At 66.5% G+C, this 53498-nt stretch carries 56 protein-coding genes and 1 pseudogene (2 of these 57 running past the window's edge); 15 read left to right on the forward strand and 42 right to left on the reverse strand.

Features of this window, described 5'->3' with window-relative positions; all coding sequences use genetic code 11:
* Both ACYJSS_RS21030 and ACYJSS_RS21035 read right to left on the reverse strand, forming a co-directional pair.
* A pseudogene (locus ACYJSS_RS21030) lies at positions 1–376 on the reverse strand (efflux RND transporter permease subunit); its annotated part reaches 2675 nt to the left of the window's first position; the annotation flags it as partial.
* Position 377: 1 nt separating this feature from the next.
* Positions 378–1499 carry an efflux RND transporter periplasmic adaptor subunit gene (locus ACYJSS_RS21035; protein WP_236204976.1) on the reverse strand — a complete coding sequence of 374 codons (1122 nt, stop codon included), beginning with the start codon at positions 1497–1499 and terminating at the stop codon, positions 378–380.
* A 147-nt stretch (positions 1500–1646) separates the two neighbouring features.
* Between ACYJSS_RS21035 and ACYJSS_RS21040 the strand changes: the two genes are divergently transcribed.
* A complete protein-coding gene (locus tag ACYJSS_RS21040; protein ID WP_111260425.1) occupies positions 1647–2291 on the forward strand; it encodes a class I SAM-dependent methyltransferase in 645 nt (214 codons plus the stop codon).
* 51 nt (positions 2292–2342) lie between these two features.
* On the opposite strand, the gene ACYJSS_RS21045 is transcribed toward ACYJSS_RS21040, so the two are convergent.
* The 3 genes from ACYJSS_RS21045 to ACYJSS_RS21055 form a co-directional block, all read right to left on the reverse strand.
* The gene (locus ACYJSS_RS21045) at positions 2343–2996 is read right to left on the reverse strand and encodes a peroxiredoxin (protein WP_111260424.1); all 654 of its coding nucleotides are present in this window, start codon (positions 2994–2996) and stop codon (positions 2343–2345) included.
* 114 nt (positions 2997–3110) lie between these two features.
* Positions 3111–3677 carry a DUF4291 domain-containing protein gene (locus ACYJSS_RS21050; protein WP_111260423.1) on the reverse strand — a complete coding sequence of 189 codons (567 nt, stop codon included), beginning with the start codon at positions 3675–3677 and terminating at the stop codon, positions 3111–3113.
* Between the two features lie 43 nt (positions 3678–3720).
* The gene (locus ACYJSS_RS21055) at positions 3721–4428 is read right to left on the reverse strand and encodes a DUF1963 domain-containing protein (RefSeq protein WP_111260422.1); all 708 of its coding nucleotides are present in this window, start codon (positions 4426–4428) and stop codon (positions 3721–3723) included.
* 101 nt (positions 4429–4529) lie between these two features.
* Here ACYJSS_RS21055 and ACYJSS_RS21060 point away from each other — a divergent pair, with 101 nt between their 5' ends.
* The gene (locus ACYJSS_RS21060) at positions 4530–5801 is read left to right on the forward strand and encodes an esterase/lipase family protein (protein WP_111260421.1); all 1272 of its coding nucleotides are present in this window, start codon (positions 4530–4532) and stop codon (positions 5799–5801) included.
* Between the two features lie 49 nt (positions 5802–5850).
* Here the strand turns inward: ACYJSS_RS21060 and ACYJSS_RS21065 are convergent, their stop codons facing one another.
* Positions 5851–6291, reverse strand: a complete 441-nt coding sequence (locus ACYJSS_RS21065) for a MarR family winged helix-turn-helix transcriptional regulator (RefSeq protein WP_218281313.1) — start codon at positions 6289–6291, stop codon at positions 5851–5853.
* 72 nt (positions 6292–6363) lie between these two features.
* Between ACYJSS_RS21065 and ACYJSS_RS21070 the strand changes: the two genes are divergently transcribed.
* Positions 6364–7098, forward strand: coding sequence for a siderophore-interacting protein (locus tag ACYJSS_RS21070; protein ID WP_111260420.1), 735 nt, complete (start codon positions 6364–6366; stop codon positions 7096–7098).
* 70 nt (positions 7099–7168) lie between these two features.
* Here ACYJSS_RS21070 and ACYJSS_RS21075 read toward each other — a convergent pair whose 3' ends face one another.
* From ACYJSS_RS21075 to ACYJSS_RS21085, 3 genes are all read right to left on the reverse strand, one after another.
* On the reverse strand, positions 7169–7636 hold the full coding sequence (locus tag ACYJSS_RS21075) for an SRPBCC family protein (protein WP_111260419.1): 468 nt from the start codon (positions 7634–7636) through the stop codon (positions 7169–7171).
* 68 nt (positions 7637–7704) lie between these two features.
* On the reverse strand, positions 7705–7947 hold the full coding sequence (locus ACYJSS_RS21080; RefSeq protein ID WP_021222218.1) for a hypothetical protein: 243 nt from the start codon (positions 7945–7947) through the stop codon (positions 7705–7707).
* 90 nt (positions 7948–8037) lie between these two features.
* Positions 8038–9012: a LysR family transcriptional regulator gene (locus tag ACYJSS_RS21085; protein ID WP_111260418.1), complete on the reverse strand. Its 975-nt coding sequence runs from the start codon at positions 9010–9012 to the stop codon at positions 8038–8040.
* Positions 9013–9156: 144 nt separating this feature from the next.
* On the opposite strand from ACYJSS_RS21085, the gene ACYJSS_RS21090 reads away from it, so the two are divergent.
* A complete protein-coding gene (locus ACYJSS_RS21090; RefSeq protein WP_236204977.1) occupies positions 9157–9906 on the forward strand; it encodes a 3-oxoacyl-ACP reductase family protein in 750 nt (249 codons plus the stop codon).
* Between the two features lie 429 nt (positions 9907–10335).
* On the opposite strand, the gene aauR is transcribed toward ACYJSS_RS21090, so the two are convergent.
* From aauR to ACYJSS_RS21130, 8 genes are all read right to left on the reverse strand, one after another.
* Positions 10336–11658, reverse strand: a complete 1323-nt coding sequence (gene aauR / locus ACYJSS_RS21095; RefSeq protein WP_111260416.1) for a two-component response regulator AauR — start codon at positions 11656–11658, stop codon at positions 10336–10338.
* Entirely contained in the window at positions 11655–13562 is a 1908-nt protein-coding gene (locus tag ACYJSS_RS21100; RefSeq protein ID WP_236204978.1) for a sensor histidine kinase, read from the reverse strand. The genes aauR and ACYJSS_RS21100 overlap by 4 nt, the downstream gene beginning before the upstream one ends.
* Before the next feature lie 94 nt (positions 13563–13656).
* Positions 13657–14391 carry an amino acid ABC transporter ATP-binding protein gene (locus ACYJSS_RS21105; protein ID WP_111260415.1) on the reverse strand — a complete coding sequence of 245 codons (735 nt, stop codon included), beginning with the start codon at positions 14389–14391 and terminating at the stop codon, positions 13657–13659.
* Entirely contained in the window at positions 14388–15056 is a 669-nt protein-coding gene (locus tag ACYJSS_RS21110; RefSeq protein WP_173178273.1) for an amino acid ABC transporter permease, read from the reverse strand. The genes ACYJSS_RS21105 and ACYJSS_RS21110 overlap by 4 nt, the downstream gene beginning before the upstream one ends.
* Positions 15053–15799, reverse strand: a complete 747-nt coding sequence (locus ACYJSS_RS21115; RefSeq protein ID WP_111260413.1) for an amino acid ABC transporter permease — start codon at positions 15797–15799, stop codon at positions 15053–15055. The genes ACYJSS_RS21110 and ACYJSS_RS21115 overlap by 4 nt, the downstream gene beginning before the upstream one ends.
* A 193-nt stretch (positions 15800–15992) precedes the next feature.
* Positions 15993–16901, reverse strand: a complete 909-nt coding sequence (locus tag ACYJSS_RS21120) for a glutamate/aspartate ABC transporter substrate-binding protein (protein ID WP_111260412.1) — start codon at positions 16899–16901, stop codon at positions 15993–15995.
* Positions 16902–17332: 431 nt separating this feature from the next.
* On the reverse strand, positions 17333–18220 hold the full coding sequence (locus tag ACYJSS_RS21125) for an SDR family NAD(P)-dependent oxidoreductase (RefSeq protein ID WP_111260411.1): 888 nt from the start codon (positions 18218–18220) through the stop codon (positions 17333–17335).
* Positions 18217–19782 carry a flavin-containing monooxygenase gene (locus ACYJSS_RS21130; RefSeq protein WP_111260410.1) on the reverse strand — a complete coding sequence of 522 codons (1566 nt, stop codon included), beginning with the start codon at positions 19780–19782 and terminating at the stop codon, positions 18217–18219. Before ACYJSS_RS21130 ends, ACYJSS_RS21125 begins: the two co-directional genes overlap by 4 nt.
* A gap of 114 nt (positions 19783–19896) precedes the next feature.
* On the opposite strand from ACYJSS_RS21130, the gene ACYJSS_RS21135 reads away from it, so the two are divergent.
* Entirely contained in the window at positions 19897–20625 is a 729-nt protein-coding gene (locus tag ACYJSS_RS21135) for a TetR family transcriptional regulator (protein WP_111260409.1), read from the forward strand.
* Between the two features lie 133 nt (positions 20626–20758).
* Here ACYJSS_RS21135 and ACYJSS_RS21140 read toward each other — a convergent pair whose 3' ends face one another.
* The 4 genes from ACYJSS_RS21140 to fnr all read right to left on the reverse strand — a co-directional run bounded on the left by ACYJSS_RS21140 (position 20759) and on the right by fnr (position 24203).
* On the reverse strand, positions 20759–21595 hold the full coding sequence (locus ACYJSS_RS21140) for a metal-dependent hydrolase (protein ID WP_111260408.1): 837 nt from the start codon (positions 21593–21595) through the stop codon (positions 20759–20761).
* A gap of 138 nt (positions 21596–21733) precedes the next feature.
* Positions 21734–22705: a fatty acid desaturase family protein gene (locus ACYJSS_RS21145; protein ID WP_111260407.1), complete on the reverse strand. Its 972-nt coding sequence runs from the start codon at positions 22703–22705 to the stop codon at positions 21734–21736.
* 162 nt (positions 22706–22867) lie between these two features.
* Positions 22868–23416, reverse strand: a complete 549-nt coding sequence (locus ACYJSS_RS21150) for an adenine phosphoribosyltransferase (RefSeq protein WP_111260406.1) — start codon at positions 23414–23416, stop codon at positions 22868–22870.
* A gap of 52 nt (positions 23417–23468) precedes the next feature.
* Entirely contained in the window at positions 23469–24203 is a 735-nt protein-coding gene (gene fnr, locus ACYJSS_RS21155; protein WP_111260405.1) for a fumarate/nitrate reduction transcriptional regulator Fnr, read from the reverse strand.
* Between the two features lie 149 nt (positions 24204–24352).
* Here fnr and ACYJSS_RS21160 point away from each other — a divergent pair, with 149 nt between their 5' ends.
* Positions 24353–24838: a hypothetical protein gene (locus ACYJSS_RS21160; RefSeq protein WP_236204980.1), complete on the forward strand. Its 486-nt coding sequence runs from the start codon at positions 24353–24355 to the stop codon at positions 24836–24838.
* Positions 24839–24844: 6 nt separating this feature from the next.
* Here ACYJSS_RS21160 and hemN read toward each other — a convergent pair whose 3' ends face one another.
* From hemN to ccoN (ACYJSS_RS21230), 14 genes are all read right to left on the reverse strand, one after another.
* The gene (hemN, locus tag ACYJSS_RS21165; protein ID WP_111260404.1) at positions 24845–26227 is read right to left on the reverse strand and encodes an oxygen-independent coproporphyrinogen III oxidase; all 1383 of its coding nucleotides are present in this window, start codon (positions 26225–26227) and stop codon (positions 24845–24847) included.
* A 174-nt stretch (positions 26228–26401) separates the two neighbouring features.
* Positions 26402–27085 carry a sulfite exporter TauE/SafE family protein gene (locus tag ACYJSS_RS21170; protein WP_111260403.1) on the reverse strand — a complete coding sequence of 228 codons (684 nt, stop codon included), beginning with the start codon at positions 27083–27085 and terminating at the stop codon, positions 26402–26404.
* Positions 27078–27308, reverse strand: coding sequence for a cbb3-type cytochrome oxidase assembly protein CcoS (gene ccoS, locus ACYJSS_RS21175; protein WP_111260402.1), 231 nt, complete (start codon positions 27306–27308; stop codon positions 27078–27080). Before ccoS ends, ACYJSS_RS21170 begins: the two co-directional genes overlap by 8 nt.
* A 61-nt stretch (positions 27309–27369) precedes the next feature.
* Complete coding sequence (locus tag ACYJSS_RS21180; RefSeq protein ID WP_111260401.1) at positions 27370–29769, reverse strand: heavy metal translocating P-type ATPase; 2400 nt, start codon at positions 29767–29769, stop codon at positions 27370–27372.
* 9 nt (positions 29770–29778) lie between these two features.
* On the reverse strand, positions 29779–30279 hold the full coding sequence (locus tag ACYJSS_RS21185; RefSeq protein ID WP_111260400.1) for a FixH family protein: 501 nt from the start codon (positions 30277–30279) through the stop codon (positions 29779–29781).
* Between the two features lie 14 nt (positions 30280–30293).
* Positions 30294–31709 (reverse strand): cytochrome c oxidase accessory protein CcoG, encoded by a 1416-nt coding sequence (ccoG, locus tag ACYJSS_RS21190; RefSeq protein ID WP_111260399.1) that lies wholly within the window; start codon positions 31707–31709, stop codon positions 30294–30296.
* 133 nt (positions 31710–31842) lie between these two features.
* Positions 31843–32817, reverse strand: coding sequence for a cytochrome-c oxidase, cbb3-type subunit III (gene ccoP, locus ACYJSS_RS21195; RefSeq protein WP_111260398.1), 975 nt, complete (start codon positions 32815–32817; stop codon positions 31843–31845).
* Positions 32814–33002, reverse strand: coding sequence for a cbb3-type cytochrome oxidase subunit 3 (locus tag ACYJSS_RS21200; RefSeq protein ID WP_111260397.1), 189 nt, complete (start codon positions 33000–33002; stop codon positions 32814–32816). The genes ccoP (ACYJSS_RS21195) and ACYJSS_RS21200 overlap by 4 nt, the downstream gene beginning before the upstream one ends.
* Before the next feature lie 5 nt (positions 33003–33007).
* Positions 33008–33619, reverse strand: coding sequence for a cytochrome-c oxidase, cbb3-type subunit II (gene ccoO / locus ACYJSS_RS21205; RefSeq protein ID WP_111260396.1), 612 nt, complete (start codon positions 33617–33619; stop codon positions 33008–33010).
* 2 nt (positions 33620–33621) lie between these two features.
* A complete protein-coding gene (gene ccoN, locus ACYJSS_RS21210) occupies positions 33622–35061 on the reverse strand; it encodes a cytochrome-c oxidase, cbb3-type subunit I (RefSeq protein WP_111260395.1) in 1440 nt (479 codons plus the stop codon).
* 441 nt (positions 35062–35502) lie between these two features.
* Positions 35503–36441: a cytochrome-c oxidase, cbb3-type subunit III gene (gene ccoP, locus ACYJSS_RS21215; RefSeq protein WP_111260394.1), complete on the reverse strand. Its 939-nt coding sequence runs from the start codon at positions 36439–36441 to the stop codon at positions 35503–35505.
* Positions 36438–36623 carry a cbb3-type cytochrome oxidase subunit 3 gene (locus ACYJSS_RS21220; RefSeq protein WP_111260393.1) on the reverse strand — a complete coding sequence of 62 codons (186 nt, stop codon included), beginning with the start codon at positions 36621–36623 and terminating at the stop codon, positions 36438–36440. The genes ccoP (ACYJSS_RS21215) and ACYJSS_RS21220 overlap by 4 nt, the downstream gene beginning before the upstream one ends.
* Before the next feature lie 6 nt (positions 36624–36629).
* A complete protein-coding gene (ccoO, locus tag ACYJSS_RS21225) occupies positions 36630–37241 on the reverse strand; it encodes a cytochrome-c oxidase, cbb3-type subunit II (RefSeq protein ID WP_021222189.1) in 612 nt (203 codons plus the stop codon).
* Positions 37242–37252: 11 nt separating this feature from the next.
* Positions 37253–38677: a cytochrome-c oxidase, cbb3-type subunit I gene (gene ccoN / locus ACYJSS_RS21230; RefSeq protein ID WP_111260392.1), complete on the reverse strand. Its 1425-nt coding sequence runs from the start codon at positions 38675–38677 to the stop codon at positions 37253–37255.
* Between the two features lie 111 nt (positions 38678–38788).
* Here ccoN (ACYJSS_RS21230) and ACYJSS_RS21235 point away from each other — a divergent pair, with 111 nt between their 5' ends.
* Positions 38789–39406, forward strand: a complete 618-nt coding sequence (locus ACYJSS_RS21235) for an alpha/beta family hydrolase (RefSeq protein WP_111260391.1) — start codon at positions 38789–38791, stop codon at positions 39404–39406.
* A 7-nt stretch (positions 39407–39413) separates the two neighbouring features.
* Here the strand turns inward: ACYJSS_RS21235 and ACYJSS_RS21240 are convergent, their stop codons facing one another.
* Positions 39414–39890 carry an Lrp/AsnC family transcriptional regulator gene (locus ACYJSS_RS21240; protein WP_021222186.1) on the reverse strand — a complete coding sequence of 159 codons (477 nt, stop codon included), beginning with the start codon at positions 39888–39890 and terminating at the stop codon, positions 39414–39416.
* A gap of 130 nt (positions 39891–40020) precedes the next feature.
* Here ACYJSS_RS21240 and kynB point away from each other — a divergent pair, with 130 nt between their 5' ends.
* The 5 genes from kynB (at position 40021) to rhuM (ending at position 45861) form a co-directional block, all read left to right on the forward strand.
* On the forward strand, positions 40021–40662 hold the full coding sequence (gene kynB, locus ACYJSS_RS21245; RefSeq protein WP_021222185.1) for an arylformamidase: 642 nt from the start codon (positions 40021–40023) through the stop codon (positions 40660–40662).
* Between the two features lie 8 nt (positions 40663–40670).
* Positions 40671–41921 (forward strand): kynureninase, encoded by a 1251-nt coding sequence (gene kynU, locus ACYJSS_RS21250; RefSeq protein ID WP_111260390.1) that lies wholly within the window; start codon positions 40671–40673, stop codon positions 41919–41921.
* A gap of 67 nt (positions 41922–41988) precedes the next feature.
* The gene (locus tag ACYJSS_RS21255; protein WP_371921678.1) at positions 41989–43296 is read left to right on the forward strand and encodes an OprD family porin; all 1308 of its coding nucleotides are present in this window, start codon (positions 41989–41991) and stop codon (positions 43294–43296) included.
* A 34-nt stretch (positions 43297–43330) separates the two neighbouring features.
* On the forward strand, positions 43331–44791 hold the full coding sequence (locus ACYJSS_RS21260) for an amino acid permease (protein WP_111260388.1): 1461 nt from the start codon (positions 43331–43333) through the stop codon (positions 44789–44791).
* Positions 44792–44865: 74 nt separating this feature from the next.
* Positions 44866–45861, forward strand: coding sequence for a virulence protein RhuM/Fic/DOC family protein (gene rhuM, locus ACYJSS_RS21265; RefSeq protein ID WP_111260387.1), 996 nt, complete (start codon positions 44866–44868; stop codon positions 45859–45861).
* A gap of 55 nt (positions 45862–45916) precedes the next feature.
* On the opposite strand, the gene ACYJSS_RS21270 is transcribed toward rhuM, so the two are convergent.
* The 6 genes from ACYJSS_RS21270 to ACYJSS_RS21295 all read right to left on the reverse strand — a co-directional run bounded on the left by ACYJSS_RS21270 (position 45917) and on the right by ACYJSS_RS21295 (position 51177).
* Positions 45917–47482 carry a methyl-accepting chemotaxis protein gene (locus ACYJSS_RS21270; RefSeq protein ID WP_236204981.1) on the reverse strand — a complete coding sequence of 522 codons (1566 nt, stop codon included), beginning with the start codon at positions 47480–47482 and terminating at the stop codon, positions 45917–45919.
* A gap of 166 nt (positions 47483–47648) precedes the next feature.
* Positions 47649–48212, reverse strand: coding sequence for a putative glycolipid-binding domain-containing protein (locus tag ACYJSS_RS21275; RefSeq protein ID WP_236204982.1), 564 nt, complete (start codon positions 48210–48212; stop codon positions 47649–47651).
* 3 nt (positions 48213–48215) lie between these two features.
* Positions 48216–48524 (reverse strand): DUF2834 domain-containing protein, encoded by a 309-nt coding sequence (locus ACYJSS_RS21280; protein ID WP_111260384.1) that lies wholly within the window; start codon positions 48522–48524, stop codon positions 48216–48218.
* An 84-nt stretch (positions 48525–48608) separates the two neighbouring features.
* Positions 48609–48956, reverse strand: coding sequence for an MmcQ/YjbR family DNA-binding protein (locus ACYJSS_RS21285; RefSeq protein WP_111260383.1), 348 nt, complete (start codon positions 48954–48956; stop codon positions 48609–48611).
* Between the two features lie 10 nt (positions 48957–48966).
* Positions 48967–50166, reverse strand: a complete 1200-nt coding sequence (locus ACYJSS_RS21290; protein WP_111260382.1) for an MFS transporter — start codon at positions 50164–50166, stop codon at positions 48967–48969.
* Positions 50167–50268: 102 nt separating this feature from the next.
* Positions 50269–51177: a LysR substrate-binding domain-containing protein gene (locus ACYJSS_RS21295; protein WP_111260381.1), complete on the reverse strand. Its 909-nt coding sequence runs from the start codon at positions 51175–51177 to the stop codon at positions 50269–50271.
* Between the two features lie 173 nt (positions 51178–51350).
* Here ACYJSS_RS21295 and ACYJSS_RS21300 point away from each other — a divergent pair, with 173 nt between their 5' ends.
* From ACYJSS_RS21300 to ACYJSS_RS21310, 3 genes are all read left to right on the forward strand, one after another.
* Positions 51351–51857, forward strand: coding sequence for a DUF1993 domain-containing protein (locus ACYJSS_RS21300; protein WP_111260380.1), 507 nt, complete (start codon positions 51351–51353; stop codon positions 51855–51857).
* Positions 51858–52016: 159 nt separating this feature from the next.
* Complete coding sequence (locus ACYJSS_RS21305; RefSeq protein ID WP_371921680.1) at positions 52017–53024, forward strand: alpha/beta hydrolase family protein; 1008 nt, start codon at positions 52017–52019, stop codon at positions 53022–53024.
* 126 nt (positions 53025–53150) lie between these two features.
* On the forward strand, positions 53151–53498 hold the 5' portion of the coding sequence (locus ACYJSS_RS21310; RefSeq protein ID WP_111260379.1) for an FMN-dependent NADH-azoreductase. Its footprint extends 261 nt past the window's final position; only the first 348 of its 609 coding nucleotides appear in the window; its start codon is at positions 53151–53153; the stop codon falls past the right edge of the window.

Here is a 53498-nt window from a genome sequence, read left to right on the forward strand (position 1 = left end):
GCAGGCGGGCGGCCTCGTCGCTGAGCTTCTTGCGGGTCTGGTAGAACAGCTCCTGGATGTCGCCGGGGCGGGTGGATTCGAGGAACTGCACCTTCATCGAGACGAAGCCGGGCTGGGCGATGGTTTCCACGCGGTCGTAGAAGTCCAGCTCCTGCAGGCGCTTCTCCAGGCGGTCGGCGACCTGTTCCTGCATCTCCCGCGCGGTGGCGCCGGGCCAGGCGGCGGTGACGGTCATGGTCTTGACGGTGAAGGAGGGGTCTTCGGCGCGGCCGAGCTTGCCGAAGGCGAAGACCCCGGAAAGGATCACCGCGATGATCAGGAACAGGGTCACTGCCGGGTTGCGTACGGCGATCTCGGAGAGATTGAGGCCGCGCATCTCAGCGCACCTCGTCGTTCTGGCGGGCCAGCGCCAGGGCCTGTCCGGGCAGCAGGCGCACCTTGTCGCCTTCGTGCAGCAGGTGCGCGCCAAGGGCGACGACGCGCTGGCCGGCGCTCACGCCGCCTTCCAGCAGGGCGTACTCCTGGCCGAGGCGGGCGACCTTCACCGGGGCGAAGTGCACGCTGTCGTCCTCGCCTATGACCCAGACGCCGCTGCCGGCACCCGGGTTGTGCAGGGCGCCGATGGGCACGCGCAGCAGCTCGGCCTGCTCGCTCTGCAGGCGCACGGTGATGGTCGAGCCGATGCTGAAGCGCTCGGCCGTGCCGTCGAGGATGTAGCGGGCGCGGTAGGTGCGGGTGACCGGGTCGGCGGAGGCGGAAAGCTCGCGCAGGGTGGCCTTGACCGCCTGCTCGCGGGCGTCGAAGGGGTAGGCGAGGGCGCTGCTGCCGGCCAGGGCGCGCTGGGTTTCCGGGAGGTCGATCACCGCTTCGCGGGCACCGTCGTGGGCCAGGCGGGCGACGATCTGCCCTTCGGCGACGACCTGGCCGCGCTCGGCGCGCACGTCGGTGATGATGCCGTCGCCATCGGCCTTGAGGGTCGAGTAGCTGCGGCGGTTCTGCACCTGGCTGGCTTCGGAGCTGGCGGCGGCCAGTTCGGCCTCGGCCACGCGCAGGTTGGTGGCGGCCTGGTCGAACACCTGGCGCGACACGGCGCCGGTGGTGGACAGGCGGCGGTAGCGGCTTTCGTCGTCCCGGGCCTGGCGCAGCTGTGCGCGGGCGGCGCTGACGCGGTTGTTGGCGGCGCGCAGGGCCAGGTCGAAGTCCTCGATATCTAGCACCAGCAGGGTGTCGCCCTTGGCCACGCGGGCACCGGGGTCGACGCGGCGTTCGATCACCTTGCCGCCGACGCGAAAGCCCAGGTCGCTTTCGGTGCGCGCCGCCACCACGCCGGTGTAGGCGGCCTCGTGGCGGCTGGTGCTTTCCACCTGCGCGGCCAGAACCGGACGTGGCTGCGGGCCGTTGGCGGCGGCCCGGGTGTCGGCCTGGCTGTTGCAGCCGGCGACGGCCAGCAGCGCTGCCAGCAGGGCCAGGGGGCGGAGGGTCGGCGCGTGTCGGTTCATGGTCCTGCACTCTCGGGGATGCCTTCGATGGGTTGGATGATATGCGTAATATTAATTTTCGAATAGATGTCGTTCGTCATTTAAAAGGGCGGTGAGGCGCCTGGCCGGGACAGGTAGAATCCCCGGTCCTTCCCACGAGACGCCCCGATGCCCCTGCAGCCCGACGAACTCGCCAGCCTCGCCACCACCACGCTGGATGACTACAACCAGAACGCCGAAGGCTTCCGCGAGAACACCCGCGACCACGATGTGAGCCAGAACATCGGGGCGCTCCTGCGCCATATCCACGGGACCCCGCCTTTCGCCATCCTCGATTTCGGCTGCGGGCCGGGGCGCGACCTGCGCACGTTCCGCGCCCTGGGCCACGAGCCGGTGGGGCTAGACGGTGCCGAGCGCTTCGTCGCGATGGCGCGCGCGGATTCCGGGTGCGAGGTGTGGCAGCAGTCGTTCCTCGACCTGCAACTGCCGGCCGGGCGCTTCGATGGCGTGTTCGCCAATGCCACGCTGTTCCACGTGCCCGGGCAGGAGCTGCCGCGGGTGCTGCGCCAGCTGCGCGCGACGCTGAAGCCGGGCGGGGTGCTGTTCGCCTCCAACCCGCGCGGGGACAACCAGGAAGGCTGGAGCGGCAACCGCTATGGCGCCTGGCACGACTTCCCGACCTGGAAGGCCCTGGTGGAGGCGGCGGGTTTCGAGGAGCTGGAGCACTACTACCGCCCGGCGGGCCTGCCCCGTGAGCAGCAGCCCTGGGTGGCGAGCGTGTGGCGCAGGAGCGAGGCGGTGGCCCCGGACTGACGCCGGGCCATGGGTGGGCCGACGAGGCGCGGCCCACCGTTCGTGGCGGGGTTACTTCGGTGCGGCGGTGGTGCGCAGGTAGGGCAGCTTGATGTCGATGGTGCCGTACTTCTCGCGGGCCTGATCGTCGTTCAGCGCGAGGGCGACGATCACGTCCTGGCCCGTGGTCCAGTTGGCCGGGGTGGCCAGCGGCACGTTGTAGGTCAGCTGCAGGGCGTCGAGGGCGCGCAGCACCTCGGCGAAGTTGCGGCCCACCGACATCGGGTAGGTCATGGACAGCTTGAGCTTCTTGTCGGGGCCGATGATGAACACCGAGCGCACCGTGGCGGTGTCGGCGGCGGTGCGGCCATCGGGCAGGTAGGCCTCGGCGGGCAGCATGTCGAAGGCCTTGGACACGGCCAGGGACTCGTCGGCGATGATCGGGAAGCTGGCGTCGGCGCCACAGAAGGCCTCGATGTCGCCTTTCCACTTCTGGTGCGCCTGCACCCCGTCCACCGAGACGCCGATCACCTTGGTGCCGCGCTTGGCCCACTCGGCGGCCAGTTGGGCCACGGCGCCGAACTCGGTGGTGCACACCGGGGTGAAGTCCTTGGGATGGGAGAAGAGGATGGCCCAGTCGGAGCCTATCCAGTCGTGGAAGCTGATGGCGCCCTGGTCGGTTTCGGCCTTGAAATCGGGGACCAGATCGTTGATGCGCAATGCCATGGTGGTGTCCTCCTGAAGTGGATGGCGGGCAGGTCGAGGGTCAGCGTAGACGGGTTTCGCGAAGGTGCTATGCGTTTGCGGCAGGCCGCCGGCCGGGCTGGAGGCGCAGGTGTTTCAAGGGATGTATTCGCGTTCCTCGGGCAGCCTGCGCTGCGCTTCCTGCAGCTCCCCGGCCTGCACCAGGGCGTGGATTTCATGGGCCAGGCCGGTGACCTCGGTGATGCGCTGGATCCATTGCGCCACGTAGCGCCGTGAAGCCTCCGGGCCCAGGCCGACCTGGATGGCGCGGTGGGGCAGGGGCTCGAGGTGCAGGTTGCGTTCCGGGTCCCACTGGATGCGCACCGGGGAGGCGTTCTTGATGCGCTCCCATTCCTCCTTGCCCTGACCCGGCTGCGGATGACTGGGGCAGCTGTTGGCCAGGGCCCAGGCGAAGCCTTCATGGCTGATGTCGATGGCGAGGATGCGCTTCTGCCCGGCGTCCTTCAGGCCCCAGCCGGCGCGGTACATCATCCAGAGGAAGGAGGGCTTTATCCAGGTCATGCGCTCCAGCTTGAACGGCGGCGAGACGAAGGTGCCGTGGGCCAGCGCGCTGTCGGCGATGACGTCGGAGTAGGCCTGGTAGACGCGGAGGGTGCGGGCGTCGTAGTGGGCCCTGATCTGTTTCTGGGGGATGGCCTGCATGGGGTCCTGCGTTGGGATGAACCGTGGGTGAGGGGGCTGGGGTTCAGTAGAAGTCGTAGTAGAGCGCCCATTCGCCGCTGCTGCGGTGCTTCCAGAACATCAGGCTGCCGCTGTCGACGACGTTGAGGTTGATCTTCGCGTCGGAGGAGATCTGGAAGACGAATTCGAAGCCCTTCCCCGGGTCGATGCCCGATTGGCAGAAGGAGGGGTAGCCGCCGATCTTGTGGTCGTGGCAGTGGCTGACGATGTCGTAGTAGCTGTCGATCGTGCCTTGGCGTTCCAGTTCGAGGATGCGCTCTTCCAGGTCCGCCGGCACGCCGCCGCCGTCCCACAGCGGGTAGTCCTCGTCCAGCCGTTCGGCCTTGAGCGGGAAGGGCTTGATGAAGGACGCCGGCGCGGCCAGCTCCTTGCGCTGCAGTGTTTCGTGGTGACCGTATTCGCGGATGAGCCAGTGGGCGCCCATGGGTTCCAGCGGCTGGCCGAACTCGGCGGAGATGAACAGGGCCAGCACCCGCACATCCGCCAGTAGCGGGTGGTTGACCGGCAGGCTGGGCAGGTGGAACTGGGCGAGCGGCAGCATCGCGTCCCCTGCCGCGTCGAGCGGGATGCCTTCGTCGGGGCGGAACAGGAAGACCCGGCCCAGCCAGCTTTCCTCGTCGGCCTGGGTGGGGCGGAAGCCGCCGGCGCTGAAACGCGTGGCGGGGCGGGCCAACAGGTGGCGGATCGCCTGGATTTCGTCGTTGTCGTGCATCTGTCGTCCCTGACCGGTGGTGAATTTCGCAGCGCCTATTCTGCGGTGGCCCGGGCCGATCCGACTAGGCTTGCTTGCAGGACGAGGATGAGGCGAAGCGGATGGCCGTTCTGCGGATGGTCCTGGTGCTGGTGGCGGTCGCCTGCGGCGGCTGCAGCCTGCTGGAGGTGGACAGGGAAATGCAGCAGGCCCGCCAGGAGCTGGTGGTGGTGGCGGGGCGGCTGCTGGCCACGGATTCCGGGCGCAACGCGCTGGTGGCGCTGCTGGATGGCAAGGGCGGCTTCGTCGCCTACCGCATCGTCGCGCCGGGCGAGGCCTTCTACTTCACCCAGGCGCCGGGCGACTACCAGTTGCTGGCCTTCGACGATCGCAACGGCAATTTCGCCCTGGATCGAGACGAGCCGCGCCACTGGCTACCCCGGGCCCGCCATGCGCCGCTCACCGTGCAGCCGGACCTGGCCGAGCGCGCGCGCCTGGCGCAGCTCAATACCCTGGATCTCCAGGTGGCCGGCGGCGCCGACCCGCCCAGGCTCGACCTGCGCCTGGAGGTGCTCTACCGCGAGCAGCCGCGCCTGCAGCGCAACTACCTGCAGGTGGTGGAGTTCACCGACCCGCGCTTCGACGACCGGCACATCCGGCTGGGCGCCTGGCAGCCGCTCAGTTTCATGCGCGAGGTGGGCTACGGCCTGTACCTGCTGGCGCCCTGGGACCCGGCCAAGGAGCCGGTCATCCTGGTGCACGGCATCAACGCCTCGCCCCGTGACTGGCAGGCGCTGGCCGCGAGCCTCGACCTGAGGCGCTTCCAGCTGGTGCTGTTCCACTATCCGAGCGGGCTGCCCCTGCGCAACAGCGCCTACATGCTCAGCATCGCCATGCGCGACATGCTGCTGCGCCTGGCGCCACGGCGCATGCACCTGTTCGCCCACAGCATGGGTGGCCTGGTGGCGCGGCGGGCACTGCAATTGCTCGCCGAGAACGAGGCACAGCGCCTGTGCCTGTTCGCCACCCTTTCGACGCCCTGGGACGGGCATCCCTCGGCGGCCACCGGGGTACAGCGTGTGCCGCTGGAGGTGCCGGTATGGCGTGACATGGCCCCGGGCAGCCCCTACCTGCGGGCGCTGTTCGCCAGGCCGCTGCCGGCGCATATCCGCCAGTGGATGCTGGTCAGCTACGGGGGCAACCGCCGCCTGCTACCGGAGCCGAACGATGGCGTGGTGCCGTTGGCCAGCGAGCTGCGCAGCGCCGCCCAGGACGAGGCCGAGCGGCTGTACCTGATCGACGAGAGCCACACCGGCATCCTCCACAGCCGCCGCGCCACGGCGCTGCTGGAGCGGGCGTTGAGTGAGCTGCCCGAGCAGGGCTGCGCGGACTAGGCAGGGCGGATGCAGCCGCAGCTTCCCGGGCTCAAGCCCGGGCTACGGGTCAGGGCTCGGTGCCGAGGTTGGCCTGCACCCGCGCCAGCAGGTCGAGCAGCTGCTGACATTCCTCCTGGCTGAAGCCGTCCACCGCCACCTGGTTGAGGCGCCGGCCTTGCTGGCGCACCTCCTGGTGGAGAGCCGTGCCCGCTGCGGTGGGGTAGAGCCGGATGCTGCGCTTGTCGGCCTCGTCGGCCTTGCCTTCCAGCAACTCCTTGCCGCGCAGCGCCTGGATCAGGCGGGCGATCTGCGCCTTATCGCGGCCGGAGTGGGCCACAAGGTCGCTCTGGGTCGCCCCCGGATTGTGGGCGAAGAAGTTCAGCGCCTTGAACTCCATGTGGGCGAGGTCGTGGGCGCTGTCGCGCAGCGACCGGTATTGCCGAGCGCGGTAGAGGTGCATGACGGAGTGGATGGATTCGAAGACGTCTTCGGCGGTATCGGCGGTCATATGGTTGACAATATCAACTAGTGGTTTTTATGATCGTTGATGTTATCAACCATCCCTTGCGAGTAACAGCCCATGGACCAACCCGTACAGACCCGCCGCGTGCAGCGCGTGCGCCACGAACTGCGCCGCCGCGAGCTGGACGTGCTCCGCGTGGAGCGCATCAGCCCGCATTTCATGAGCGTCACCTTCGGCGGTGACGCGCTGGCGGACTTCGTATCCGCCTCCTTCGACGACCACATCAAGTTCATGTTCGTGGACGGGCAGGGCGAGCTCGTCCGCCGCGACTACACCCCGCGCCGCTTCGACCCTGAGCGCCGCGAGCTGACCCTCGAATTCGCCCTGCACGGCGAGGGCGGCGCCTGCGAGTGGGCCGAGCGGGCGCAGGTGGGCGACTCCGCGCTGATCGGCGGCCCGCGCGGCTCGATGATCATCCCCATGGATTACGACTGGCACCTGCTGGTGGGCGACTCCAGCGCGCTGCCGGCGATCCACCGCCGCCTGGAGGAGCTGCCGGCCGGCGCCCGCGTCACCGCCATCGTGCAACTGGCCGAGGCCGACCGCCGCGATTTGCGCAGCGCCGCGAGCCTCGACTTGCGCTGGGTGGATACGCCGGAGGAACTGGTCGCCGCCGTACAGGCCCTGCCGCTGCCCGCTGGCGAAGGCTACGCCTGGGGCGCCGGCGAGCACGGGATGATGACCCGGGTACGTGCCCTGCTGGTGGAGAAGGGGCAGCCGAAGGAAGCCATGCGCGTCGCGGCCTACTGGCGGCAGGGGTTCTCGGATCACCATGAGGACCTGGAGGGCTAGTGGGCGGCCCTGTCGATGGGTTTCGCTGCGCTCTACGCCATCCTACGCGGCGCGAATAGCCTGGAGCGGGTCAGGCATCGGGCCAGTCGACGTTGCGCACTTCGGCGCTGAGGCGGTCGAGGTTCTGTTCGTTGGCCGTAAGCACGAAGGCGGCGATCTGTTCGCGGTGTTCCGCGGTGTCGAACACCTGCTGCCAACCCACACGCGTGCCCTTGCCCTCGGAGGCGAGGGTGATGGTGAGGACGAAGTGGTGGTTATCGTCGGAGAGGTGTTCGACCACGACCTGCCCGGGCGTGATCTCGCGGAAGACGTTGTGATTGGGGTAGTCGGTGCCGTCGGGGCCGTGCAGGGTGAAGCGCCAGTGGCCGTCGGGGCGGAATTCGAAGAGCTCGAAGGTGCTGTTGAAACCGTTGGGCCCCCACCAGCGGGCGAGGTGCTCGGGCGCGGCGATGGCGCGGAATACGCGGGCCGGCGGTGCGTCGATCAGCCGCGAGGTGGTGCATTCGCGGTGGGCGGTCGGGGATGCGCTGCTGCTCATGGGGCGGGCCTTCGCTCGGGTGGGGCCGCCCGGAAGCCGGGCGGGGAGCGGCAAGCATAGCCCTGCGATCAGCCCTCGTTGCGGCGGATGAAGGCGGCCTCGTAGTCGCGGCTGGCGCTGGAGACCTTGGGGTTCATCAGTGCCGAGCGGACCTTCTCGTAATCCTCGTAGGGCAGGCCGGCGCGGTTGAGCATCTCCAGGGAGAACTGCTTGACCTCGGCATCGGTGTAGGGGCGCGGCTCCGGTTGGCTGGCGCAGCCGGCGAGGATGAGGGTGGTAGCGGCGAGTGCGATGGCGAGCAGGCGATTCATTTCGGGCCCCCTTGAGGTGGCGTTGTCCTTTGATGGAACAAAGGTTATCCGCGGCCCCGGGGGCGGAAAAATCACCCGCTTCGATAATGACTATTGCCTGAGTGGCAACGGTGCCTGGTGGCCCCGGCCGCCACAGGCGGCGCTCCGGGCGGAGAAGCGCTCGGGCAGCCCCTGCTCGCGAAAGGCCTGGACCACATGGTCGATGAATACGCGGGTCTTGGCCGGCAGCAGCTTCTGCGCGCTGAAGTAGATGCACAGCGGGTCGGTCTGCACGTGCCAGTCGGGCAGCACGCGCTGCAGTTCGCCGCGCTCGATGAAGTGCACGGCATGGACCGTACTCACCAGGGTGATGCCCAGGCCCATGCGCGCGGCGTGGCAGGCGGCTTCCGGGTCGCTCATCAGCGCGCGGGGGCGCAGGTCGATGGGCGCCTGGTCGCCGGCCTCGTTGAGCAATACCCAGTTGCGCACGCGACCGGTCTGCGGCGAGCGCAGGAGGATGCCGTCGTGCTGGGCGAGGTCCGCCGGCACCTGCGGACGAGGCCGGGCGTCGAAGTAACCGGGGGCGGCCAGCAGTACGCGATGGCCGGGGCCGATCTGCCGGGCGATCACCCCCTGGGGCAGCTCGAAGCCACCCCCGATGCCGACGTCGAAGCCCTCGCCGATGAGGTCCACCTGGCGATTGTCGAAATGCCAGTCGGGCACGATGGCGGGGTAGCGGGCGAGGAAGTCGGCCAGCAGCGGCACGATGTACTCGCGGCCGAACATCAGCCCCATGCTCACCTTGAGGTTGCCTGCCGGCTGGCCGCCGGCGCTGGCGAGGTTGGCCACTGCGCCCTGGATGGCGGCGAGGCCGCCGCTGACCTCGGCGAGGAAGCGCTCGCCGGCTTCGGTCAGTTTCAGGCTGCGCGTACTACGCTGGAACAGTCGCACCCCCAGCCCGGTTTCCAGTTTCGCCACGTTCTTGCCGACCGCCGCTGGTGTCAGGCCCAGGCGCCGTGCGGCCTCGGCAAAGCTGCCGGCCTCTGCGCTGCGGACGAAGCATTCGATGCTGTTGAGGGTTTCCATGGCGCCACCGTAAACCGTTTGGATCGAAAGAATAGACGGATTGACGGCTTATCGGTTGGCAATCCTGCGCTGATACTGGCCACGTCATCGAGCAGCGGCCAACCGGCCAAGCCGAATCCCACTACAGACGATTGGAGAACCATCATGACCTCGACTCAAACTCTCAGCGGCAAGGTTGCATTCATCCAGGGCGGCTCCCGCGGCATCGGCGCGGCCATCGCCAAGCGCCTGGCCCGCGAAGGCGCCGCCGTCGCACTGACCTACGCCGCCTCCGGCCAGGCCGCCGAAGAGGTGGTGAAAGCCATCGAGGCGGCCGGTGGGCGCGCCCTGGCGGTCAAGGCCGACAGCAGCGACGAGCATGCCCTGCGCGGCGCCATCCGCTATACCGTCGATACCTTCGGGCGCCTCGACATCCTGGTGAACAACGCCGGCGTGCTGGCCGTGGCGCCCATCGAGGAGTTCGCCATCGAAGACCTCGACCGCACCCTGTCGGTGAACGTGCGCAGCGTGGTGATCGCCAGCCAGGAAGCCGCCCGGGTGATGGGCGAGGGTGGCCGCATCATCACCATCGGCAGCACCAACGCCGAGCGCATGCCCTTCGCCGGCGGCTCGGTCTACGCCCTGAGCAAGGCGGCGGTGGCCGGCTTCACCAAGGGCCTGGCCCGCGACCTGGGGCCGCGCGGCATCACCGTGAACAATGTGCAGCCCGGCCCGGTGGACACCGACATGAACCCTGACCACACCGATTTCGCCGACTCGCTGAAACCGCTGATGGCCCTGCCGCGCTACGGCCAGGCCGAGGAGATCGCCAGCTTCGTGGCCTACCTGGCCGGCCCGGAAGCGGGCTACATCACCGGCGCCAACCTGACCATCGATGGTGGTTTCTCGGCCTGACGCTTCGGGGACAAGGGAAACGCCGGCCATTGGGCCGGCGTTTTCGTCCGTGGCCTGTTTTCGGTGCCCAGCAGAAGAGCGGGCGAGTGAGTTCGCCCCGACACCCATTCCCATCCTTGGTGTCTTGCGGTGGCACGTCTGTAGGGTGGTGGCGCTCTGTTCATCCACCGGCGGAGTGGCCGGCGAGTACGAAAGGTGGACCGATGGAGCGGGGTCCACCCTACGCGGCGAGGGCATCCAGGGTTGGCCGGTGGAGAAGCATCGCGAATGAATTCGCTCCCGCGGGGACGCCGTCACCCCACATCCGCGCCGTAGGGCGGATGACGCTTTTTTCATCCACCAGCGGAGTGGCCGGCGGGCACCGGAAGGTGGACCGGTGAAGCGCGGTCCACCCCACGCGGCGAGGGCGTCCGGGTTCGACCGGGAGCGTCAGAGGCCGTATTTCTTGACCTTGTCGAACAGGGTGGTCTTGGCCATGCCGAGGGCGATGGCGGCCTGGCTGAGGTTGCCGCCGTGGCGTTCGAGGGCATCGCCGAGGAGGCTGCGTTCGAAGGCTTCCACGGCTTCGGCGAAGCTGGGTTCGGCGCCGTCCAGGGCCAGGCCGGTCTTCTTGAACACGGGCAGGCCGAGGGCGAAGCGTTCGGCGACGTTGCGCAGTTCGCGCACGTTGCCCGGCCAGTCGTGGGCCATGAGGCTGGAGACGGTGGCGCGATCCAGCTCCGGTACGGCGCGGTCGAAGCGCAGCGAGGCCAACTGCAGGAAGTGGTCGAACAGCAGCAGGATGTCCTCGCGGCGGTCGCGCAGCGGCGGCAGTTCCAGGGTCACCACGTTGAGGCGGTAGTAGAGGTCGCTGCGGAACTGGCCGGCCTTGCCCTGTTCGTCGAGGTCGGCCTTGGTGGCGGCGACCACGCGGCAGTCCACGGGGATCGGCTGGTTGGAGCCGAGGCGCTCCAGGGTCTGCTCCTGCAGCACGCGGAGGAACTTGATCTGCAGGTTCATGGGCATGCTTTCGATCTCGTCGAGGAACAGCGTGCCGTTGTGGGCGTGCTCGATCTTGCCGATGCGGCGCTTGCCGGCGCCGGTGAAGGCGTGGGCCTCGTGGCCGAAGATTTCGCTGTCGAACAGGTTCTCCGGCAGGCCGCCGCAGTTGAGCGCGACGAACTGATTGGACTGGCGCCGGCTGTAGTCGTGCAGGCAGCGGGCGACCAGTTCCTTGCCGGTGCCGGTCTCGCCTTCGATCAGCACGTTGGCGGCGGTGTCGGCGACGTTGGCGATCAGTTCGCGCAGGGCCTGCATGGCCGGCGAGCGGCCGATGATGCGCTGCTCCAGGGATTGCCGGCCGGCCAGTTGGCGGCGCAGGGCGGATACTTCGCGGGCGAGGCCGCGTTGCTCCAGGGCGCGGCGGGCGACGTCCACCAGGCGCTCGGGGGAGAAGGGCTTCTCCATGAAGTCGTAGGCGCCGTCGCGCATGGCGCCCACCGCCATGCTGATGTCGCCGTGGCCGGTGATCAGCACCACCGGCAGGCTGCGGTCGCGGGCCTTGAGGCGGGCGAGCAGCTCCAGGCCGTCGATGCCGGGCAGGCGGATGTCGCTGATGACGATGCCGGCGAAGTCGGCGTTGACCCGTTCGAGGGCTTCCTCGGCACTGCCGACACCGATGCTGGTGATGTCTTCCAGGGCCAGGGCCTGCTGGCAGCCAAGCAGGACGTGGGGGTCGTCTTCGACGATGAGGACGCTGAGCGGCTCGGTCATGGGCTGGGGCTCGCTTCGGGAGTGGCGCGGGCGACCTGGGGCAGGCGCAGCTCGAACGCCGTGCCACCGTCTTCCGGGTGCTGCACGCCGAGGCTGCCACCCGCCGCGGTGGCGAGGCTGGCGGAGAGGGTGAGGCCAAGGCCCAGGCCGTGTTCGCCGGGCTTGGTGGTGAAGAAGGGTTCGAACAGGTGCTCGCGCACGGCCGGGGAGATGCCGGGGCCGTTGTCACGCACGCGCAGGACGTAGGTGGCGCCCTCGTCGTGGCCGTCGAGCCAGAGCTGGCAGTCGGCCTGGCCGCTCATGGCGTCCAGGGCGTTGGCGACGAGGTTGACCAGGATCTGCTCCAGGCGGGTCTGGTCGATGGCCAGCCGGGCATCGGCGAAGGTGCGGTGCAGGGTCAGCGGGGTGTGTTCCAGGCGGGTGTGGAGGATGAACAGCGCGGCATCCACGGCCTTGCCCAGGCTGGCCTGGCCATGGTCGTCGGCACGCCGGGCGAAGGCGCGCAGGCTGGCGGTGATGCGGCCCATGCGATCGACCAGTTCGTTGATGGCGGTGAGGTTGGTGCTGGCCACGTCGAGGGCACCGCGCTGGAGGAAGCGCACGGTGTTGCCCGAGAGGGTGCGCAGGGCGGCCAGGGGCTGGTTGAGTTCGTGGGCGATGCTGGTGGACATCTGGCCGATCACCGCCAGCTTGCCGGCCTGGACCAGGCCGTCCTGGGCCTTGCGCAGGTTTTCCTCGGTCTGCCGGCGTTCGCGGATCTCGCCCATCAGGCGCTGGTTGCTGGCGCGCAGGTCCTGGGTGCGTTCGGCGATCTTGCGCTCCAGTTCGTTGTTGGCCTGCAGCAGCGCCTCGCGGGCGGCGAGACGGGTGGCGAGTACCTTGCGCCGCTCGTTCCAGGCGATGCCGAGGAAGGCCAGCAGGGCCAGCCCGGCGGCGGCGAGCAGGCCGTGGATGATGGCTTCGCGGCGCAGGTCGGCCAGGGGCGAGAGCAGGGTGAAGTGCCAGGGGGTGTCGCTGAGCGGGCGGCTCTGCGCCAGGTAGACGGTCTCCTGCTCGCCACCGCCGGGCAGGGGGGAGGCGAAGCTGATGGCCTCGAGGCCGTCGCCGAGCTCCTCACGGTGGCGCGGCTGCCATTCATTGAGTGCCCACCAGTGGTATTGCAGGCTGCGGGCCAGGCGCTCCTTGTCTTCGGCGGAGAGCGGGCGTACGGCCTTCATGCGCAGCATGGGGTCGCTGGAGAGGATGATGATGCCGTTCTCGTCGCTGACGAAGGCTTGCAGGCGGGCCTTTTCCCAGCGCTCCTGGAGGGCCTCGAGCTTCACCTTGACCACGGCGACGCCGATGATGCGGCCTTCGTAGCGCAAGCCGTGGGCGAGGTAGTAGCCGGCCTCGCCGGTGGTGCTGCCGATGCCGTAGAAGCGCCCGGGTTCGCCCTTCATCGCCTGCTGGAAGTAGGCGCGGAAGGCCAGGTCCTCGCCGAGGAAGCTGTCGGCGTCGCGCCAGTTGCTGGTGGCCAGCACGCGGCCGTTGGTGTCGAGGAGGAAGATGGCGCGGTTGCCGCTGCGGCGGTTGAGCCCTTCGAGGTAGTCGTTGACCAGGTTGCGCCGGTAGGGCGTGGGGTTGAGCAGCAGGTGGCTGACGCTGGACTCCAGCTCCAGCAGGCTGGGCAGGTAGGTGTAGCGGTTGATCTCGCTTTCCACCGCGCGGGCGTGGAGTTCCAGCTGGCGTTCGCCGTTCTCGCGCAGGGCGCGGATGCCGGAGAGCTCGCTGAGGTGGTAGGCGATCCAGCCGGCGCCGAGCATGGCCAGGACCAGCAGCAGGGTCAGCGAGAGGTGGCGGAGCAGGCGCGGTTTCACGATCAATGCGGGCGGCACGGCGCGGAGGCTGGCGGATGGGCATTGCATCATAAGTGGTCCGGGCCTTGCCAGTCGGCGCGTGGCGCCGAGTGGCGGGTGGCAGCGGCGGCCCCTCTCCGCGAAGGGAGAGGGGCGCGGCGCATCAGTGTTGCAGGATCTTGGCGAGGAACTGCTGGGCGCGCTCGGAGCGTTGGCCGACATCGCCGAAGAACTCTTCCTTGGGGCAGTCTTCGACGATCTGGCCGGCGTCCATGAAGATCACGCGGTCGGCGACCTTGCGGGCGAAGCCCATCTCGTGGGTCACGCACATCATGGTCATGCCTTCGTTGGCCAGTTGCACCATCACATCGAGCACTTCGTTGACCATTTCCGGGTCCAGTGCCGAGGTGGGTTCGTCGAACAGCATCACCACCGGGTCCATGGCCAGGGCGCGGGCGATGGCGACGCGCTGCTGCTGGCCGCCGGAAAGCTGGCCCGGGTGCTTGTGGGCGTGGGCGGAGAGGCCGACGCGCTCCAGCAGCTTGAGGCCCTTGGCGGTGGCTTCCTCCTTGCTGCGGCCGAGCACCTTGATCTGGGCGATGGTGAGGTTCTCGGTGATCGACAGGTGCGGGAACAGCTCGAAGTGCTGGAACACCATGCCGACGCGGGAGCGCAGCTTGGGCAGGTCGGTCTTCTTGTCGGCGATGGAGGTGCCGTCGACGACGATGTCGCCCTTCTGGAAGGGCTCCAGGGCGTTGACGCACTTGATCAGGGTGGATTTGCCGGAGCCGGACGGCCCGCAGACGACCACCACTTCACCTTTCTGGACCTCGGTGCTGCAGTCGGTCAGCACCTGGAATTCCCCGTACCACTTGTTGACGTTCTTGATCGAAATCATACGGCTAACCTTTTTTGCAGGAGCTTGACCAGCTGCGAGGCGGCGAAGCTGACGGTGAAGTACACCAGGCCGGCGAAGATCAGGAATTCGTGCGGCTGGCCGATGATGTCGCCACGGGAACGGGCGGCGTTGAGGAAGTCCATCAGGCCCACGGTGTAAACGAGCGAGGTGTCCTGGAACAGGATGATGCTTTGCTGCAGCAGCAGCGGGGTCATCTTGCGGAACGCCTGGGGCAGGATGATCAGGCGCATGGTCTGGCCGTAGGTCATGCCCAGGGCCTGTGCCGCGCCCATCTGCCCGCGGGGGATGGCCTGGATGCCGGCGCGGACGATTTCGCAGAAGTACGCCGCCTCGAACATCATGAAGGCGATCAGGCACGAGGTGAACGCGCCGACGGGGGTGTCCTCGCCGGTGATCCAGCGCAGCACGAAGGGCACCGCGAAGTAGAACCAGGTGATCACCAGCAGCAGCGGGATGGAGCGGAAGTAGTTGACGTACAGGCCGCCGAGTTTCGACAGCAGCGGGTTGTGCGACAGGCGCATGAGCGCCAGCAGGGTGCCCAGGACCACGCCGCCGATGATGCCCAGCACCATCAGCTGCAGGGTCATCAGCATGCCGTCGACCAGCCCGGGCAGGGCGGGGATGATTGCGCTGAAGTCCATCACTTGCCTCCTACGGCGATCAGGCCCGGGACCGCGACCTTGCGCTCCACCAGGCGCATGAGCAGCATCAGGCTCATGTTCAGGGTGAAGTAGATCAGCGTGGCCAGGGTGAAGGCCTCGAACAGGTTGGCGGAGAACTCGGCCGTCTGCTTGGTCTGCGCGAGCAGCTCCATCAGGCCGATGAGCGAGGCCACCGAGGAGTTCTTGAAGATGTTGAGGAACTCGCTGGTGAGCGGCGGGATGATGATGCGGAAGGCCTGCGGCAGCAGCACGTAGCGGTAGATCGCCGGCATGCGGAAGCCCATGGCGCGGGCGGCGGAGGCCTGGCCGGCGGGCAGCGCCTGGATGCCGGTGCGCACCTGCTCGCAGACGCGGGCGGCGGTGAACAGGCCGAGGCACACGACCACGCTGAGGTAGGCGGAGGTGGCCGGGTTGAGGTCCTGCTTGAACCAGATTTCCAGCGGCTCGGGCAAAAGGTCCGGCACCAGGAAGTACCAGAGGAACAGCTGCACCAGCAGCGGTACGTTGCGGAAGATTTCCACGTAGGTGGTGGCGATGCCGGACACCCAGCGGTTGGGCACGGTACGCATCACGCCGAGCAGCGAGCCCAGCAGGAGCGCGACGATCCAGCCGGCGAGGGCGATGGCGATGGTCCAGCCCAGGCCGGTGACGAACCAGTCCAGGTAGATCTCGCTGCCGATGCCGGTGGACTTGAAGAACACGCCCCAGTCCCAGTTGTAGTTCATCAGGGTTTTCCCCTCAGGGTTCTTGTCTGTCTGCGGTTGAAGGCAGTGGATGGGGAGTGGCTGCCGGATGCCCGGCTACCCCCTCTCCCTGGTGGAAGAGGGGTGGGGAGCGGCGTCGTCCGGATTTCCGACCTGCACCGGCTCCCCTCACTCCCGGCCCCTCTCCGACGGGAGAGGGGGAGGAGCGGCGACGTCAGATTTCTTCGGCCGACTTGTCGGTGGGGTTGGCGACCAGCTTCTTCAGCTCATCGCTCATGGGGAAGTTGAGGTTGAGGTTCTTCGGCGGGATGGGCTGGGTGAACCACTTGTCGTAGATGCCGTTGATCTCGCCCGAGGCGAAGGTGTCGGCGATGGCCTTGTCGACCACTTTCTTGAAGGCTTCGTCGCCCTTGCGAACCATGCAGCCATAGATCTCGTAGGACTGCGGCTCGCCGGTCACGACCCAGTCGTCCGGCTTCTTGGCCTTGGCCATCTCACCGTAGAGCAGGGCGTCGTCCATCATGAAGGCGACCGCGCGGCCGGATTCCAGCATCAGGAAGGATTCGCCGTGGTCCTTGGCCGAGATGATGTTCATGCCCATCTGCTTGTCGGCGTTCATGGACTTGAGCAGGCGCTCGGAGGTGGTGCCGGCGGTGGTCACCACGTTCTTGCCCTTGAGGTCGGCGAAGTCGTTGATGCCGGCGGTCTTCTTCGACAGCAGGCGGGTGCCGACCTCGAAGATGCCGACGGAGAAGCCGACCTGCTTCTGGCGCTCGAGGTTGTTGGTGGTGGAGCCGCACTCGATGTCGACGGTGCCGTTCTGCACCAGCGGGATGCGGGTCTGCGAGGTCACCAGGTTGTAGCGCACCTTCAGGTCCGGCAGGGCCAGTTCCTTCTTGATCGCTTCGACGACCTTGAGCTGGATGTCGTGGGAGTAGCCGACGGGCTTGCCCGGCTCGGTGCCGAGGTAGGAGAAGGGGATGGAGGCGTCGCGGTGACCGAGGACGATGGTGCCGCTGTCCTTGATCTTCTTCAGGGTGCCGGTCAGTTCTTCGGCGATGGCGGGAGCGGAAATCAGGGTCGCTGCGATGGCGGCGGCCAGAACCTTCGGAAGGATACGCATGTGTTTCAGTCCTCGACTTTGTTTGTTCTTATCGACGCCAGCGGTAAGGCGCCGTCGGGATCTGTAATGGCAGGATGCGTGCCATCTGTATGGTCGTGCTGATTTGTCTGTAATTAATTGATTTATAAGGATTTATTTTTAATGGCTGGAGGGGCTTGGAGGCGGGGTGTTCGGGGTTCCGGCTTTGATGGGTTTTATCGTTCGGATATCCGAACGGGTTTCGGGGTGATCAGGCGGGAAGGGAATGGAGAGGCGTGGCCTGGAGAGGGCTGGTTCGGGAGTTGGTGGGCTAAAGCCCACCCTACGGCATGACCGCGTAGCAGGTAGGTCGGGTGCAACCCGACGATAAGGGCGATACGACCACCCCGTAGCCCGGGCTTCAGCCCGGGGAGGTGAGCCTCCCGGGCCGGGCGCGGGCTACGGGGTGTGGGTCAGTCCGCCAGGTTCTGCGCTTCCCGCTCCCGTCGGGGCTTGGGGGCGAAGCGTGCGGCCAGGCGCATGGAGGTGGTGACCAGGCGCTGGTAGAAGGTCGGCAGCAGGCGTTGCATGCCGTCCAGGGCCCAGGCGTCGGCGCCGATGAGGATGCGTCGGTTGTCCTTGAGCACGCCGCGCAGGATCACCGAGGCGGCCTTGTCCGGGGTGGTGCGCAGCAACTGGTCGTTGAACTGCTTGCGCGCCTGGTCGGTTTCCTGGCCGACGACCCGTGCGAGGCTGTCGTTCATCCGAGCGGTCTTGGCGATGTTGGTCTTGATGCCGCCGGGGTGCACGCAGCTGGCGGAGACGCCGCAGCCTTCCATGTCCAGCTCCTGGCGCAGGGCTTCGGTGAAGCCGCGCACGGCGAACTTGGTGGCGTTGTAGGCGCTCATGCCCGGCTGGGAGAACAGCCCGAACACGCTGGAGACGTTGACCACCTGGCCGTCGCCGGTGGCCTTGATGTGCGGCAGGAAGGCCTTGGTGCCGTGCATCACGCCCCAGAAGTTGATGTTCATGATCCACTCGTATTCGGCGTAGTCGCTGCCTTCAACGGTGCCGGCATGGGCGACGCCGGCGTTGTTGAAGATGAGGTTGACGCGGCCGTGGTCGAGCACGACCTGGTCGGCCCAGGCATGCACGGCGTCGCGGTCGGCGACGTTGACCAGGGTGTCGGTGACCTGCACGCCGAGCTTGCGGGCCTGGGCGGCGGTTTCCGCCAGGCCTTCGGCGTTGACGTCGGAAAGCGCCAGGTGACAGCCCTGGCGGGCCAGGCCGTAGGCCAGGGCGCGGCCGATGCCGGAGCCGGCGCCGGTGATCGCGGCGACCTTGTTCTCGAAGGACTTCATGCCGGTACTCCTTCTGCGGTTTGGGCGGGGGCGGCGAAGGTCAGCGGGCCCTGGGCGGCATGCACGGGCTGGATGCGGCTGAAGTGGTAGGCGGCCGGGTCGAAGTTGCGGGTCAGCAGGCGGAAGCGCCAGGTGAAGCCGGGCCAGACGGTGCAGTTGCGGCCGCTGACCGGGTGGATGTACCAGCTCTTGCAGCCGCCGGCGTTCCACACGGTGTTGCCCAGGCTGCCCTGGATCTTGCCGTTGAACGCGTCCTGCACCTCGCGCTTGACCTCCAGGCTCTGCAGCTTGCGCTGGCCGAGCAGGTCGAGGGCGCCGAGCACGTAGTGGATCTGCGATTCGATCATGTAGACCATCGAGTTGTGGCCCAGGCCGGTGTTCGGGCCCATGAGGAAGAACAGGTTGGGGAAGCCGGCGGTCATGGTGCCCTTGTAGGCCTCGGGGCCTTCCGGCCAGGTGTCGAGCAGGTCGACGCCGTTGCGGCCGAAGACCACGCCGCGCGGCAGCGGGTCGCTGGGGGTGAAGCCGGTGCCGAAGATGATGGCGTCCACCGGGCGTTCCTGGCCGTCACGGGTGACGATGCTGTTGGCGCGGATTTCCTTGATGCCGTCGGTGATCACGTCGACGTTGGGCTGGGTCAAGGAGGGGTAGTAGTCGTTGGAGATCAGCACGCGCTTGCAGCCCATGGTGTAGTCGGGCGTGACCTTGGCACGCAGTACCGGGTCCTTGATCTTGCGCTTGATGTAGCCCTTGGCGACCAGTTGGGCGAGCTTCATCACCTTCGGCGTCAGGGCGAAGCCGATCACGCGGCTTTCGAGGACGGCGTAGATGCCGCCGCGCCAGAGCTTCTGCAGGATGGGGAAGCGCTTGAAGCGCGAGCGCTCGTTCTCGCTGATGGCGCGGTCGGGCTTGGGCATGACCCAGGGCGCGGTGCGCTGGTAGAGGTCGAGCTGGCCGACCACTTTCTGGATCTGCGGGACGAACTGGATGGCCGAAGCGCCGGTGCCGATCACGGCGATGCGCTTGCCCGCCAGGTCATAGTCGTGGTCCCACTGCTGGGAGTGGAAGCGCTTGCCGGCGAAGTTCTCCAGGCCGTCGAGGTAGGGGATGGAGGGGGTGGACAGGGCGCCCATGCCGGACACCACGAACTGCGCGGTGTAGTGGTTGCCGGCCGCGTCGTCGATGTGCCACAGCTCTTCGCTGTCGCTCCAGGCCACGCGGGTGATCTCGGTGCCGAGCAGGGTCTTGTCCTGCAGGCGGTATTTCTCCCAGCAACCTTCGAGGTAGCTCTTGATCTCGCCCTGCTTGGCGAACATCCGCGTCCAGTTGGGGTTGGGCTCGAAGGAGAAGGAGTAGAGGTGCGATTGCACGTCGCAGCCGCAGCCCGGGTAGTTGTTGACGCGCCAGGTGCCGCCGACACCGGCCTCCTTCTCGAACAGGAGGAAATCGTTCTCGCCTTTCTGTTTCAGGCGGATCGCCATGCCCAGGCCGGAGAAGCCGGAGCCGATGATGGCGACCTTGCAGTGGCGGGCAGGGGTGGGGGGTGATACGGGCGCATTCATGGCCAAGCTCCTGTTATGCTTATTTTGTGGCGTATACAGCTGTATACCAATGTAGACAGATGTATACTCGCCAGCAAGCCATCGCGGTACAACCAACCTAAGGTAGGGTCAGCCATGAGTTCAGTGCCGGACGACGGGCAGCAGTCGAAGGAGCGGGCGGTCGAGGCACCAGGCAAGCGCCTGCTGATGGAGGCGGCCCTGCGCCTGTCCTCCCAGAGCCGCAGCCTGAGCAGCCTGGGCCTGCGCGAACTGGCGCGGGAGGCGGGGCTCAACCCGAACACCTTCTATCGCCATTTCAAGGATGTGGACGACCTGGGCCTGGCGATGATCCGCAACATCTCCACCCAGCTGCGCCAGCCGTTGCGTGACCTGCGTCGCGAGGCAGCGGCACGGGCGGTACAGGGCGAGCACGCGTCGATGCCCAAGCTGATGGGCATCGACATGGGGCGCGGCAAGCGCGTGTGCCATGAGACGGTGAACCTGTTCTTCGACTTCGTCGCCGATAACGCCGAGGCCTTCATCATCGGTGTGCGTGAGCTGCATGGCGCTTCGCCTGCCATGCGCGAGGCGCTGCGCGAGGTGATGGACGAGTTCGCCGATGACATGGCCGAGGACATCGTCGAATTCAAGCTGCTGCCGGCGCTGGTGCCGGAAGGGGTGGTGCGGCGGGTTTCCAGCCTGATCAGCCGCAATCTGTTCCAGATGTCCCTGGATTTCATCGGCGAGCCGGAGCGTCGCGCCGAGATCCGCCTGGAGGCCGAGGAGCAGGTGCTGTTCCTCTTCACCGGGGCCAGCGTGCTCCAGGGCCTGGAGGCGATGGGGTCGCTCGGCGGCTCGCGATAGGACCGGTACAGCCTGGAACCCATTGGTGCCGAGGCACGCAACAGCATGGGTTACGCTGCGCTCTACGCCATCCTGCGAACGCTCAAGCAGAAAGCCCGGCGATCGCCGGGCTTTTTTGTGGGGCGTGAATCACTCAGCCGTTGAAGCCGAGGCGTTCCTTCCAGCGCTTCTCCAGGTTCCTGGTGTCATGGTCGAAAGGGTGGAAACCCGGGCGGTAGTAGTCCAGGTAGGGCCTGATCATGCGCGGGAAGTAGCCGGTGCGCAGGCTGAACAGGGTCTTCAGGCCGCGGCCCCAGCTGCGCAGGTTGAACAGCTGGCCGTCCTTGCGCAGCAGGTGCAGCTGGAAGGCGCCGATCACGCCGATGAACATCACGGTGGTCAAGGCCATGGTGATGGTGCGCTCGAAGTAGCCACCGCCGACCGCCATGTAGGCGTCGTAGCACACGGCCTTGTGTTCGTTTTCCTCGATCGCGTGCCACATCCACAGCTGGTACATCTTCTGGTCGTCCATCTGCGTGCTGAGGTCTTCGCGGCGCAGCAGTTGCTCGGCCATGGTCGCGGTGAAGTGCTCGAGGGCGCAGGTGGCAGCCAGGCGCTGCTTCTTGGTGGTGAAGCGGGTGACCCATTCGAGCAGCACCTTGATGCGCAGCTCCAGGCGCTCCAGGTCGATGCCGTGCTGGGCGGCATAGTCGTTGTAGGTGGCGTGTTCCTTGGAGTGCATGGCTTCCTGGCCGATGAAGGCGCTGATGTCCTTCTGCAGCTGCGGGTCGTCGATCTGGTCGCGTACGCCACGCACGCTGTCGACGAAGAACTTCTCGCCATAGGGGAAGAGCGACGACAGGTTGTTCATGAAGTGGCTCATGAAGGGATCGCCGCTCCACCAGTATTTCTGGGTGGCATCGAAACTGAAGTCCATGCGGCGGACGGGGAAGTGGGCCTTGGGCAGGTTGGCGGCGGCGCTGGCGGTCATTGGGCAATCCTCGTGGTTGGGAGCCGTCCCTTGTTGTTGTCTGGCTCTTGCTGGCACGGATAACCGTGTCATCGAACGATGTAACTGTTGAGGATTAACGCAGGTTTCGCCTGGCCGCGCGGACCAACTTTCGGCGGGTTATGACGATTCCGTGGCCGGCTCGCTGACCCGGCGCAGCACATCCAGGTAGCCGGGAGGCGCCGCCACCAGGCCGCGCTGGCGCAGCAGCCGGTGCGCTTCGGGCAGGCGGAACCAGGGCAGCGCGGCCATGAGGTGATGCTCGATGTGGTAGTTCACCCGCAGCGGCGCGACGGTCAGACGGGCCAGCCAGCCGGCACGGGTGGTGCGGGTGTTGCGCAGCATGTCGCGGCCACGCTCGGTGCAGGCGTGCTCGGCCAGCGAGCGGATGCGCATGAACAGGCTGTAGGTGGTGAGGTTGGCCAGCCACCAGACGCCGAACAGCCAGAATTCGCCGCAGGCGGCGAGTATGCCGGCCAGCAGGGCATTGGCCAGCAGCATCGGGGTCATGTTGCGCAGGCCATCGCGAGCGTAGTCGCGCCAGGTACGGCCATCGCGCGGGCGCCGCTTGACGTCGGCGGCGACGGTGTACTCCAGCACGCCCAGGTCCATCAGCAACTGGCCGAACAGGCGGCGCAGGCCGCTGAGGCCGGAGAGGTCGCGGGCGAACTTGCGCAGCAGCGAGGTGCGCTGGGTGGGGAAGGGGCGCGAGAGGCTCCAGTCCGGGTCCTGGTCGGTGCCGGTGTGGGCGTGGTGGCGGATGTGGTGCTTGCGGTAACGGGCGACGTCGACCCAGATGATCCGGGCGCAGAGCCAGTCGGTGAGGCGGTCATTGAGCCAGCGGGTGCGGAACAGGGTGCCATGGGCGGCTTCGTGCATGAGGATGGCCAGGGCCAGCTGGCGCCCGCCGAGGATGACCAGGGCGAGTGCGAAGGTCACCGGGTTCGGCCAGATGGCGAGCATGGCGAAGGCGGCGGCGATGATCGCCCAGGTGGAGCCGATGGCCCACCAGCCGGCGGCGTCGGAGCGCTGACTGAGGCGCTGGATTTCTTCACGGCTGAAGCAGTCGAAGAGCGTGCTGCGAGGGTTCATGGCGGCCTCTAGTGGTGCGCGGGAGTCGCCATCATTGCCCGCACTCGCTGGCCCGGCCAGGGGCGCCCGGCGCTTTCGCGTGGGTGGCCGCAAGCCTGGCGCAAATGCCATGGGTTCAGACTTTGGAGGGGGGCGGGGCCCGCCGTGCGGGCCCCGGGGGGATCACTTCTCGTCGAGGGCGAAGGCGGTGAGCGAGAAGGTGGGAATACCGATGTCCTGCAGGCGCTGGGAGCCGCCCAGCTCCGGCAGGTCGATGATGGCGGCGGCCTCGTACACGCTGGCGCCCATGCGGCGCACCAGTGCGGTGGCGGCCAGCAGGGTGCCACCGGTGGCGATCAGGTCATCGAAGATCAGGACCTTGTCGCCATCGCACAGGCTGTCGCTGTGCACCTCGAGGAAGGCTTCGCCATATTCGGTCTGGTAGCCCTGGGCGAGGACGTCGGCGGGCAGCTTGCCCTGCTTGCGGAACAGCACCAGCGGCTTGTTCAGTTCGTAGGCGACGATGGAGCCGATCAGGAAGCCACGGGCGTCCATGGCGGCGATATGGCTGAACTCGGCTTCGACGTAGCGCTGGATGAAGCTGTCCACCACCAGGCGCAGGGCGCGGGGGGACTGGAACAGCGGGGTGATATCGCGGAAGACCACGCCGGGCTTGGGGAAGTCCACCACCGGGCGGATCAGTGTCTTGATATCGAATGCGTCGAAAATCATGGTGCGGAACCTGGAGAGGGGAGGAGGCGCCGGCCGAGCGGCCGGCGCGGGGTCAGTCTTCGATGCTGCCGCCAGCGAGGGCGCAGAGCTCGATGGGATCGAGGATGTGCACTTCCTTGCCTTCGGCGGCGATCAGGTTGCCCTGCTGGAAGCGGGTGAACACGCGGGAGACGGTCTCCACCGCCAGGCCCAGGTAGTTGCCGATCTCGTTGCGCGACATGGCCAGGCGGAACTGGTTGGCCGAGAAGCCGCGGGCACGGAAGCGCGCGGAGAGGTTGACCAGGAAGGTGGCGATGCGCTCGTCGGCGGTCTTCTTGGAGAGCAGCAGCATCATCTGCTGGTCGTCGCGGATCTCGCGGCTCATGACGCGCATCAGCTGGCGGCGCAGCTGCGGCAGCTGCACGGAGAGCTCATCGAGGCGCTCGAAGGGGATTTCGCACACCGAGGTGGTTTCCAGCGCCTGGGCGGATACCGGGTAGAGCTCGGTATCCATGCCGGAGAGCCCTACCAGCTCGCTGGGCAGGTGGAACCCGGTGATCTGTTCCTCGCCGGAGTCGGTGACGCCGAAAGTCTTCAGCGCACCGGAGCGGACGGCGAATACGGACTCGAAGGTGTCGCCCTGGCGGAACAGGTAGTCCCCCTTCTTCAGCGGGCGGCCACGCTTGACGATCTCGTCCAGCGAGTCCATGTCTTCCATGTTCAGCGACAGGGGCAGGCAGAGGGCGGCTAGGCTGCAGTCCTTGCAATGTGCCTGAGGCAGGTTGCGTACCTTGATGATCTCGGACATCCACGGATCCCTTGCGAAAGCAAACACACAATGGGCGTAAGGGTAACGCAGGGGCGCGCTGAGGGCTAGGAAAAGGCCTTTTCTATGACGTTCAAGTTCAACGCTGTGCTGCCGATATGCCGGTATTGATCCCAATGGAGCGAGTGATCATGAGGGTGGATATCTCCGGCTGGCCGCAGATCGGCCAGCGTTATGTGGCTGCTCGCAGCGACGAGGCCAGGGACGCGGCACAGGGCGACGAGCGTGCGGAGGACGGCGGGCTGGATGATCGCATCGGTCATGTCGGTATCCGCGTGAGCCTGTCCGAAGCCGGCAAGGCCCAGGCGAGCGACGAGGCGAAGAAGAACCAGGACATCGACGAGAGCAGCCTTCCCGACAGCATCAAGCAGATCCTCAAGATGATCCGCAAGCTGAAGGAAGACCTGCGCGAGAAGATGGCCGAACTCCAGTCGGTCGCCACCGACCAGGGGCTGGATGACGAGACCCGCATGCAGCGCATGGAAGGCTTGCAGAGCGAGGTGGCCAGCCTCAACGGTGCCATCAGTCAGGCCACGGCCAGCCTCATGAAGGCCATGCGCGAAGCGGGCCTGAGCGGCGAGCAGATGCTCGAGGCCGCCCAGTTGCTGATGAAGTGACGCGCTTCAGATCACCCGGGAGAAGCGCTGGGTGGTCTCTGGCGTCAGGTAGTGGTCGAACAGCATGCATACCGAGCGCACCAGCAGGCGCCCGGTGGGCAGGATGTCGATGCCGCGATCGCTGAGGGCGATCAGCCCATCGGCTGCCATCTGCTCCAGTTGCGGCCAGATATCCGCGAAATACCCCCTGAACTCGATATTGAACAGCGTCTCGATGGACTGGAAGTCCAGTTCGAACTCGCAGATCAGCTGCTGGATCACGGCGCGACGGATGCGGTCGTCCTCGGCGCAGGCGAGGCCGCGGCGGGTGGCGAGCAGGCCGTTCTGCAGCTTCTCCTGGTAGGTGGTTATGTTGGCGTCGTTCTGGCAGTACAGGTCGCCGATCTGGCTGATGGCCGAGACGCCGAGGCCGATCAGGTCGCAATGCCCATGGGTGGTGTAGCCCTGGAAGTTGCGTTGCAGGCGGCCGTCCTCCTGGGCGATGGCCAGTTCGTCGTCCGGCAGGGCGAAGTGGTCCATGCCGATGTAGCGGTAGCCGGCCTGGGTCAGTTGTTCGATGCTGCGCTGGAGCATCTCCAGCTTGTGCCCGGGGCTCGGCAGCTCTTCGGCCTTGATGCGCCGCTGGGGCATGAAGCGCTCCGGCAGGTGGGCGTAGTTGAACACCGAGAGCCGGTCCGGCTGCAGGGCGATCACTTCGGCCACGGTGCGTGCGAAGCTTTCGGGGGTCTGGCGGGGCAGGCCGTAGATCAGATCGATGTTCACCGAGCGGAACTGCAGGGTGCGCGCCGCCTCGACGATGGCGCGGGTCTCCTCCAGGCTCTGCAGGCGGTTGACCGCGCGCTGCACCGCCGGGTCGAGGTCCTGCACGCCCAGGCTGACGCGGTTGAAGCCGAGCTCGCGCAGCAGCCCCATGGTCGACCAGTCCGCTTCACGCGGATCGATCTCGATGCCGTAGTCCCCGGAATCGTCATCCAGCAGGCTGAAGTGCTGGCGCAGGTGCGCCATCAGGCGGCGCAACTCGTCATGGCTGAGGAAGGTCGGCGTACCACCGCCGAAGTGCAGTTGCTCGACGCGCTGCTGCGGATCGAGATGGCAGGCGATGAGCTCGATCTCGCGCTCGAGTTTCTCCAGGTAGGGCAGGGCGCGGCCACGGTCCTTGGTGATCACCTTGTTGCAGGCGCAGTAGTAGCAGATGTTCGCGCAGAACGGCACGTGCACGTAGAGCGACAGGGGCCTCAGGGCCTTGCGGCTTTCACGTAGCGCGTGGAGCAGGTCGAACGAGCCGATGCGTTCGTTGAACTGCACGGCGGTCGGGTAGGAGGTGTAGCGAGGGCCTGCAGCGTCGTAACGGCGGATCAGGCCAGCGTCCCAGCGAATATCGTCGAGCATGGGGTATTCCAGGTTCAGCAGTCAGTGCCTGGCAGTCTAGGTGGCGCCTGATCCATGCTTCTTGACCTGGGTCATGCTGTCGCAGCGCCGCGGCTTGGCGGCTGCTTGTGCGCTAGCTTCGATGCTTGAGCCCGCCACACGCCGCCAGAGACTTTCCAGCTTCCAGCGCCGCTGTCAGTGCCCCATCAGCCAGTGCTGGTGCGGGCCGGGCAGTGTCCAGATGCCGAAGAGGATCACCAGTACGCCGCCGGCGACGCGGATGCCGCGCTTGCGCAGCAGGGCGGTGATGCGTTCGGCGGCGAGCCCCGTGGCCAGCAGCACCGGGCAGGTACCGAGGCCGAATGCCAGCATCAGCAGGGCGCTTTCGCTGGCCGAACCCTGGCTGGCGGCCCACAGCAGGGTGCTGTAGACCAGGCCGCAGGGAAGCCAGCCCCAGAGGGCGCCGAGGAGCAGCGCACGGGGCAGGCTGGAGACCGGCAGCAGCTTGCCTGCCACCGGCTGGATGTAGCGCCAGAGGCCGCGCCCGAGGGCTTCGATGCGGGTCAGGCCGCTCCACCAGCCGGCGAGGTAGAGGCCCATGCTGATCAATAGCAGCGCGGCGATCACCCGCAGCACCATGGCGGCCGGGCTGCTGGCCACGGCCCAGCCGGCCAGGCCGATGAGCAGGCCGGCGGTGGTGTAGCTGAGGATGCGGCCGAGGTTGTATGCGATCAGCAGGCGGAAGCGCCGGGCGCGCTGCTCGGGCGGGATGGCCAGGGTCAGGGCGCCCATCAGGCCGCCGCACATGCCGATGCAGTGGCCACCGCCGAGCAGGCCGAGGATCATCGCCGAGACCAGCAGGGGCGCCAGTTCAAGCACCGCGCTTGTCCTCGGGCTCGTCTGCCCGCTCGTCATCCCCATCGACCTTGTCGGCTTCGGCGATGCCGCCCGTGTGGCCCGGGTCCTCGTCGTCGAAGAGGATGCTGTGGGCCGGGCCGTCGAGGTCGTCGTACTGGCCGCTGTCCACGGCCCAGAAGAATAGCCAGATGGCGAAGCCGACCAGGCCGATGGCGACGGGGATCAGGATGTATAGCGCGGGCATCGGGGGAATCTCGTTTGGGAACCTGGCGGAAGGCCGGTAGGGGAGGGGCCCCTGCCGGCCTCTAGCTTCTGGCCAGCCGCAGGGCGTTGATCACCACCAGCAGCGAGCTGACCGACATGCCGAACGCGGCCCAGACCGGGGTGACCCAGCCCAGCGCCGCGAAGGGCAGGACCAGGCCATTGTACAGGGTCGCCCAGGCCAGGTTCTGGATGATGATGCGGCGCGTGCGGCTGGCCACCGTGAGGGCCTGGACCAGGCTCTCCAGGCGGTTCGAGAGGAGCACCGCATCGGCGCTGGTCTTGGCCAGGTCGGTGGCGCTGCCCATGGCGACGCTGATGTCGGCACCCGCGAGCACGGGGACGTCGTTGACGCCGTCACCCAGCATCAGTACGCGGCGGCCCTGCTGGTGCAGCTCGCGCAATACCTCGAGCTTGGCGTCGGGGCTGAGGCCGCCACGGGCATCGTCTATGCCGAGGCGGCGGGCGATCTCTCCGACCATCGGCGAGCTGTCGCCGGACAGCAGCATCACCTGCCAGCCACGGGCGCGGCAGGCGTCGAGCAGCAGCGGGGCGTCTTCGCGCAGGCGGTCGTCCAGCACCAGCCAGGCCAGCGGGCCGCGCTCGTCGCCGAGCAGCAGCCATTGACCGTTGTTGCCGGGAATATCCGGCGCAGGCCAGCCGCCCAGCTCGGCCACGAACGCCGCCTGGCCGATGCGCAGGCGGCGCCCGTCCACCCGGCCTTCGAGCCCCTTGCCGGGTACGTTCTCCACCTGCTCGGCAGGACGAGGGGCACGACCGAAGGCACGGGCGATGGGGTGCTCCGAGCGGTTCTCCAGGGCCGCGGCCAGGGCCAGGCAGGCGTCGTTGTCGAGCCCGCCCAGGGGGTGGATGGCACTGAGGGTGAGGCGGCCTTCGGTGAGGGTGCCGGTCTTGTCGAAGATCACCGTGTCGATCTGGTTCAGCCCTTCCAGCACATGGCCGCGGGTCAGCAGCAGGCCGAGCTTGTGCAGGCTGCCGGTGGCGGTGGTCAGTGCGGTGGGCGTTGCCAGCGCGAGCGCACAGGGGCAGGTGGCGACCAGTAGCGAGAGAACGATCCAGAAGGCCCGCGACGGGTCGATCTGCCACCAGGCCAGGCCGACGATGGCGGCCGCCAGCAGGACGATGATCAGGAACCATTGCGCGACCTTGTCGGCCAGTTCGGCCAGGCGCGGCTTGTCTGCCTGGGCGCGTTCCAGCAATCGCACGATGGCGGAGAGGCGGGTCTGGTCGCCGAGCGCCTGGACTTCCAGTGTCAGGGGACCTTCGACGTTGAGCGTGCCGGCGGTGACGGTGTCGCCGCGCCCGCGTGGCAGGGGCAGGTACTCGCCGGTGAGCAGGGATTCGTCGACGCTGGACTGGCCTTCGAGGATCAGGCCGTCGGCGGGCATCAAGGCGCCCGGCGGCACCAGGACGCGGTCGCCCACGGTCAGCTCGCCGAGGAGTATGCGCTGGCTCTGGCCGCTGTCGTCCAGGCGCAGGCAGGACGCGGGGAGCAGATTGACCAGTTGCGCGGTGGCCGCTGCGGTGCGTTCGCGGGCGCGCCGCTCCAGGTACCGGCCGGCGAGGAGGAACAACGCGAACATGCCGACGGCGTCGAAATACAGTTCGCCGATGCCGGTGACGGTGGACCAGATGCCCGCGACGTAGGCGCCGCCGATGGCCAGGGACACCGAGACGTCCATGCTCAGGTGGCGGGTGCGCAGGTCACGCAGGGCCCCGCGGAAGAACTGGCCGCAGCAGTAGAAGACGATGGGGGTGGTGAGGAACAGGCTGACCCAGCGCAGGATCTTGTCCAGTTCAGGGCTCAGGTCGATGTTGAATTCGGGCCAGGTGGCCATCGCGGCCATCATCACCTGCATCCACAGCAGGCCGGCGACACCGAGCTGGCGCATGGCGCGCTTGTTCTCGGCGGCGAGGCGCTCGGCGGCGTCATCGGCCTTGTAGGGGTGGCCGGCGTAGCCGATGCGGCGCAGTTCCTTGAGCAGCTCGCTGAGGGGCAGCTGGCTGTCGGACCAGCGCACCTGCAGGCGGTGGTTGGACAGGTTGAGGCGCGCCTCGTCCACTCCGGGCAGGGTGCGCAGGTGTTTCTCGATCAGCCAGCCGCAGGCGGCGCAGCTGATGCCCTCGATCAGCAGGCTGGTCTCGCTGAGTTCGCCCTGGTGCTGGACGAAGGGGCGCTGCACGTCTTCACGATCGAACAGCGCCAGTTCATCGGGAAGCACGCTGGGCAGGGCATCGGGGTTGGCGGCGGTCTCGCTGCGGTGGCGGTAGTAGCTTTCCAGTCCGCCGGCGACGATGGCTTCGGCCACCGCCTGGCAGCCCGGGCAGCACATGGCCCGCGTCTCACCGAGAACGCGGGCCTCGTAAGGACTGCCGGCAGGCACCGGCAGGCCGCAGTGGTAGCAGGAGAGGGGGGCGGACATGGGGCGTGCTTATTCGCCCAGCAGGGTCACGCTGCCGTTCTCGAGGGTTTCCTCCTCGAACAGGCGCCAGTCCTGGCCGTCTTCCTGGCCGATGAGTTCGACGAAGCGGCGGCCGCTGACCGAGTCTTCCAGGTGACCGCTGTAGAGGTCGCCGGATTGTGGCTGCAGGACGACGCGGCGGTCCTTTTCCTGTTGGGTGGGGGAGAGCAGGCTGAGGACGAGTTGCTGCGGGTGGCTGTTGCCGCTCAGGGTGACCTGGACCACGCCGCTCTGGTCGTCCAGGCGCACCTGGGCCTTCATGCCCAGGCGCTTGGCCAGCTCCTCGCGCTCGAGCGAGGTGTTGATGCCCTTGCCGACGTCGTAGTAGTTGTCGACCACCAGGCTCGGCGGGTTCTTGATGGCGATCACCAGCATGGAGGTGCCCAGCACCACGGAGGTGCCGAGGAGGCCGAGGATGAACCAGGGCCAGGGTTGCTTGTACCAGGGGCTTGCGGGAGATTCGGACTGCATGGGGATCTCGTTTTTCAGCGGACGCTGGGGCCGATGAAGCGGCTGTCAGCGTCGGTGGTGATGCTGGGATCGTCGGCCGAGCGGACCCGGAATACGATGGTGTTGGTGCTGGAGGGCAGCTTCTCGGGGTCGATGGACAGCTCCACCGGTACCGACAGCACCTCACCGGCTTCCGTCATGACCTGGCTCTTGCCCTCGTAGACGAGGCCGTCGAGGCCATCGGCTTCGATCACGAAGACCTGGTCCTTCTGGGACTTGTTCATGACCTTGAGGGTGTAGACGTTCTCGATGCGGCCCTGCTCGTTCTCGCGATACAGCACGCGATCCTTGATCACGTCCAGTTCCACCAGAGAGCGGGCGGCCACGGCGTAGCCGAACAGGCCGATCATCGCGACGAGGGCGGCAGCGTACCCGATCAGCCGCGGGCGCAGGAGGGTGGTCTGCTGCCCGTTCAGGTTGTGTTCGGTCGTGTAGCTGATCAGGCCCTTGGGATAGTTCATCTTCTCCATGATGCTGTCGCAGGCGTCGATACAGGCGGCGCAGCCGATGCACTCGATCTGCAGGCCGTCGCGGATGTCGATGCCTGTCGGGCAGACCTGGACGCACATGGTGCAGTCGATGCAGTCGCCGAGACCCTGGGCCTTGTAGTCGACGTTCTTCTTGCGCGGGCCACGGGACTCGCCGCGACGCGGATCGTAGGAGACGATCAGGGTGTCCTTGTCGAACATCACGCTCTGGAAGCGAGCGTATGGGCACATATAGATGCACACCTGCTCGCGCAGCCAGCCGGCGTTGCCGTAGGTGGCGAGGGTGAAGAAGCCGACCCAGAAATAGGCCCAGCCATCGGCATTGCCGGTGAAGAGGTCGAATACCAGTTCACGGATGGGCGTGAAGTAGCCGACGAAGGTGATGCCGGTGACGAAGCCGATCAGCAGCCAGAGGCTGTGCTTGGCCGACTTGCGCATGAGCTTGGCGCCGCTCATGGGGGCCTTGTCCAGCTTCATGCGCTGGTTGCGGTCGCCCTCGGTGACCTTCTCGCACCACATGAAGATCCAGGTCCAGACGCTCTGTGGGCAGGTGTAGCCGCACCAGACGCGACCGGCGAAGACGGTGATGAGGAACAGGCCGAAGGCGCAGATGATCAGCAGCCAGGACAGGAGGACGAAGTCCTGGGGCCAGAAGGTGGCGCCGAAGATGTAGAACTTGCGCTCGGGCAGGTTCCACCAGACGGCCTGGCGGTCGTTCCAGCTCAGCCAGACGGTGCCGAAATAAAGCAGGAAGAGCAGCGCGCCACCTGCCATGCGCAGGTTGCGGAAGATGCCGGTGAAGGCGCGGGTGTAGATCTTTTCACGGCTGGCGTAGAGGTCGGCGCTTGCACCGCTCTTGGCCGGGGGAGGGGTAATGTTCTGGACGGGGATCTGTTCGCTCATCTACTCATACCACGGCGGTTGGGGCTTGCCCCGATCGATGCTTGCCGAACGGGATCTTGTTGCCTGCCGCATATGGTACGCCCGATGGCGGCCTGCCATGTGCGACAGTGCGTCGCGCATGGCAGGCTTTGTGTCACTTGCTTTCGGTTTCTGCGGCGTTCTTGTGCGACAGACTGTAGACGTAAGCGGCGAGCAGGTGGACCTTGTCGTTGCCCAGGTGTTCTTCCTGAGCCGGCATGGAGCCCTGGCGACCGTAACGGATGGTCTGCTGCAGCTGGGCGAAGGTGCTGCCGTAGATGAACGCGCCCGGGTGGGTCAGGTTCGGAGCGCCCATCGCCGGGGTGCCCTTGCCTTCCGGACCGTGGCACGCCACGCAGTTGGCAGCGAAGATCGCCTTGCCGGCTTCCGGATTCGCATTGGAGTCCTTCGGCAGGTCACGACCATCCAGGGTCACGCGGACGAACGCGGCGACGTCACGTACGCCTTGCTCGCCGATGACTTCGCCCCAGGCCGGCATCACGCCGTGACGGCCGCCGAGGATGGTGGTCTTGATGGTCTCGGCCTCGCCACCCCAGCGCCAGTCGGCGTCGGTGAGGTTGGGGAAGCCGTAGGAGCCCTTGGCGTCGGAGCCGTGGCAGACCGAGCAGTTGGAAGCGAACAGGCGACCACCCATTTTCAGGGCTTTCTCGTCCTTGGCCACTTCCTCGATCGGCATGGCGGCGTACTTCTGGAACAGCGGGCCGTATTGCTTGTCGGCCTTGTCCATTTCCTTTTCCCACTGGTGGACACCGGTCCAGCCGGGCTGGCCGTCAGCGAAGGCCTTGCCTTCGGTGACTTCGCCGTAACCGGGGAAGATGCCTTTCCAGTTGCCCATGCCCGGGTACAGGACCAGGTAGCCGACGGCGAAGATCAGGGTGCCGACGAACAGCATGAACCACCACTTGGGCAGCGGGTTGTCATATTCCTCGATACCGTCGAAGGCGTGGCCGACGGTTTCTTCGGTGCTTTCCTGGCGCTGGCCTTTGCGGGTGGCAAAGATCAGCACGGTCAGCGCCACCAGTGTGGCGCTGGTGAGCAGGGTTACGTACCAACTCCAGAACGTGGTCATTCGCTCTTACTCCTCGAAGCTTCTTCATCGCTCTTGGTGTTCGCTGGCTTGTCGTCGGCGAAGGGCAGGTTGGCAGCTTCGTCGAAGCTGCCCTTGCGCTTGCTGCTGTACGCCCAGAGCACGACGCCGATGAAGGCGACGAACACCAGGATGGTTCCCAGTCCGCGGACAGTCTGGATATCCATCGTGCTTACCGTTTGTTCTTGATCGAGGTGCCCAGGCCTTGAAGGAACGCCACCAGTGCGTCCATCTCGGTCTTGCCCTTGACTGCGTCTTTGGCGCCGGCGATGTCATCGTCGGTGTAGGGCACGCCTACGGTACGGAGAGCTTCCATCTTGGCCGCGGTGTGCTTGCCATCGAGCTTGTTCTCCACCAGCCAGGGGTAGGCCGGCATCTTCGATTCCGGTACCACGTTGCGCGGGTTGTAGAGGTGCGCGCGGTGCCAGTCGTCGGAGTAGCGGCCGCCTACGCGGGCCAGGTCCGGGCCGGTACGCTTGGAGCCCCACAGGAAGGGGTGGTCCCAGACGCTTTCGCCGGCGACGGAGTAGTGGCCGTAGCGCTCGGTTTCGGCGCGGAAGGGGCGGACCATCTGCGAGTGGCAGCCGACGCAGCCTTCGCGGATGTAGATGTCACGGCCTTCCAGCTCCAGCGCGGAGCGCGGCTTCATGCCTTCGACCGGCGTGTTGGTCACGTCCTGGAAGAACAGCGGAACGATCTGCACCAGGCCACCGATGCTCACGGCGATGACCATGAACAGCGCCAGCAGACCTACGTTCTTCTCAACTAATTCATGCGACTTCATTATTAGTGAGCTCCTTGCGGGATCTGCGCGGCGGCTTCGTATTCGGACGGCTTGGCGGCACGCACGGTGCGCCAGGTGTTATAGGCCATCAGCAGCATGCCGGTGACGAAGAAGGCGCCGCCGAGTGCGCGGACCATGAAGCCGGGGTGGCTGGCTTCCAGTGCTTCGACGAAGGAGTAGGTCAGGGTGCCGTCTTCGTTCACCGCGCGCCACATCAGGCCCTGGGTGATGCCGTTGACCCACATCGAGGCGATGTAGAGCACGGTGCCGACGGTGGCCAGCCAGAAGTGGGCGTTGATCAGGCCGACGCTGTGCATCTGCTCGCGACCGAACACTTTCGGGATCAGGTGGTACAGGGAACCGATGGAAATCATCGCGACCCAGCCCAGAGCGCCGGCGTGTACGTGGCCGATGGTCCAGTCGGTGTAGTGGGAAAGGGCGTTGACGGTCTTGATGGCCATCATCGGGCCTTCGAAGGTGGACATGCCGTAGAAGGCCAGGGAGACCACCAGGAAGCGCAGGATCGGGTCGCTGCGCAACTTATGCCAGGCCCCCGACAGGCTCATCATGCCGTTGATCATGCCGCCCCAGCTCGGAGCCAGCAGGATCAGGGACATCGCCATGCCCAGGGACTGGGCCCAATCCGGCAGAGCGGTGTAGTGCAGGTGGTGCGGGCCGGCCCAGATGTACAGGGTGATCAGCGCCCAGAAGTGCACGATGGACAGGCGATACGAGTAGATCGGACGCTCGGCCTGTTTCGGCACGAAGTAGTACATCATCCCGAGGAAGCCGGTGGTCAGGAAGAAGCCCACGGCGTTGTGGCCGTACCACCACTGGATCATCGCGTCGGTCGCGCCGGAGTACACGGAGTACGACTTGAAGGCGTAGACCGGGATTTCCATGCTGTTGACGATGTGCAGCAGTGCGGTCACCAGGATGAAGGCGCCGAAGAACCAGTTGCCCACATAGATGTGCTTGGTCTTGCGCTTGACGATGGTGCCGAAGAACACGACCGCGTAGGTGATCCAGACGACAGCCAGGAGGATGTCGATCGGCCACTCGAGTTCGGCGTATTCCTTGGAGGAGGTGTAACCCAGAGGCAGTGTGATCACTGCCAGCACGATCACGGCTTGCCAGCCCCAGAACGTGAAGGCTGCCAGCCCATCGGAAATCAGGCGAGCCTGGCAGGTACGTTGCACCACGTAGTAGGACGTGGCGAACAGGGCGCAACCACCGAAGGCGAAGATCACCGCGTTGGTATGCAGGGGGCGCAGACGGCCGAAGCTGGTCCACGGAAGGTTCAGGTTGAGTTCCGGCCACACGAGTTGTGCGGCGATGAACACGCCTAGACCCATCCCAATGACCCCCCAGATCACCGTCATAACGGCGAACTGGCGGACCACCTTATAGTTATAAGCAGTCTGACTGATTGCTGTGCTCATGCTAGGGGTTCCACGGTTAATGGAGTTTTTCGGGGACAAAAAAGCGGCGCAAGTATGGAGAAAGAGGGTAGTCATTGCAACGACACATGCCGACACAAACACCCTTTCAGGGCCCTCTGGACAAGGATTCCAGCCGGTTCGTCCGGTGGCCGAGACAGCACTTCGAGCCGGGGCGGGAGGGGGGAATCGCCTTGCCCTCATGACGGGTGAGGATTATCGAGCAGCTTAGTCGATGGGCTTTCGGGGGGAAGGCTACTGGTCGGGACGGGTGCGACATTGGGTCGCACTATATATAAGGAGGGAGTGGGGAGGGATCTTGAGGGGTGGACACATCCCTGTGCCCGTGTTGCCCTTCTCGCGTCGGGCTGCCTTTGCGCGGCTCCGTCCGGTGCCTTTCGGTCCGGGCGGTGTGGCGACGCCTCCTTGCGTCGCCGGTTCGGATCACTCGCTGGCTACTTTCTCCCCGTCCTTGCGGGACAGGCTGTACACGTAGGCGGCGAGGATGTGCACCTTGTCCTGGCCGAGGTATTGCTCCTGGGCAGGCATCTGGCCGTTGCGGCCGTAGCGGATGGTCTGTTGCAGCTGGGCCAGGCTGGAGCCGTAGATCCAGGCGGCCGGCTGGGTCAGGTCCGGGGCGCCCATGGCTGCGGTGCCGTGGCCTTCCTGGCCGTGGCAGGCGGTGCAGGTGGTGGCGAACAGGGCCTTACCGGCTTCCACGTCGGCTTTCACATCGTCCGGCAGCTTCAGGCCGGCCAGGTCCTGGCGGACGTAGGCGGCGACGTTCTTCACGCCTTCATCACCCAGTACTTCACCCCAGGCCGGCATGGCAGCCATGCGACCGTGCAGGATGGTGACCTTGATGGTTTCGGCGTCGCCGCCCCAGCGCCAGCTGCTGTCGGCCAGGTTGGGGAAACCGACCGCGCCCTTGGCGTCCGAACCGTGGCAGATGGAGCAGTAGGTGGCGAACAGGCGGCCGCCCATTTTCAGGGCTTGCGGATCCTGGGCCACGGCTTCCAGCGGCATGGCGGAGTACTTGGCGAAGATCGGGCCGTATTGGGCGTTGGCCTTGTCGACCTCGCGCTGCCACTGCTTCTCCTGGGTCCAGCCGCCTTCATAGCCGGGGAACAGGCCGGTCCAGTTGCCCAGGCCGGGGTAGAGCACCATGTAGCCGATGGCGAAGACGATGGTGCCCACGAACAGCATGAACCACCATTTGGGCAGCGGGTTGTCGTACTCCTCGATGCCGTCGAAGGCATGGCCCATGGTCTTGTCGACCGTGCCCTTGGCCTCGCCCTTGCGGGTGGCGAACACCAGCCAGAGCAGCGCCACCAGGGTGAAGAGGGTGAGCAGGGTTATGTACCAGCTCCAGAAAGTGGTCATTCGTGTGTGCTCCTAGAAACATTCCGGTCTTGCAGGCTGGGCTTGGCGTCGTCGCCGAAGGGCAGCAGCGAGGCTTGCTCGAAGTCAGCCTTGCGGCGGCCGCTGTAGGCCCAGCAGAACACCCCGATCATCGCGACCAGCACCAGCAAGGTGCCGAGGCCGCGCAGTATTCCAACGTCCATGGCGCCTTACCTCTTGGTCTTCAGGCTGGTGCCGAGCACCTGCAGGTAGGCGACCAGGGCGTCCATCTCGGTCTTGTCCTTGACCGCCTCGGAGGCACCGGCGATGTCCTCGTCGGTGTAGGGCACGCCCAGGGTCTTCATGGCGCTGAGCTTGGCGGCGGTGTCCTTGCCGTCGAGCTTGTTCTCCACCAGCCACGGGTAGGCCGGCATCTTCGACTCCGGTACTACGTTGCGCGGGTTGTAGAGGTGCGCGCGGTGCCAGTCGTCCGAGTAGCGGGCGCCAACCCGGGCCAGGTCCGGGCCGGTGCGCTTGGAGCCCCACAGGAAGGGATGGTCCCAGACGCTTTCGCCGGCGACGGAGTAGTGGCCATAGCGCTCGGTCTCGGCGCGGAAGGGGCGGATCATCTGCGAGTGGCAGCCGACGCAGCCTTCGCGGATGTAGATGTCGCGTCCTTCCAGCTGCAGCGCGGTGTAGGGCTTCATGCCTTCGACCGGGGTGTTGGTCACGTCCTGGAAGAACAGCGGGACGATCTGTACCAGACCGCCGATGCTGACGGCCAGGATCATGAACAACGCCATCAGGCCGACGTTCTTCTCGATGACTTCATGCTTTTTCATCTATCGATTCCTCAGGCGATCTGGGCGATGGCGTCGTATTCGGCCGGCTTGGCAGCCTTCACGGTGCGCCAGGTGTTGTAGGCCATGAGGAGCATGCCGCTGAGGAAGATCGCGCCGCCGATCATGCGCACCACGAAGCCGGGGTGGCTGGCTTCCAGTGCCTCGACGAAGGAGTAGGTCAGGGTGCCGTCCTCGTTCACCGCGCGCCACATCAGGCCCTGGGCGATGCCGTTGACCCACATCGAGGCGATGTAGAGCACGGTGCCGATGGTGGCCAGCCAGAAGTGGGCGTTGATCAGGCCGACGCTGTGCATCTGCTCGCGGCCGAACACCTTCGGGATCAGGTGGTACAGCGAGCCGATGGACACCATGGCGACCCAGCCTAGGGCGCCGGCGTGCACGTGGCCGATGGTCCAGTCGGTGTAGTGGGAGAGGGCGTTGACGGTCTTGATGGCCATCATCGGGCCTTCGAAGGTGGACATGCCGTAGAAGGCGAGGGAGACCACCAGGAAGCGCAGGATCGGATCGTCGCGCAGCTTATGCCAGGCGCCCGAGAGGGTCATCATGCCGTTGATCATGCCGCCCCAGCTCGGCGCCAGCAGGATCAGCGACATCACCATGCCCAGGGACTGAGCCCAGTCCGGCAGCGCGGTGTAGTGCAGGTGGTGCGGGCCGGCCCAGATGTAGACCGCGATCAGCGCCCAGAAGTGGACGATGGACAGGCGGTAGGAGTAGACCGGGCGACCGGCCTGCTTCGGCACGAAGTAATACATCATCCCGAGGAAGCCGGCGGTCAGGAAGAAGCCCACGGCGTTGTGGCCGTACCACCACTGGACCATCGCGTCGGTCGCGCCCGAGTAGAGCGAGTAGGACTTGGTCAGGGTGACCGGGATCTCCAGGTTGTTGATTACATGGAGGATGGCCACGGTGAGGATGAAGCCACCGAAGAACCAGTTGCCCACGTAGATGTGCTTGGTCTTGCGCTTCATCACCGTGCCGAAGAACACGGCGGCGTAGCAGACCCAGACGATGGTGATGAGAATGTCGATCGGCCATTCCAGCTCGGCGTATTCCTTGGAGCTGGTGAAGCCCAGCGGCAGGCTCACGGCGGCCAGGACGATCACCAGCTGCCAACCCCAGAAGGTGAAGGCGGCGAGCTTGTCCGAGACCAGGCGGGTCTGGCAGGTGCGTTGGACGGCGTAGTAGGAGGTGGCGAACAATGCGCAACCACCGAACGCGAAGATCACCGCGTTGGTGTGCAAGGGTCGCAAGCGGCCAAAGCTGGTCCAGGGCAGGTTGAAGTTGAGCTCCGGCCAGGCTAGCTGGGCAGCTATGAGAACGCCGAGCCCCATCCCGACGATTCCCCAGACCACCGTCATAATGGCGAACTGGCGGACCACCTTGTAGTTGTAGGCGGTACTGACTGCTGTGTTCATGTTTGTGGGCTTCCGTACACGGTTTCTTGGAATTGCGTGCGAAGCATGGTGAAAGCCCTTACTGGCGCTATTGATTTGGATCAACAGACGCCGCCCACCGGAGATTTCCCGATGCTGCTGTGGAGCAGGCCTTCAGGCCTTGTGAAGAACACCCTGATACTGGCCCACGGTGCCGGGGCGCCGATGGACAGCGCCTTCATGGAGGAAATGGCGCAGAAGCTCGCCACGCGGGGCGTAGCGGTGGTGCGTTTCGAGTTTCCCTACATGGCGGCGCGGCGTGACGACGGGCGCAGACGCCCGCCCAATCCGCAGGGGCAATTGCTCGATCACTGGCGGGCGGTGCATGCCGAGGTGCGACAGCACGTCACGGGGCGATTGGCCATCGGTGGCAAGTCCATGGGCGGTCGCATGGCCAGCCTGGTGGCCGATGAGCTGGGCGCGGATGCGCTGGTCTGCCTGGGGTATCCCTTCTATGCGGCCGGTAAACCGGAGAAGCCCCGGGTCGCCCACCTGGCCGAGCTGAAGACCCCGACCCTGGTCGTCCAGGGCGAGCGCGATGCCCTTGGCGACCGCCCTGCCGTCACCGGCTACGCGTTATCCCCGTCGATCCATCTGCACTGGCTGGTCGCAGGCGACCATGACCTCAAGCCCCTCAAGGCGTCGGGCCTGACCCACGAGCAGCACATGGACGGCGCCGCGGATGCCGTGGCGGCCTTCCTGGCGAGTTGAGTGCGCGCTACTTTCGCGCGACGAGTAGGTCGAGCACGCCGCCGCCATCCTTGATCTGCTGCAGGATGATCTCGGAGCGGATGTCGGTGACGCCCCGGGCGCGGTTCAGGCGGTTGACGATGAAGTCGGAGAACTGTTTCAGGTTGCGCGCCTGGACCCGCAGCACATAGTTGCTGTGGCCGGTGACGATGAAGGCGCTCACCACCTCGGGCCAGCTCTGTACCTGCTCCATGAAGCGCTCGTGCCAGCCATCCTCGTCCTGGCGCATGGAAAGGTGCACCAGGGCATCCAGCTCGATTCCCAGGCGCTCGGCATCCAGCAGCGGTCGATAGCCGCGGATCACCCCACCGTCTTCCAGGTTGCGTAGCCGACGCAAGCAGGCGGAGGGCGAGAGCGCGACCTTCTCCGCCAGTTCCTGGTTGCTGATGCGTCCGTTCTGCTGGAGGCAGAGGAGGAGGCGCAGATCGGTAGTATCCAGGGTCATTGAATATTCTTTCAGTGAACTGTTGTCTGGCGAAATTATCTTCGAATAAGTGCCGCTTTCGGGACGAAGATAGCACGAACATTCTTCGGCCCCTGACCCATGATCATCCTCCTTTCACGGGAGTCCGATCATGCAAGACGGCCAGTCCCTCTGGGACATCAGTCCACCGCTGGACGCCAGCACGCCAACCTGGCCGGGCGATACGCCCTTCCAGGAGGAACGCTGCTGGCACATCGACGAGCACTGCCCGGTCAACGTGGGGCGCATCACCCTGTCGCCCCACACGGGCGCCCATGCCGATGCACCGCTGCACTACGACGCGTCCGGTGCGGCGATCGGGGACGTCGACCTGGCGCCCTACCTCGGCCCTTGCCGGGTCATCCACTGCCTGGATGCCGGCGGCCTGGTACGGCCTGCGCAACTGGAACCGCATCTTCACCAGCTGCCGCCCCGGGTCCTGATCCGCACCTGGCGGCAAGCGCCTCTCGACAGCTGGCCCGAGGCCTTCGCGGCCATCGATCCGCTGGCCGTCGAACTGCTGGCCCGCCACGGTGTGCGCCTGGTGGGTATCGACACGCCGTCGCTGGACCCCCAGGACAGCAAGACGCTCGATGCGCACCAGGCCGTTCGCCGTTGGCGCATGGCGATCCTCGAAGGCCTGCTGCTCGATGACGTCGCTCCGGGCGACTACGAACTGATCGCCCTCCCGCTCAAATTCACCCATCTCGATGCCAGCCCGGTTCGCGCCGTGCTGCGTCGCCTGCCTGCCTAGGAATCGACATGACTACAAGAGAAGACTGCCTGGCCCTCGATGCCCGCGACCCCCTCGGCCCCTTGCGCGAGGAATTCGTCCTGCCCGAAGGCGTGATCTACCTCGACGGCAACTCCCTCGGCGCCCGGCCGAGGCCCGCGCTGCAGAGGGCCCGCGAAGTGGTGGAGAAGGAGTGGGGCGAAGGGCTGATCGGCAGCTGGAACAGCGCCGGCTGGCGCGCGTTGCCGGAGCGCCTGGGCAACCGGCTGGCTCGCCTGATCGGCGCGGGCGAGGACGAGGTGGTCATCACCGACACCACATCCATCAACCTCTTCAAGGTGCTGGTGGCAGCGCTTCGTGTGCAGGCCGAGCGCGACCCGTCGCGCAAGGTGATCGTCACCGAACGCAGTAACTTCCCCACCGACATCTACATGGTCGAAGGCCTCGCCGACATGCTCCAGCAGGGCTACAGCCTGCGCCTGGTGGATGCACCGGAGGAGATGCCCGCGGCCATCGGCACCGACACCGCCGTCGCGCTGATCACCCAGGTGAACTACAAGACCGGCCACCTCCACGACATGGCCGCGCTCACGGCGCTGGCACACGAGTGCGGTGCGCTGACCATCTGGGACCTCTGCCATTCGGCCGGCGCGGTGCCGGTCGACCTCAAGGGTTCCGGCGCCGACTACGCCATCGGTTGCACCTACAAGTACCTCAACGGCGGTCCAGGCTCGCCGGCCTTCGTCTGGGTCGCCCCGCACCTGCGCGAGCTGGTCTGGCAGCCGCTCACGGGCTGGTGGGGCCATGTCCGCCAGTTCGGCATGGAGGCCCGCTACGAGCCGGCCCCGGGGATCGGCCGCTACCTCTGCGGCACCCAGCCGATCACCTCCCTCGCCATGGTGGAGTGCGGCCTGGAGGCCTTCGAGAAGACCGACATGCAGGCCCTGCGGGAGAAGTCCCTGGCACTGACCGACCTCTTCATCGAACGCGTCCGCGCCCGTTGTGGCGAGCACCCGCTGACCCTGGTGACGCCGATGGAACACGCCCGCCGCGGCAGCCACGTGAGCTTCGAGCACCCCGAGGGCTACGCCGTGATCCAGGCGCTCATCGACCGTGGCGTCATCGGCGACTACCGCGAGCCGCGGATCATGCGCTTCGGCTTCACCCCGCTCTACACCGGCTTCACCGATGTCTGGGATGCCGCCGAGGCGCTCGTTGACGTGCTCGACAGCGATGCCTGGCGCGCAGAGCGCTTCATGACCCGCAAGCAGGTGACCTGAACCCAACCGGGCGCCCGGGGAGGGCGCCCAGCCTCGAGCCCATAACCACAAGAAGAGGTCGATGATGATGAAATCCCGTTTCCCAATGGCGTGTGCCTTGCTCTGTGCGTCCCTCAGCCCCCAGGCGATGTCCGGGGAGCCGGCCGAAGGCTTCCTGGAGGACAGCCGGCTGGTCCTGACCCAGCGCAACTTCTACTTCCACCGCAACATGCTCAACAACCCCGGTGGGCAGAACTACCGGGAGGAGTGGGCCCATGGCATGCAACTGGACTACAGCTCCGGCTATACCCGGGGAACGGTGGGCCTCGGTGTCGATGCGTACGCCAGCCTCGGGCTCAAGCTCGACAGCAACCGTGCCCGCACCGGCACCGACCTGCTGCCCCTGGACTCTGCCGGGCGGCCTGAAGACGACCACAGCGAGGTCGGCGCGGCGCTGAAGCTGCGTATCTCGCGCAGCGAGCTGAAATACGGCAGCCAGGCACCGATGAACCCGGTGTTCGGCACCGGCAACGCACGGCTGTTCGCGCCGATGGCCATCGGCTTCTCGCTGGCCAGTCGCGAACGCGACGACCTGTTGCTGGAGGCCGGTCACTTCACCGCCGGCAACGACGGCAACTCCACCAATGGCGACGGCGCACTCAAGGCCCTGTTCGCCCAGGTGGAAACGCGTCGGGTCGACTACGCCGGCTTCGACTGGACCCCGGCGGAAGGCACCGGGCTGTCCGCCTACACCTCAAGGTTCGAAGACGTCTGGCGCCAGCACTACCTGGGAGCCAACCACCGCGTGGGGCTGGATGAAGCGCTTGCCCTGACCTTCGACTTCAACCTCTATCGCACCCGTGACCAGGGGCGGCGACTGGCGGGCGGGATCGACACCACCGCCTGGTCCGCTTCCGCACGCTACAGCCAGGGCGCCCATGCCCTGACCCTGGCGCATCAGCGGGTAAGCGGCGACGAGCCATTCGACTACCTGGGCTTCGATCGCCAGCCCGGCACATCGATCTACCTCGCCAACTCGGTGCAGGTGCTCGACTTCAACGCCCCCAACGAGCGCTCCTGGCAACTGCGCTACGACCTCGACCTGGCGCTGTTCGGCGTACCCGGCCTGGGCTTCATGACCCGCTACATCCGCGGTGACCACATCGACGACAGCCATCACAAGGGGCCGGGCTCCTACCAGCGTTACGGCGAGGCCGGCAAGCGCTGGGAGCGGGACATCGAGTTGCGCTACGTCGTGCAGTCCGGCTCGGCCAAGGACCTGTCCGTGCGCCTGCGCCAGGCCAGCATCCGCTCAACCGGGCAGGTGGCCCGTGCCGATACCGCAGACAACAACGAACTGCGGGTGATCATCGAATACCCGCTGCAACTTCTCTGACGCCTGCATAACGACAATAAGGACGAGGCACGAAATGACCACCAAGACTGGATTCGCCGCCATCGCGGCCCGCGAGCAGGGCCTCAAGCGCCAGCTCACTTCGGCGCAGATGAGCATGATCGCCATCGGGGGTGCCATCGGCACCGGGCTGTTCATGGGGAGCAGCTTCGCCATCGGCTTCGCCGGCCCCGGGGTGCTCGTCAGCTATGCCCTCGGCGCCTTGATCGCGCTGCTGTTGATGGGGTGCCTGGCGGAGATGACCGTGGCCCATCCCACCTCCGGCTCCTTCGGTGCCTACGCCGAGTTCTACATCAGCCCGCTGGCGGGGTTCCTGGTGCGCTACGCCTACTGGGCGTCCATTGTCCTGGCGGTGGGAACGGAGGTCACCGCCATCGCGATGTACATGAAGCACTGGTTCCCCGACGTGGCCGGGTGGGTGTGGATCCTGCTGTTCTCCTCGGTGCTGATCTTCACCAACGCCATCAGCGTCAAGGCGTTCGGCCACTTCGAGTACTGGTTCTCGGCCATCAAGATCAGCGCCATCCTCGCCTTCATCCTGCTGGGGGCCTGGCTGGTGTTCGGTGGGCAGAACCCGGAGTACGGCTTCCACCACTACGTCGAGCACGGCGGCTTCATGCCCAACGGCATTTCGGGCGTATGGATCGCGGTGATCATCGCCATCTTCAGCTACCTCAGCATCGAGATGATCGCCGTGGCTGCCGGCGAGGCGGAACACCCCGAGCAGGCGGTGAAGAAGGCCTTCAAGGTGACCATGGTGCGGCTGGTGGTGTTCTACCTGCTCACCCTCGCGCTGATCCTCGCCATGGTGCCCTGGGACCAGTCCGGACAGGGCGCGCAGAGCCCCTTCGTCAGCGTCATGGCGCAGGTTGGGATTCCGGGTGCCACGGGCTTGATCAACTTCGTGATCCTGGTGGCGGCGCTCTCGGCCATGAACAGCCAGCTGTACACCACCACGCGGATGATGTTCAGCCTGTCCCGCGCGGGCCACGCCCCCAAGGCGATGGGCCGGCTGAGCGAGGCCGGAGTGCCGCTGAACGCCCTGGCGCTTTCCTGCACCGGCATCGCCCTGGCGACCCTGGTCAACCTGGTATTCCCCGAGCAGTCCTTCATGCTGATGATGGCCATCTCCATCTTCGGCGCGCTCTTCGCCTGGATGATGATTTTCCTCACCCACTACCGCTTCCGCCGCTATCACCAGCGCCTGGGCAATGCACCGTTGGCCTTTCGCATGTGGGGCTTCCCCTATGGAACGCTGCTGGGCCTGGGCCTGGTGCTGGCGGTCCTGGTCACCACGGCCTTCGTGCCGGCGTTCCGCATGACCCTGGTATTCGGTGTGCCGTTCCTCGCGCTGCTCTCCATCGCCTACCTGTTGGTCCTGCGCAGGGCTGCACCGGCAATCGGGGCGGAAGCGGGCGACCTCCCTGTCCAGCTGAGTGGCGTCGGAGCCAGGACGCCAGAACAGGGACGTTCCTGATAGGCCGGCGAGCCACTCACCCGGCAGGGTGCAAGCAGACTGCGGAGTCCATCACCACAAGGAAGGGCGACGATATGGATGCCTTGCAGGAAACCCTGCCGATCCTGATCTACCAGCGGGAAGGGGAAAGCGTTACCGAGGTACGCATGGAGGGGGAGACCGTCTGGCTGACCCAGCGGCAGATGGCGGAGCTGTTCGACAAGAACGTACGAACCATAAGCGAGCACATCCGCAATATCTTCCGTGAGGGGGAGCTGAGCGAGTCGGCAGTTATCCGGGATTTCCGGATAACTGCCGCGGACGGCAAGTTCTATGACACGTCGCACTACAGCCTCGACGTCATCATCTCGGTCGGCTATCGCGTCAAGTCGACCCAGGGCACGCGTTTCCGCATCTGGGCCAACGGCGTGCTCAAGGAGCACCTGCTCCAGGGCTACAGCCTCAACCGGCGAAGGCTGGAGGCGCAGCAGGCGCGTATCGGGCAGTTGCAGAAGACCCTGACGCTGTTCCGTGACGGCCTGGTGGATCGGGCCAGCCTGACCGAGGCGCGTGGTTTGGTGAGCGTCATCGCCGGCTATGCGCGTACCTTCCTGCTGCTCAACCAGTTCGACGGCGAACGCCTTGCCCGCGATGGTTTCACCGAAGACATCCGCTATGTGATCGAGCCGGGCGAGGCCGCCGAATGCATCGCCGCGCTGAAGGCCGACCTGATGCACAGGGGGGAGGCCAGCGAGCTGTTCGGCCAGCCGAAGGACGACAGCTTCGAGGGGCTGCTGGGCAATATCGTGCAGTCCTTCGGCGGGCAGTTCCTTTACCCGAGCATCGAGGAACAGGCGGCCAACCTGCTGTACATGGTGATCAAGAACCACCCCTTCACCGATGGCAACAAGCGCATCGGAGCCTTCTTGTTCATCTGGTTCCTGAGGCGAAACCGACATCACCTGAAGACGGATGGCGAACTGAAGATCAATGACAACGCCCTCGCGGCCATCGCCCTGTTGGTGGCCCAGAGCGATCCGCGACAGAAGGAGCTGATGGTCCACCTGGTGATGAACCTGATCATGGAGTGAACCGGCAGGCAAAGGAAAAGGGCGCCCCCAGGCGCCCTTTTTCATGCCCGCTGACTCAGCGGTTGAAGCGGTCCACCAACGAGTACTGGCCTTGCGCGGTGGTGGTCAGCTCTTCGCTCAGCAGCACGGTGCGCTGGGCCTCGCCGGAGGTCTGGTCGGCGAGCTGGGCGATGCTGCTGATGCTCTGGTTGATCTGCTCGGCCACGGCGCTCTGCTCCTCGGTGGCGGCGGCGATCTGGTCGGTCATCTGGGTGATGTTGGCCACCGCCTCGCTGATGCCCACCAGGGCCTGGTCGGCTTGCAGAACACGTTCCACGCCCTCGTCGGCCTGGCGGCGACCGGCCTCCATGGTGCGCACGGCCTCCTCGGCGGTCTTCTGCAGCTGGGCGATGAGCTGGTGGATCTGCCCGGTGGATTCGGCGGTGCGCTGCGCCAGCTGGCGCACCTCGTCGGCGACCACGGCGAAGCCGCGGCCCATCTCGCCGGCACGCGCCGCTTCGATGGCGGCGTTCAGTGCCAGCAGGTTGGTCTGATCGGCGATGCCCTTGATCACGTCGACCACGCCACCGATCTCGTTGCTGTCCTGGGCCAGGCGGGTAACGGTCTCGCCGGTCTCGCCCACCGCGCGCGACAGGCGCTCGATGGCCTCGCGGGTCTCGGCGGTGATGCTGCGGCCCTGGCCGGTGAGGCGGTTGGCTTCCTGGGTCGCGTCGGCGGTGCGTTGCACGTTGCTGGCCACTTCCTGGGTGGTCGAGGCCATCTGGTTCACGGCGGTGGCCACCTGCTCGGTCTCAACGCGCTGGCGTTCCAGCCCCTCGGAGCTGTTGTGGGCCAGTGCATCGGCTTCCCTGGCTTGCTCGGTGAGGTGTTCGGCGGTGTCCTGCAGGCGGGTCAGGCAGGTTTTCAGGCGCGCTTCCTGGCTGAGGATGGACATCTCCAGGCGTGCCTGGGCACCGCGGCTGTCGGTGTACATCTGCGCGATCAGCGGATCGGACGTGGTCTGTTCGGCCAGGTGCAGCAGGCGCTTGATGCCACGGTTCTGCCAGGCCAGCCCGCTAAGGCCTAGGGGCACGGAAAGCAGCGCGGCGAGGAGGAAGCCCCAGTGCGAGTTGAGCCAGGCCCCGATCATGAAGCCGATCTGGCTGATGAGGATGAAGGGCAACCAGTCCTGCACCACGGGCAACCAGCGATCGCGACCGGGAATGGCCGACTTGCCGGCATTGATGCGCTGGTACAGCGCCTCGGCGCGGCGGATCTGCTCGGCGGTGGGCTTGACCCGCACCGACTCGTAGCCGACCACCTGGCTGCCTTCGAAGATCGGCGTCACGTAGGCGTTGACCCAGTAGTGATCACCGTTCTTGCAGCGGTTCTTGACGATGCCCATCCACGGGCGGCCCTTCTTCAGGGTCGTCCACATGTGGGCGAAGACGGCAGGCGGGACGTCCGGGTGGCGCACCAGGTTGTGCGGCGAGCGGATCAGCTCGTCACGGCTGTAGCCGCTGATATCGGTGAAGGCTTCGTTGCAATAGGTGATCACGCCCTTGCTGTCCGTCGTGGAGATCAGACGTTGCTGGGGAGGGAAAGTACGTTCGCGTTGAGTGACTGGCTGATTGTTTCTCATAGTGTTCTTCCGCAAGGCTTGGAGCGGGTATCGGCCTGCACGCACCAAAGTTGAGCCGAAAATTTCTGTGAAGTGTATCTAAGACTTTACGCTCCACTATCGGGAATTTTTCCCGCGAATGGCGCTCTAGAGCCTTCGCGGTGGCACGGCCGCACTGGTGAAGTGTTCAGCGCAGGCGCTGGAACATCCCGGGGTAGTCTTCCACCAGGCCGTCGGCAGCCAGCCTGAGCACTGCATGGAAGCCACTGCCGTCCAGGTTCTGGTACAGCAGGTGGCGTGCGTCCAGGCGGGTGTAGGCCTGATGCATCACGCGCACTTCGAGCGTGGGCGCCTCGATGAAGACGACGGCGATTTCCTCGCGCTGATCGTGCGCCAGGCCGAGACGCCAGGCGGCCGGGCTGTTGGTGAAGGGCGTCGGCCAGAGGTCGAGGTCCTGGCAACCGTCCAGCGTTCGCAGGCGATTGCCTGGCCCGTCGCGCCATTCGTTGCGGGGATTGCGGCGCAGGTGCAGCTCGCGCACGCCGAACCCGCCTTCGACGCGGATGTGGCAGCGCCTGGGTCGCCAGCGCTCGTCGAAATCCATCCGATAGACCAGGCGATAGGGCTCGCCCCCTTCATCGAAGGCCAGCATCGAGGCGTCCGCCTGCCTTCCGTCCAGGCGCAGCTGTTCGAGCCCCCTGGCCGGGGCCTGGTCGTTCCAGATGTGCTGCCACAGCGCAGTGGCCTTCATCCTTCACTCCTTGGCGGTGGGGCGGCGCAGCACCAGGTAGAGCAGCGGGCCGATGGACGCGAACACGGCCGTCACCAGGTAGAAGGGCAGCAGGTAGAGCAGCCCGCGTCCCTGGCGGCGGTTGTCCTGGTACATCCAGATGCCGATCAGGCCGCAGGCGAGGTAGAGATCGATCACCACCTGTGCCGTATCCGGGCGGCTCATCAACTGGGCGCCGAACTCAAGCAGCGGTTGTTCGCTGATGGACATGACATGGAGGGTATAGCCGCCGAAGGCGACCAGGGCGAGGAGAGCGGACAGGCGCGCAAGCATGGTGACGTCCTTGTTATGAGTTGAACGCGGACGATAGAACGGCTGCGTCGCCTGCGCAGCGGGCCGATTGTCGCAGCCGGGGGATCAGTCCAGCAGCAGGCCGGCGCGCTTGTACTTCGGCAGTTTTGCGACCACCAGTTGGTGAGAGCGAGTCAGCGCTGCGCGCAGCTCTTCATCGCCCACCGAAGGCGGCATGGCCAGGGTCACCCAGTGGGCGCGGGCGAGGTAGGGGGCCGGACGGATGCCGGGGCGGTCGACGTAGCCGAGGAACAGGTCGGCGTCCACCTTGAAGGCCAGGTCGCTGCCGAGGAAGTCGAGGATCGCGAACATCTTGTTCTCGGCCACCGAGAACACCCGGTTGCTGCCCCACTTGAGGTCTTCACGGGCGCCCGGCAGTTGCAGGCAGAAGGCGGCTATTTCATCGGCAGTCATGGGCGTTCCTTCAGGAGAGGCGATCCGGCGCGCCACGTTCGTCGACGCGCAGCAGGTAGAGGCCGAGCAGCATACCTGCCAGGGCCATGCCGGCGGCAACCATGAAGATGGCGCCGAAGCCGAACCCCGTGGCGATGACCCCCATCAGCGGCCCGGCGATGCCCAGCGCGAGGTCGAAGAACACCGCGTAGGCGCCCAGGGCCGAGCTGCGGCTGGAGGCGGGAATGCGCGAGATGGCCTCGACGCCCAGCGCCGGGTACACCAGCGACAGGCCGAAGCCGGTCAGCGCCGCCCCGCAGAGGGTCAGCCAGGGTTGCGGGGCGAGCCACAGCAGGAGCAGGCCGAGGCTTTCGATGCCCAGGCAGGCGATGGCCACCCGGTAGCCGCCACGGCTGTTGATGGCACCGGCGAACAGCAGCCGCGCACCGATGAAGGCGCAGCCGAAGGCGGTCAGGCACCAGGCGGCGCCGTCCCAGCCGCGGCTGGCGTAGTAGAGAGTGACGAAGGTGGCCAGGGTGCCGAAGCCGATGGAGCCCAGGGCCAGCGCCGTGCCGTTGGGGGCGATGCGCAGGAAGACGTTGCGAAATGGCAGGCGCACGCCCTGGACGATGGGGGCGGCTTCCTTGTTCCAGGCCAGTGCCAGGGCGCCGAGCCCGAGCAGGGCGATCAGCGCGCCCATGCTCCATAGCCCCATGCCCCCCACCATCAGCACCCCCAGTGGCGCGCCCAGGGCCACGGCGCCATAGGAGGCGATGCCATTCCAGGAGATGACCCGCGCCGTGTTCTCGGCACCGACCCGCCCGATGCCCCAGCTGATGGAGCCGGTGCCCACCAGGCCCTGGGCCACGCCGAGGGCGACGCGCCCGGCCAGCAGCAGCGCCATGCTCAGGGTGGGGAACTGCTGCAGCGAGGTGGAGGCCAGGGTCAGCACGCCACTCAGCGCACAGCCGGCGAGTCCGTAGAGCACGGCGCGCTTGGGCCCCTGGCGGTCGGCCACGGCGCCGGACACGGGCCGGGAGAGCAGGGTGGAGGCGTACTGGGTGCTGATGACGATGCCCGCCAGCACCGAGCCGTAGCCGAGGTCGTTGTGCACGTAACCCGGGAGCACGGCCAGCGGCAGGCCGATGCAGAGGAAGCTGATGAAGGTGAAGAAGACGATGGAGACGATCTGCAAGGTGACGGTGGTCGCAGACTGCTCGGCGGCACTCATGGGGGCTTGTCCGGGTGGGGCTGGGAGAGGCGCCATCATCGCGCAGCCTGGAGGTGGAAGAAAGCTAGCTAACTATCTGTCTTCCTCTCTCGAGCGCGGGCTTCAGATCGGCAGCAGCCCCTCTGCCTGGCAGGCCTCGGTCAGGTGCTCGATCCAGGCGCGCACGGCCGGCAGCATGCCGCGTCTATGGGTATAGACCGCCTGCAGGTTGCCGCCCGGCAGTTCCCAGCCCGGCAGCAGGCGCACCAGGGTGCCGGCTTCCAGCTCCTGCTGGCAGTTCATCTGCGGCAGCATGGTCATGCCCAGGCCCTGCAGCGCGGCGAGCTTGCGGATCTCGAAGTCCTCGATGCTCAGGCGCGCTTCCAGGACGATGTCACGTCGATTGCCGCGGCTGTCGCGCAGCAGGTAGTGCAGGCGGCGATCGGTCTCCAGGGCGCCGAGCGCCGGCAACCGGTGCAGGTCATCCGGGCCATTCAGGGTCACGCCCTCGAGCAGGCTTGGCGCGCATACCAGCATGGCGCGGGCGGGGCTCAGCTGGCGGCAGATCAGCGAGGGGTCCTCGTCGTCCTGTTCACGTACCCGCAGCGCCACGTCGACGCCTTCGTTGACCAGGTCGATGCGGCGGTTGCTCAGCATCACTTCCAGCTGCACCTGCGGGTAGCGCTGGAGGAAACTGGGGAACACATGGCGCAGGCGCATGCGCGCCACCTCGGTGGGGCAGGACACGCGGATGCGCCCGCGCGGTTCGCTGGTCAGCGAAGCCACGGCTTCGTCGGCCTGCTCGGCCTCCAGCAGCATCGCCTGGCAATGGCGCAGGTAGCGTTCGCCGACATCGGTCAGTGCCAGCTTGCGTGTGGTGCGCTGCAGCAGGCGGGCGCCGAGGCGGGTTTCCAGCTCGGCGATGCGCCGGGACAGGCGCGACTTGGGGATGCCCAGCAGGCGTCCGGCCGCAGCGAAGCCGCCGTGCTCGACGACTTTGGCGAAGTAGAAGAGGTCGTTGAGGTCTTGCATGAATGTCGTCCTGTGGAAGGGACGAACTATGGCATCGGCGGGGAATCGCGCGCCACGGATTTCATCGACGGGACAATCGCGCGCGGCTGCACACGGCGCCCACCGCGGGTGTATCGTGGAGCGTCGCCGGCACTTCGCCCGGCCGGTCCCCTGCCATCACGGAGTCAGCACCCATGTCCTTGTCCATGTACGAGGCTTCCATCCCGGTCTTCACCCGCATGCTCGGCAACCTCTCCGCCATCCTCGAAAAAGCTGCCGCCCATGCCGAGGCGCAAGGCATCGATCCGGGGGTATTCATCTCCGCGCGCCTGGCGCCGGACATGTTCCCCCTGGCGCGCCAGGTACAGATCGCCACCGACTCGGCGAAAGGCTGCGCGGCCCGCCTCGCGCAGCTGGAAGTGCCGTCCTTCGCCGATACCGAGGCGAGCTTCCCGGAATTGCAGGAGCGCATCGCGCGCACCCTTGGCCTCATCCGCGAGATCCGCCCGGAGCAGCTCGAGGGCAGTGCGGCGCGCACCGTGGTGCTGAAGATGCGCGGCAACGAGATCAGCTTCACCGGGCAGGACTTCCTGCTCAATTTCTCCCTGCCGAATTTCTATTTCCACCTCACCACCGCCTACAACATCCTGCGCCACAACGGCGTGAAGATCGGCAAGATGGATTTCCTCGGCGGCATCTGACGGCTGCCCCCGCGCCACGCGCCTGTGGCGCGATCCATGCAACGCGAGTAGCGCCGGCGGAGTGGTCCGTCGGCGTTGCCGGCTCAAGGAACGAAGCAAGGCGCAATTGATGGCAGGCACGCCCGATTCCTGAACCTGGAACGGAAGGTGAGCACCATGTTGGTTCGTCTTTCTGCAGTACTGGCCCTGGCGTCGCTGCTGGTGGCGCTCCCCGTATTCGGCGCACAGGCGGTCGGCGTGCATCGCCTGGTCCTCACCGATCCGGTGGACGAGCAGCGCGAGATGAGCGCGGTCGCCTTCTACCCGGCAGCGGGTGAGCCCACGCTTACCGAGCTCGGCCTATACCAGGTCGACGCCGGCCTGGATGCCCCCATCGCCGGCGGCCGTTTCCCGCTGGTGCTGCTGTCGCACGGCAACGGCGGCTCGCCCCTGGCCCACCACGACCTGGCCACCGCACTGGCGCGGCGTGGGTTCGTCGTGCTGGCGGTGCTGCACACCGGTGACAACTACAAGGACCAGAGCCGCAGCGGCACCCTGAGCAACCTCTACGGGCGCCCGCTGCAGCTGACCGCCGCCATCGACGCCGCCGAGCAGGACCCGGTGCTGGCCGGCAGCCTGGATACCGAGCGGGTCGGGGTGATCGGCTACTCGGCCGGTGGCGAGACGGCGCTGATCCTCGCCGGCGCGCAGCCCGAGCCCGAACGCCTGCGCGCCTACTGCCGGCAGTGGCCCGAAGACAGCGACGCCTGCGGGCATGCCGGCGAACTGATCTCCGACCGCGACGACCTTGAAGCCATCGCCGATTCACGGGTCAGAGCGCTGATGCTGATGGCGCCGCTGGGCCTGATGTTCGGCCGCAAGGAACTGGAGCCGGTGCAGGTGCCGGTGCTGCTCTATTCCGGCGACGACGACCGCACCCTGCAGCTGGAGCAGAACGCCGGCGCCCTGCAGCGCAGGCTGCCGAACCCGCCGGATTTCCGCCTGCTTCCAGGGGCGGGGCACTTCGTGTTCATGGCGCCGTGCTCGGCCGAGATGGACGCCATGCTGCCGCAGCTGTGCCAGGACGCCGAGGGTGTCGACCGGGTCGCCATCCACCGCGAGCTGAACGCCGAGGCGGTGCGCTTCTTCACCCAGACCCTGAGCGACCTGCAGACCTCATCGCGCTGAGGCGCCGTTTCGTCTCATGGATGGGACGGTGCATCGCATTTTTGCCGACTAATAAGGCTTTCGCTTCGTGGATAGGATTCTCCCCACTTCGATCACATCCGGTGATCGCCAGATCAGGGGATACCCATGAAACTTCTGCACCTCGATTCCAGCATCCTCGGCGACGCCTCCGCCTCCCGCCAACTGAGCCGCGCCGTGGTGCAGGCCTGGCAGGCCGCCCATGCCGGCGTCCAGCTCAGCTACCGTGACCTCGCCACCGACGCCTACGCCCACCTTTCCGCTGCCAGCCTGGTGGCCGGCGGGACCCCGGCGGAACTGCGCGACGCTGCGCAGAAGGCCGAGGTGAAGCTGGCCGAGGAAACCCTCGCCGAATTCCTCGCCGCCGACGCCATCGTCATCGGTGCGCCGATGTACAACTTCACCGTGCCGACCCAGCTCAAGGCCTGGATCGACCGCATCGCCGTCGCCGGCAAG

Source organism: Pseudomonas sp. No.21 (assembly GCF_054558415.1).

Coding starts and splice junctions, on each gene's coding strand:
- ACYJSS_RS21035 (WP_236204976.1), bottom strand. CDS start 1,499: ATGAACCGACACGCGCCGACCCTCCGCCCCCTGGCCCTGCTGGCAGCG.
- ACYJSS_RS21040 (WP_111260425.1), top strand. CDS start 1,647: ATGCCCCTGCAGCCCGACGAACTCGCCAGCCTCGCCACCACCACGCTG.
- ACYJSS_RS21045 (WP_111260424.1), bottom strand. CDS start 2,996: ATGGCATTGCGCATCAACGATCTGGTCCCCGATTTCAAGGCCGAAACC.
- ACYJSS_RS21050 (WP_111260423.1), bottom strand. CDS start 3,677: ATGCAGGCCATCCCCCAGAAACAGATCAGGGCCCACTACGACGCCCGC.
- ACYJSS_RS21055 (WP_111260422.1), bottom strand. CDS start 4,428: ATGCACGACAACGACGAAATCCAGGCGATCCGCCACCTGTTGGCCCGC.
- ACYJSS_RS21060 (WP_111260421.1), top strand. CDS start 4,530: ATGGCCGTTCTGCGGATGGTCCTGGTGCTGGTGGCGGTCGCCTGCGGC.
- ACYJSS_RS21065 (WP_218281313.1), bottom strand. CDS start 6,291: ATGACCGCCGATACCGCCGAAGACGTCTTCGAATCCATCCACTCCGTC.
- ACYJSS_RS21070 (WP_111260420.1), top strand. CDS start 6,364: ATGGACCAACCCGTACAGACCCGCCGCGTGCAGCGCGTGCGCCACGAA.
- ACYJSS_RS21075 (WP_111260419.1), bottom strand. CDS start 7,636: ATGAGCAGCAGCGCATCCCCGACCGCCCACCGCGAATGCACCACCTCG.
- ACYJSS_RS21080 (WP_021222218.1), bottom strand. CDS start 7,947: ATGAATCGCCTGCTCGCCATCGCACTCGCCGCTACCACCCTCATCCTC.
- ACYJSS_RS21085 (WP_111260418.1), bottom strand. CDS start 9,012: ATGGAAACCCTCAACAGCATCGAATGCTTCGTCCGCAGCGCAGAGGCC.
- ACYJSS_RS21090 (WP_236204977.1), top strand. CDS start 9,157: ATGACCTCGACTCAAACTCTCAGCGGCAAGGTTGCATTCATCCAGGGC.
- aauR (WP_111260416.1), bottom strand. CDS start 11,658: ATGACCGAGCCGCTCAGCGTCCTCATCGTCGAAGACGACCCCCACGTC.
- ACYJSS_RS21100 (WP_236204978.1), bottom strand. CDS start 13,562: ATGCAATGCCCATCCGCCAGCCTCCGCGCCGTGCCGCCCGCATTGATC.
- ACYJSS_RS21105 (WP_111260415.1), bottom strand. CDS start 14,391: ATGATTTCGATCAAGAACGTCAACAAGTGGTACGGGGAATTCCAGGTG.
- ACYJSS_RS21115 (WP_111260413.1), bottom strand. CDS start 15,799: ATGAACTACAACTGGGACTGGGGCGTGTTCTTCAAGTCCACCGGCATC.
- ACYJSS_RS21120 (WP_111260412.1), bottom strand. CDS start 16,901: ATGCGTATCCTTCCGAAGGTTCTGGCCGCCGCCATCGCAGCGACCCTG.
- ACYJSS_RS21125 (WP_111260411.1), bottom strand. CDS start 18,220: ATGAAGTCCTTCGAGAACAAGGTCGCCGCGATCACCGGCGCCGGCTCC.
- ACYJSS_RS21130 (WP_111260410.1), bottom strand. CDS start 19,782: ATGAATGCGCCCGTATCACCCCCCACCCCTGCCCGCCACTGCAAGGTC.
- ACYJSS_RS21135 (WP_111260409.1), top strand. CDS start 19,897: ATGAGTTCAGTGCCGGACGACGGGCAGCAGTCGAAGGAGCGGGCGGTC.
- ACYJSS_RS21140 (WP_111260408.1), bottom strand. CDS start 21,595: ATGACCGCCAGCGCCGCCGCCAACCTGCCCAAGGCCCACTTCCCCGTC.
- ACYJSS_RS21145 (WP_111260407.1), bottom strand. CDS start 22,705: ATGAACCCTCGCAGCACGCTCTTCGACTGCTTCAGCCGTGAAGAAATC.
- ACYJSS_RS21150 (WP_111260406.1), bottom strand. CDS start 23,416: ATGATTTTCGACGCATTCGATATCAAGACACTGATCCGCCCGGTGGTG.
- fnr (WP_111260405.1), bottom strand. CDS start 24,203: ATGTCCGAGATCATCAAGGTACGCAACCTGCCTCAGGCACATTGCAAG.
- ACYJSS_RS21160 (WP_236204980.1), top strand. CDS start 24,353: ATGAGGGTGGATATCTCCGGCTGGCCGCAGATCGGCCAGCGTTATGTG.
- hemN (WP_111260404.1), bottom strand. CDS start 26,227: ATGCTCGACGATATTCGCTGGGACGCTGGCCTGATCCGCCGTTACGAC.
- ccoS (WP_111260402.1), bottom strand. CDS start 27,308: ATGCCCGCGCTATACATCCTGATCCCCGTCGCCATCGGCCTGGTCGGC.
- ACYJSS_RS21180 (WP_111260401.1), bottom strand. CDS start 29,769: ATGTCCGCCCCCCTCTCCTGCTACCACTGCGGCCTGCCGGTGCCTGCC.
- ACYJSS_RS21185 (WP_111260400.1), bottom strand. CDS start 30,279: ATGCAGTCCGAATCTCCCGCAAGCCCCTGGTACAAGCAACCCTGGCCC.
- ccoG (WP_111260399.1), bottom strand. CDS start 31,709: ATGAGCGAACAGATCCCCGTCCAGAACATTACCCCTCCCCCGGCCAAG.
- ccoP (WP_111260398.1), bottom strand. CDS start 32,817: ATGACCACGTTCTGGAGTTGGTACGTAACCCTGCTCACCAGCGCCACA.
- ACYJSS_RS21200 (WP_111260397.1), bottom strand. CDS start 33,002: ATGGATATCCAGACTGTCCGCGGACTGGGAACCATCCTGGTGTTCGTC.
- ccoO (WP_111260396.1), bottom strand. CDS start 33,619: ATGAAGTCGCATGAATTAGTTGAGAAGAACGTAGGTCTGCTGGCGCTG.
- ccoN (WP_111260395.1), bottom strand. CDS start 35,061: ATGAGCACAGCAATCAGTCAGACTGCTTATAACTATAAGGTGGTCCGC.
- ccoP (WP_111260394.1), bottom strand. CDS start 36,441: ATGACCACTTTCTGGAGCTGGTACATAACCCTGCTCACCCTCTTCACC.
- ACYJSS_RS21220 (WP_111260393.1), bottom strand. CDS start 36,623: ATGGACGTTGGAATACTGCGCGGCCTCGGCACCTTGCTGGTGCTGGTC.
- ccoO (WP_021222189.1), bottom strand. CDS start 37,241: ATGAAAAAGCATGAAGTCATCGAGAAGAACGTCGGCCTGATGGCGTTG.
- ccoN (WP_111260392.1), bottom strand. CDS start 38,677: ATGAACACAGCAGTCAGTACCGCCTACAACTACAAGGTGGTCCGCCAG.
- ACYJSS_RS21235 (WP_111260391.1), top strand. CDS start 38,789: ATGCTGCTGTGGAGCAGGCCTTCAGGCCTTGTGAAGAACACCCTGATA.
- ACYJSS_RS21240 (WP_021222186.1), bottom strand. CDS start 39,890: ATGACCCTGGATACTACCGATCTGCGCCTCCTCCTCTGCCTCCAGCAG.
- kynB (WP_021222185.1), top strand. CDS start 40,021: ATGCAAGACGGCCAGTCCCTCTGGGACATCAGTCCACCGCTGGACGCC.
- kynU (WP_111260390.1), top strand. CDS start 40,671: ATGACTACAAGAGAAGACTGCCTGGCCCTCGATGCCCGCGACCCCCTC.
- ACYJSS_RS21255 (WP_371921678.1), top strand. CDS start 41,989: ATGAAATCCCGTTTCCCAATGGCGTGTGCCTTGCTCTGTGCGTCCCTC.
- ACYJSS_RS21260 (WP_111260388.1), top strand. CDS start 43,331: ATGACCACCAAGACTGGATTCGCCGCCATCGCGGCCCGCGAGCAGGGC.
- rhuM (WP_111260387.1), top strand. CDS start 44,866: ATGGATGCCTTGCAGGAAACCCTGCCGATCCTGATCTACCAGCGGGAA.
- ACYJSS_RS21270 (WP_236204981.1), bottom strand. CDS start 47,482: ATGAGAAACAATCAGCCAGTCACTCAACGCGAACGTACTTTCCCTCCC.
- ACYJSS_RS21275 (WP_236204982.1), bottom strand. CDS start 48,212: ATGAAGGCCACTGCGCTGTGGCAGCACATCTGGAACGACCAGGCCCCG.
- ACYJSS_RS21280 (WP_111260384.1), bottom strand. CDS start 48,524: ATGCTTGCGCGCCTGTCCGCTCTCCTCGCCCTGGTCGCCTTCGGCGGC.
- ACYJSS_RS21285 (WP_111260383.1), bottom strand. CDS start 48,956: ATGACTGCCGATGAAATAGCCGCCTTCTGCCTGCAACTGCCGGGCGCC.
- ACYJSS_RS21290 (WP_111260382.1), bottom strand. CDS start 50,166: ATGAGTGCCGCCGAGCAGTCTGCGACCACCGTCACCTTGCAGATCGTC.
- ACYJSS_RS21295 (WP_111260381.1), bottom strand. CDS start 51,177: ATGCAAGACCTCAACGACCTCTTCTACTTCGCCAAAGTCGTCGAGCAC.
- ACYJSS_RS21300 (WP_111260380.1), top strand. CDS start 51,351: ATGTCCTTGTCCATGTACGAGGCTTCCATCCCGGTCTTCACCCGCATG.